Annotated in this window: 48 protein-coding genes and 2 tRNA genes (2 of these 50 cut by a window edge); 43 read left to right on the plus strand and 7 right to left on the minus strand. The window is 33.3% G+C overall.

Going from position 1 to position 57,671, the window contains the following annotated elements; all coding sequences use genetic code 11:
• Positions 1–1,263 carry the 3' portion of an MBL fold metallo-hydrolase gene (locus DWW96_RS07345; RefSeq protein WP_117909984.1) on the plus strand. Its footprint begins 339 nt before the window's first position, so only the last 1,263 of its 1,602 coding nucleotides appear in the window; its start codon lies beyond the left edge, outside the window; the stop codon is at positions 1,261–1,263.
• A 218-nt stretch (positions 1,264–1,481) separates the two neighbouring features.
• Here the strand turns inward: DWW96_RS07345 and DWW96_RS07350 are convergent, their stop codons facing one another.
• Positions 1,482–1,856 carry a hypothetical protein gene (locus DWW96_RS07350; RefSeq protein ID WP_117909985.1) on the minus strand — a complete coding sequence of 125 codons (375 nt, stop codon included), beginning with the start codon at positions 1,854–1,856 and terminating at the stop codon, positions 1,482–1,484.
• Positions 1,857–2,226: 370 nt separating this feature from the next.
• Between DWW96_RS07350 and DWW96_RS07355 the strand changes: the two genes are divergently transcribed.
• The 9 genes from DWW96_RS07355 (at position 2,227) to nagA (ending at position 14,336) form a co-directional block, all read left to right on the plus strand.
• Positions 2,227–4,620, plus strand: a complete 2,394-nt coding sequence (locus DWW96_RS07355) for an amylo-alpha-1,6-glucosidase (RefSeq protein ID WP_117909986.1) — start codon at positions 2,227–2,229, stop codon at positions 4,618–4,620.
• A gap of 25 nt (positions 4,621–4,645) precedes the next feature.
• The gene (locus tag DWW96_RS07360) at positions 4,646–6,061 is read left to right on the plus strand and encodes a phosphoglucomutase/phosphomannomutase family protein (RefSeq protein ID WP_022087973.1); all 1,416 of its coding nucleotides are present in this window, start codon (positions 4,646–4,648) and stop codon (positions 6,059–6,061) included.
• Between the two features lie 124 nt (positions 6,062–6,185).
• Positions 6,186–7,982, plus strand: a complete 1,797-nt coding sequence (locus tag DWW96_RS07365; RefSeq protein WP_117909987.1) for a histidine kinase — start codon at positions 6,186–6,188, stop codon at positions 7,980–7,982.
• 252 nt (positions 7,983–8,234) lie between these two features.
• Entirely contained in the window at positions 8,235–9,548 is a 1,314-nt protein-coding gene (locus tag DWW96_RS07370) for an extracellular solute-binding protein (protein ID WP_022087975.1), read from the plus strand.
• Positions 9,549–9,627: 79 nt separating this feature from the next.
• Complete coding sequence (locus DWW96_RS07375; RefSeq protein WP_022087976.1) at positions 9,628–10,524, plus strand: sugar ABC transporter permease; 897 nt, start codon at positions 9,628–9,630, stop codon at positions 10,522–10,524.
• 14 nt (positions 10,525–10,538) lie between these two features.
• Positions 10,539–11,396, plus strand: coding sequence for a carbohydrate ABC transporter permease (locus DWW96_RS07380; protein WP_022087977.1), 858 nt, complete (start codon positions 10,539–10,541; stop codon positions 11,394–11,396).
• Positions 11,397–11,411: 15 nt separating this feature from the next.
• Positions 11,412–12,260, plus strand: a complete 849-nt coding sequence (locus DWW96_RS07385) for a response regulator (RefSeq protein WP_022087978.1) — start codon at positions 11,412–11,414, stop codon at positions 12,258–12,260.
• On the plus strand, positions 12,261–12,968 hold the full coding sequence (gene nagB / locus DWW96_RS07390; protein WP_022087979.1) for a glucosamine-6-phosphate deaminase: 708 nt from the start codon (positions 12,261–12,263) through the stop codon (positions 12,966–12,968).
• Between the two features lie 132 nt (positions 12,969–13,100).
• On the plus strand, positions 13,101–14,336 hold the full coding sequence (gene nagA, locus DWW96_RS07395) for an N-acetylglucosamine-6-phosphate deacetylase (RefSeq protein ID WP_117909988.1): 1,236 nt from the start codon (positions 13,101–13,103) through the stop codon (positions 14,334–14,336).
• Positions 14,337–14,426: 90 nt separating this feature from the next.
• On the opposite strand, the gene DWW96_RS07400 is transcribed toward nagA, so the two are convergent.
• Entirely contained in the window at positions 14,427–15,032 is a 606-nt protein-coding gene (locus tag DWW96_RS07400; RefSeq protein ID WP_117909989.1) for a Maf family protein, read from the minus strand.
• A 141-nt stretch (positions 15,033–15,173) separates the two neighbouring features.
• Between DWW96_RS07400 and DWW96_RS07405 the strand changes: the two genes are divergently transcribed.
• The 4 genes from DWW96_RS07405 to DWW96_RS13985 all read left to right on the plus strand — a co-directional run bounded on the left by DWW96_RS07405 (position 15,174) and on the right by DWW96_RS13985 (position 18,719).
• Complete coding sequence (locus DWW96_RS07405) at positions 15,174–15,971, plus strand: Cof-type HAD-IIB family hydrolase (protein ID WP_022087982.1); 798 nt, start codon at positions 15,174–15,176, stop codon at positions 15,969–15,971.
• 226 nt (positions 15,972–16,197) lie between these two features.
• Positions 16,198–17,991 (plus strand): Na/Pi cotransporter family protein, encoded by a 1,794-nt coding sequence (locus tag DWW96_RS07410; protein ID WP_117909991.1) that lies wholly within the window; start codon positions 16,198–16,200, stop codon positions 17,989–17,991.
• 63 nt (positions 17,992–18,054) lie between these two features.
• A complete protein-coding gene (locus DWW96_RS07415) occupies positions 18,055–18,411 on the plus strand; it encodes a hypothetical protein (RefSeq protein WP_022087984.1) in 357 nt (118 codons plus the stop codon).
• Between the two features lie 164 nt (positions 18,412–18,575).
• Positions 18,576–18,719 (plus strand): hypothetical protein, encoded by a 144-nt coding sequence (locus tag DWW96_RS13985; protein WP_158562665.1) that lies wholly within the window; start codon positions 18,576–18,578, stop codon positions 18,717–18,719.
• A gap of 165 nt (positions 18,720–18,884) precedes the next feature.
• Here DWW96_RS13985 and DWW96_RS07420 read toward each other — a convergent pair whose 3' ends face one another.
• Positions 18,885–19,469 (minus strand): TetR-like C-terminal domain-containing protein, encoded by a 585-nt coding sequence (locus DWW96_RS07420; RefSeq protein ID WP_117909992.1) that lies wholly within the window; start codon positions 19,467–19,469, stop codon positions 18,885–18,887.
• A 135-nt stretch (positions 19,470–19,604) separates the two neighbouring features.
• Between DWW96_RS07420 and mnmA the strand changes: the two genes are divergently transcribed.
• From mnmA to lepB, 5 genes are all read left to right on the plus strand, one after another.
• Entirely contained in the window at positions 19,605–20,666 is a 1,062-nt protein-coding gene (mnmA, locus tag DWW96_RS07425; protein ID WP_117909993.1) for a tRNA 2-thiouridine(34) synthase MnmA, read from the plus strand.
• A gap of 313 nt (positions 20,667–20,979) precedes the next feature.
• Positions 20,980–22,242 carry an RNA polymerase sigma factor RpoD gene (gene rpoD, locus DWW96_RS07430; protein WP_243003041.1) on the plus strand — a complete coding sequence of 421 codons (1,263 nt, stop codon included), beginning with the start codon at positions 20,980–20,982 and terminating at the stop codon, positions 22,240–22,242.
• Between the two features lie 322 nt (positions 22,243–22,564).
• Entirely contained in the window at positions 22,565–27,112 is a 4,548-nt protein-coding gene (gltB, locus tag DWW96_RS07435) for a glutamate synthase large subunit (RefSeq protein ID WP_117909995.1), read from the plus strand.
• 381 nt (positions 27,113–27,493) lie between these two features.
• The gene (locus tag DWW96_RS07440) at positions 27,494–28,978 is read left to right on the plus strand and encodes a glutamate synthase subunit beta (RefSeq protein ID WP_117909996.1); all 1,485 of its coding nucleotides are present in this window, start codon (positions 27,494–27,496) and stop codon (positions 28,976–28,978) included.
• Positions 28,979–29,179: 201 nt separating this feature from the next.
• A complete protein-coding gene (gene lepB / locus DWW96_RS07445; RefSeq protein ID WP_243003042.1) occupies positions 29,180–29,914 on the plus strand; it encodes a signal peptidase I in 735 nt (244 codons plus the stop codon).
• A gap of 143 nt (positions 29,915–30,057) precedes the next feature.
• Here lepB and DWW96_RS07450 read toward each other — a convergent pair whose 3' ends face one another.
• On the minus strand, positions 30,058–30,819 hold the full coding sequence (locus DWW96_RS07450) for a GNAT family N-acetyltransferase (RefSeq protein WP_022087992.1): 762 nt from the start codon (positions 30,817–30,819) through the stop codon (positions 30,058–30,060).
• A gap of 170 nt (positions 30,820–30,989) precedes the next feature.
• Between DWW96_RS07450 and DWW96_RS07455 the strand changes: the two genes are divergently transcribed.
• The 11 genes from DWW96_RS07455 to DWW96_RS07500 all read left to right on the plus strand — a co-directional run bounded on the left by DWW96_RS07455 (position 30,990) and on the right by DWW96_RS07500 (position 39,709).
• The gene (locus DWW96_RS07455) at positions 30,990–31,847 is read left to right on the plus strand and encodes a deoxyribonuclease IV (protein ID WP_199522682.1); all 858 of its coding nucleotides are present in this window, start codon (positions 30,990–30,992) and stop codon (positions 31,845–31,847) included.
• Positions 31,848–31,970: 123 nt separating this feature from the next.
• Positions 31,971–32,918 (plus strand): AEC family transporter, encoded by a 948-nt coding sequence (locus tag DWW96_RS07460; protein WP_117909997.1) that lies wholly within the window; start codon positions 31,971–31,973, stop codon positions 32,916–32,918.
• 98 nt (positions 32,919–33,016) lie between these two features.
• On the plus strand, positions 33,017–34,801 hold the full coding sequence (gene pepF, locus DWW96_RS07465; protein ID WP_117909998.1) for an oligoendopeptidase F: 1,785 nt from the start codon (positions 33,017–33,019) through the stop codon (positions 34,799–34,801).
• Positions 34,802–34,808: 7 nt separating this feature from the next.
• Positions 34,809–35,468, plus strand: coding sequence for an HAD family phosphatase (locus DWW96_RS07470; RefSeq protein ID WP_243003043.1), 660 nt, complete (start codon positions 34,809–34,811; stop codon positions 35,466–35,468).
• Positions 35,469–35,632: 164 nt separating this feature from the next.
• A complete protein-coding gene (locus tag DWW96_RS07475; protein ID WP_117910000.1) occupies positions 35,633–35,860 on the plus strand; it encodes a hypothetical protein in 228 nt (75 codons plus the stop codon).
• Positions 35,861–35,947: 87 nt separating this feature from the next.
• Positions 35,948–36,019: transfer RNA gene (locus DWW96_RS07480), tRNA-Gly, on the plus strand.
• A 416-nt stretch (positions 36,020–36,435) separates the two neighbouring features.
• Complete coding sequence (locus tag DWW96_RS14540) at positions 36,436–36,564, plus strand: hypothetical protein (RefSeq protein ID WP_278286574.1); 129 nt, start codon at positions 36,436–36,438, stop codon at positions 36,562–36,564.
• A 132-nt stretch (positions 36,565–36,696) separates the two neighbouring features.
• Complete coding sequence (locus DWW96_RS14415) at positions 36,697–36,978, plus strand: hypothetical protein (protein ID WP_243003044.1); 282 nt, start codon at positions 36,697–36,699, stop codon at positions 36,976–36,978.
• Between the two features lie 144 nt (positions 36,979–37,122).
• Positions 37,123–37,194, plus strand: a tRNA-Gly gene (locus DWW96_RS07490).
• Positions 37,195–37,526: 332 nt separating this feature from the next.
• Complete coding sequence (locus DWW96_RS07495) at positions 37,527–39,284, plus strand: hypothetical protein (protein ID WP_117910001.1); 1,758 nt, start codon at positions 37,527–37,529, stop codon at positions 39,282–39,284.
• Positions 39,285–39,454: 170 nt separating this feature from the next.
• Entirely contained in the window at positions 39,455–39,709 is a 255-nt protein-coding gene (locus DWW96_RS07500; protein ID WP_158574495.1) for a tyrosine-type recombinase/integrase, read from the plus strand.
• Between the two features lie 254 nt (positions 39,710–39,963).
• Here the strand turns inward: DWW96_RS07500 and DWW96_RS07505 are convergent, their stop codons facing one another.
• Positions 39,964–41,121, minus strand: coding sequence for a helix-turn-helix transcriptional regulator (locus DWW96_RS07505; RefSeq protein ID WP_117910003.1), 1,158 nt, complete (start codon positions 41,119–41,121; stop codon positions 39,964–39,966).
• 750 nt (positions 41,122–41,871) lie between these two features.
• Here DWW96_RS07505 and DWW96_RS07510 point away from each other — a divergent pair.
• The 12 genes from DWW96_RS07510 to DWW96_RS07565 all read left to right on the plus strand — a co-directional run bounded on the left by DWW96_RS07510 (position 41,872) and on the right by DWW96_RS07565 (position 54,372).
• Complete coding sequence (locus DWW96_RS07510) at positions 41,872–42,288, plus strand: hypothetical protein (protein ID WP_022089413.1); 417 nt, start codon at positions 41,872–41,874, stop codon at positions 42,286–42,288.
• Between the two features lie 785 nt (positions 42,289–43,073).
• Entirely contained in the window at positions 43,074–43,643 is a 570-nt protein-coding gene (locus DWW96_RS07515; protein WP_022089412.1) for an AAA family ATPase, read from the plus strand.
• Positions 43,644–43,860: 217 nt separating this feature from the next.
• Positions 43,861–45,321: a glutamate--tRNA ligase gene (gltX, locus tag DWW96_RS07520; protein ID WP_117910004.1), complete on the plus strand. Its 1,461-nt coding sequence runs from the start codon at positions 43,861–43,863 to the stop codon at positions 45,319–45,321.
• Positions 45,322–45,581: 260 nt separating this feature from the next.
• The gene (locus DWW96_RS07525; RefSeq protein ID WP_117910005.1) at positions 45,582–47,420 is read left to right on the plus strand and encodes an ATP-dependent helicase; all 1,839 of its coding nucleotides are present in this window, start codon (positions 45,582–45,584) and stop codon (positions 47,418–47,420) included.
• Positions 47,421–47,472: 52 nt separating this feature from the next.
• On the plus strand, positions 47,473–47,775 hold the full coding sequence (locus DWW96_RS07530; RefSeq protein ID WP_022089409.1) for a DUF1292 domain-containing protein: 303 nt from the start codon (positions 47,473–47,475) through the stop codon (positions 47,773–47,775).
• 30 nt (positions 47,776–47,805) lie between these two features.
• On the plus strand, positions 47,806–48,339 hold the full coding sequence (locus DWW96_RS07535) for an SH3 domain-containing protein (protein WP_117910006.1): 534 nt from the start codon (positions 47,806–47,808) through the stop codon (positions 48,337–48,339).
• A 212-nt stretch (positions 48,340–48,551) separates the two neighbouring features.
• Positions 48,552–49,850 carry a folylpolyglutamate synthase/dihydrofolate synthase family protein gene (locus DWW96_RS07540; RefSeq protein ID WP_117910007.1) on the plus strand — a complete coding sequence of 433 codons (1,299 nt, stop codon included), beginning with the start codon at positions 48,552–48,554 and terminating at the stop codon, positions 49,848–49,850.
• Positions 49,851–49,870: 20 nt separating this feature from the next.
• On the plus strand, positions 49,871–50,431 hold the full coding sequence (gene folE / locus DWW96_RS07545; RefSeq protein ID WP_022089406.1) for a GTP cyclohydrolase I FolE: 561 nt from the start codon (positions 49,871–49,873) through the stop codon (positions 50,429–50,431).
• Complete coding sequence (gene folP, locus DWW96_RS07550) at positions 50,422–51,231, plus strand: dihydropteroate synthase (RefSeq protein ID WP_117910008.1); 810 nt, start codon at positions 50,422–50,424, stop codon at positions 51,229–51,231. The genes folE and folP overlap by 10 nt, the downstream gene beginning before the upstream one ends.
• Before the next feature lie 130 nt (positions 51,232–51,361).
• Positions 51,362–52,234 (plus strand): 2-amino-4-hydroxy-6-hydroxymethyldihydropteridine diphosphokinase, encoded by an 873-nt coding sequence (gene folK / locus DWW96_RS07555; protein ID WP_117910009.1) that lies wholly within the window; start codon positions 51,362–51,364, stop codon positions 52,232–52,234.
• A 23-nt stretch (positions 52,235–52,257) separates the two neighbouring features.
• Positions 52,258–53,385, plus strand: coding sequence for a bifunctional chorismate mutase/prephenate dehydratase (locus DWW96_RS07560; protein ID WP_022089403.1), 1,128 nt, complete (start codon positions 52,258–52,260; stop codon positions 53,383–53,385).
• 174 nt (positions 53,386–53,559) lie between these two features.
• The gene (locus tag DWW96_RS07565; RefSeq protein ID WP_022089402.1) at positions 53,560–54,372 is read left to right on the plus strand and encodes an alpha/beta hydrolase; all 813 of its coding nucleotides are present in this window, start codon (positions 53,560–53,562) and stop codon (positions 54,370–54,372) included.
• A gap of 81 nt (positions 54,373–54,453) precedes the next feature.
• Here the strand turns inward: DWW96_RS07565 and DWW96_RS07570 are convergent, their stop codons facing one another.
• Both DWW96_RS07570 and DWW96_RS07575 read right to left on the minus strand, forming a co-directional pair.
• On the minus strand, positions 54,454–55,368 hold the full coding sequence (locus DWW96_RS07570) for an alpha/beta hydrolase (protein WP_117910010.1): 915 nt from the start codon (positions 55,366–55,368) through the stop codon (positions 54,454–54,456).
• 72 nt (positions 55,369–55,440) lie between these two features.
• Positions 55,441–57,075 (minus strand): ATP-binding cassette domain-containing protein, encoded by a 1,635-nt coding sequence (locus DWW96_RS07575; protein ID WP_022089397.1) that lies wholly within the window; start codon positions 57,073–57,075, stop codon positions 55,441–55,443.
• 320 nt (positions 57,076–57,395) lie between these two features.
• On the opposite strand from DWW96_RS07575, the gene DWW96_RS07580 reads away from it, so the two are divergent.
• Positions 57,396–57,671: the 5' portion of a hypothetical protein gene (locus DWW96_RS07580; RefSeq protein ID WP_117910011.1), read on the plus strand. 1,545 nt of this gene lie beyond the right edge of the window; only the first 276 of its 1,821 coding nucleotides appear in the window; its start codon is at positions 57,396–57,398; its stop codon lies off the right edge, out of view.

A 57,671-nucleotide genomic window follows, 5' to 3' on the forward strand; every position in this document is an offset into this window, starting at 1 on the left:
GCCGGTAAGGAAGAATATGAACCAATCTATACGATGGCAGATGCAGTAGCTGCCTGTGAATTAATGGTTCCGGTAAACTATGATGAAACTGTGAGTGTATGTGATGAATTCCAGATTAAGTTTGTAGATGCAGGACATTTGCTTGGTTCATCAAGCATCGAGGTAAAAGTTACTGAAGGTGATGTGTCTAAGACGATAATTTTCTCAGGAGATATTGGTAATATTAATAAACCAATAATTAAAGATCCTAAGACAATGGATGGAGCTGATTATGTCTTAATAGAATCTACATATGGTGACAGATTCCATGAAGAAAGACCTGATTATGTAAAAGCTCTGGCGAGAATATTAAACGAAACATTTGCAAGAGGTGGAAATGTAGTTATCCCGTCATTTGCCGTAGGCAGAACTCAGGAAATGCTATATTTCCTCCGTATTATTAAAAGAGATAATATGGTTAAGAACTATCCTAATTTTGAAGTGTATGTAGATAGTCCGCTTGCCATAGAGGCAACAAATGTATTTAATAATAACGTAATTGATTGCTTTGATGAAGAAACAATGGAATTAATTAACATGGGAGTTAACCCGTTGAAGTTCGATGGATTAAAGGTTTCAGTTACAAGTAATGAATCTGTTGCTATTAACCAGAATAATATGCCAAAAGTTATATTGTCTGCATCAGGTATGTGTGAAGCCGGAAGAATACGACACCACTTGAAGCATAATCTGTGGAGAGAGAACTCTACAATATTATTTGTAGGTTATCAGGCAGTCGGTACGTTAGGAAGAGCAATACTTGAAGGAGCAACAACAGTAAAACTTTTTGGTGAAGAAATAGCTGTTAAGGCAAGAATAGAATCCTTAAAAGGTATAAGCGGTCATGGAGATCAGAAAGAGTTAGTAAAATGGCTCGAAGCTATGAAGAAAAGACCACAGAAAGTCTTTGTAGTTCATGGTGAAGATGAGGTATGTGATATTTTTGCAAAACTTTTAAGAGATGAACATGGATATGATGCATATGCTCCTTACAGTGGAACACAGTTTGACCTGGCAACAGGTGAATTAATAAAAGAAGGAGTTCCAATCAGAATACAAAGCAACTCTTCAAAACAGAGAAAACCATCTACTGTATACGAAAGATTACTTGCTGCAGGGCAGAGACTTCTTGCAGTTATTAAACGTAATGAAGGCGGTGCAAATAAAGACCTTGCAAAATTTGCCGACCAGGTACAGGCACTTTGTGATAAATGGGATAGATAAAATTTTATTATTAAGTTAAAAGCTATTAATTAAAAAAGCTACCACTTTACAAATTACGTAAAGTGGTAGCCTTTTTTTGTAAAACATCCCAATTTGGTATTTTTACATGATTAGAAAAACATTGTTTTTCTAAAAGTGGCTTTTTGATTTTAACATTACAAATTAATTATAGTCGAAAAAAGTCGATAATTATTTTATTTGAAAATAGTACGCTATTTTTAAACTAAACTGCATTTTTTCTTCACATCATCACTATAATAAGTGTTTTTGACAAGTTTATCATAGTAGAGGTAAAGCTTTTGTACTCCTCTTTCGAGAAAGAAATAATGCCTTATGTAAAATAAAAGAAGAATGTATATTGCAAGCAAAAATACAAACACACATATACTTTGGAGGATATAATTTGCCAAAGTTGTAAAAATTGCAATAATTGCAAATGTAACTGTTACGATTAAATGAATAAGTCTTTCATTTTGGAAAAACTGAATCTGTTTCATAAAATCGTTAAAAACTGCTTCACGTTCATTGTCTGACAATTCTTTTGATGTGACCATTTCCATATGGTCCAAAAATTCCTGTAATCGTTCTCTCATATAAACCTCCCAACTTTGATGTTTATTTATATGTATATTTTACACCTAAACAAACATAAATAAAGTCTAAAATTAAATTGATTTTCTTTATTTTCATAATGAATCTACAATTTACGGAAACAAGTTGCATGCATTAAAGTCGCGTTAGCTCCACCGATATTAAATAAATTTATTTAGCTAATATTTATGCCATCCAGACTAGATAGATTAACATGTAAATTATTGCTGATTTGTATTTATTTGTTCCAAATAACAAAAAATAAAAACAAATCTGACAAAAAGAGAAAAGTAATAACAAGTACGTTCATTCAAAAAAGAGATTATATTTGCTATCATTATTTTAACTAAGAAAATAGGCAGGGAGAGGATTATGAGATACGGACATTTTGATAATGAAAAAAGAGAGTATGTAATAGACAGAGTGGATCTTCCTACATCATGGACGAATTATTTAGGTGTGAAAGATACATGTGTGGTAGTTAATCATACGGCAGGTGGTTATATGTTTTATAAAACACCTGAGTATCATAGAGTAACAAGGTTTAGAGGCAATTCAGTGCCAATGGACAGACCGGGACATTATGTGTATGTAAGAGACAATGATAATGGTGATTACTTTAGCATTTCATGGCAGCCGGTAGGAAAGCCACTTGATAAAGCTAAGTATAAGTGCAGACATGGATTATCATATTCTGTTTATGAATGCGAATATGATAAATTAAAAGCAAGTCAGAAACTTTGCGTTCCAATAGAAGATGATGTTGAACTTTGGGATGTAGTTATTGAAAATACAGACAATAAACCTAGGAACTTAAGTATTTTTTCTTATTGTGAATTTTCCTTCCATCATATTATGATAGATAATCAGAATTTTCAGATGAGTTTGTATTGTGCGGGTTCCTCATATAAGGATGGAATTATATTGTATGACTTATTCTATGAAGAATTTGGTTATCAGTATTTTACTTCAAATTTTTCTCCAGATGGCTTCGATTGCCTCAGAGACAAGTTCCTGGGTTTATATCATACGGAAGATAATCCACAGGCAGTAATAAATGGACAATGTACAGGTTCATTTGAAAAAGGAAATAATCACTGCGGTTCTTTACAGAAAAATATTATAATACAACCGGGCGAAAAAGTCAGACTTATCTTTATGTTAGGTGAAGGCGATGACACAGAAGGCAGAAGAATAAGAGAAAAGTATAGCGATTTTACAAATGTGGACAAAGCATACAAAAATTTGGAAAAGTATTGGAATGATAAAATTAATAAATTAACAATTGAAACTCCAAGTGAAGCAATGAACACAATGATTAATATATGGAATTTATATCAGTCAGAAGTTAATGTAATGTTTTCAAGATTTGCATCTTTCATCGAAGTAGGTGGAAGAACGGGATTAGGATATAGAGATACGGCGCAGGATTCAATGACTATACCGCATTCTAATCCGGAAAAGTGTAAACAGAGAATAGTACAGCTTCTTAATGGATTAGTTTCAAAAGGATATGGATTACATTTATTCCAACCGGAATGGTTTGAAAAGAAAAAGGATGATAAGAAACCTTTTAAATCACCTACAGTAATTCCGGGAATTAATAAGTCAGATATAATACATGGTATTGAAGATGCATGCTCAGATGATGCTTTATGGCTTATACCATCTATTGTGGAATATATAAAAGAAACAGGAGAAATCGAATTTGCTGATCAGATTGTTCCATATGCAGATAAGGGAGAAGGTACTGTATATGAACATATGATGAGAATATTAGATTTTTCAGCAAAAGAAGTAGGAGCAACAGGAATTTGCTTAGGACTTAGGGCAGATTGGAATGACTGCTTAAATCTTGGCGGAGGAGAAAGTGCTTTAGTATCATTTTTACATTATTGGGCAATAAACAATTTTATAGAATTAGCACAGTATCTTGGAAGAGATGATGATGTTAAGAAATATAAGGAAATGGCCATGCATGTAAAAGATGTATGTAATAATGAATTGTGGGATAAAGATTGGTTTATAAGAGGAATAACCAAAAACGGAAAGAAAATTGGAACAAGTACAGATAAAGAAGGTAAAGTTCATTTAGAGTCAAATGCCTGGGCAGTATTGTCGGGGGCGGCATCGGAAGAAAAAGGCATTAAGGCTATGGACAGTGTAAAAGAATATTTGGCAACACCATATGGAATAATGTTAAATGCTCCATCGTATACAGTTCCTGATGATGATATAGGATTTATCACAAGAGTATATCCGGGTGTCAAGGAAAATGGTGCGATATTCTCACATCCAAACCCATGGGCATGGGCAGCGGAATGTGTACTTGGAAGAGGCAACAGGGCAATGGAATATTATAATTCATTATGTCCATACAATCAGAATGACATGATTGAAATCAGAGAAGCAGAACCATATTCTTATTGCCAGTTTATCATGGGAAAAGACCATACTGCATACGGAAGAGCAAGACATCCGTTTATGACAGGAAGTGGAGGATGGTCATATTTCTCAGCAACAAGATATATGCTTGGAATCAGACCTGATTTTGATAAATTAAATATTGATCCATGCATTCCAAAGGAATGGGATAAATTTAAAGTTCACCGTGTATGGAGAGGCGCGGAGTACGATATAAATGTAGTTAACCCTAATAAGGTTAATAAAGGAGTTAAAGAAATAAAATTAAATGGGGAAATAGTAGATTTTATTCCGGTTATGGAAAAAGGAAGCCATAATCTGGTTGAAATCACCATGGGGTAGCATAAGGTATAATGAGGAGGATTACATGATTAAATTTGGAACAGGCGGCTGGAGAGCAGTCATAGGAGATGAATTTACTAAGAAAAACATTCAATTATTAGCTCAGGCTATGTGCAACAAAATGAAAGCAGAAGGCAAGACTGATAAAGGAATGATAATTGGTTATGACAAGAGATTTTTGTCAAAAGAAGCTATGAGATGGATGGGACAGGTATTTGCAGCACAGGAAATTACAACATTGCTCGTTAACAAATCAGCGCCTACTCCTCTTATTATGTTCTATGTAGAAAAACATGAAATGCCATATGGAATGATGGTAACAGCAAGCCATAATCCGGCTATTTACAATGGTGTAAAAGTATTTACTTATGGTGGCAGAGATGCTGATGAAAATCAGACAAAAGAAATAGAAGACTACGCTTCAAAAATAGATGTGGATTCTATAGAAGAAATGGATTATGATGAGGCAGTAAGCAAAGAGTTGATTAAAGAAATTTATCCTTTAAATGAATACTTAGATAATATAATTAATGCTGTAGATATGCAGAAAATCAGAAATGCAGGTCTTAGAGTTGCTTTAGACCCGATGTATGGAGTTTCTGAAATACCTTTAAAAACATTACTGCTTACGGCAAGATGTGATGTAGAAACAATACATGACAGACATGATACCTTATTTGGTGGAAAGCTTCCATCACCAAGTGCATCAACTCTTAGAGGTCTTATGACAAGAGTAATTGATTATGGATTTGACATAGGAATTGCTACAGATGGAGATGCGGACAGAATTGGAGTTATTGATGATACAGGAAGATTTCTTCATCCAAATGACATTCTTGTGTTATTATATTATTATCTTGTAAAATATAAAGGATGGCATGGTGCAGTAGTTAGAAACGTAGCTACAACACATATGCTTGATAAGGTAGCAAATAAGTTTGGGGAAACTTGTTACGAAGTTCCGGTAGGTTTTAAGTATATATCAGCAAAAATGACTGAAGAAAATGCAGTTATTGGCGGGGAATCTTCCGGAGGACTTACAGTACGTGGACATATTAATGGTAAAGATGGTATTTATGCAGCAATGTTACTTATAGAAATGATAGCAGTTACAGGAAGAAAGTTATCTGAAATATATAAAGACATTGAAGCTGAATGCGGAGCTATTTATATGGAAGAGCGTGACTACAAATTTACAAAAGAAAAGAAAGAAGAAATTCACAAAATATTAATGGAAGATAAACAGATTCCTGAATTGCCATATAAGATTCAGCATGTTTCGTATATGGATGGAAGCAAAGTTTATTTTGAAAACGGAGGATGGGTAATTGGCAGATTCTCAGGAACTGAACCATTGATTCGTATTTTCTGTGAAATGCCAACAAAAGAACAGGCTATTGAAGTTTGTGAAATATATGAGAAATTCTTAGGATTAAAGTAGTAATTTTGGAGTAACATAAGTTTAATAAGTCATTTATATAATAATTATTTATATAATATTAGTAACAGAATAATAAATAAGTTTCCCAACAGAAATAATAGTAAAAGTTGAAGGGAGACTAATAATGAAAAAGAACAACAGATATAATGCACTAAATAAAGAAGGGAAAAAGGCAAATCTGACCTTTGGGATGATTCGACTGCTGGTAATATGCCTTGTAGTACCGTTTGGAGCATTGTCGGTTGTTCTTTTTTTCTCGTCAGCTTCAAAAACTTCTAATCAGGTAAGAAATACAGTAGTTACATCTATGGAAAATGCTGCAGAAAACTGCAACAGTAATATAGAAAAAGTAATACAGGAATCAAAGCAGGCTTCATATGACAATGTCATAAGAACAAGTTATTTACAATTCCTAAAAGATAAAAATGAAGCGGTAATGTACAGAGAAATATCTAGTTATCTTAGTGAAAAGTACAAATATAATTCAATGATTTCAAGCACAATTGTTGTATTTAAAGAAAAAACAACAATGGAATATTATACGTATAGCAATGTTGCGGGAGCGACTTATGCAAGTATTTCAGATTTTAAAAATAATGCTATGACACAGATAAAGTCAGTAGCTCAAAGAATGGGAACTAATACTAAATTTATAGAGATAGGAGAACATCTGTATTTAGTTAGAAATCTGGTTACAAGTGATTACAATCCTTATGCAATTATTGTTATGGAAATAAATAAATCAAATATGTTTAAAAGCATGGATAATGTAGTGTGGAGAGAAAATGGGGCTATATTTCTAGATGGAGATATGGTATGTGAACCTGATTATGAAAATGATATAAATAATGAAAAATTCAAAATTTATGCTGATAATAATAAAAGAAATTATGGAGAAGTTACAGAAACAGAAAGCAATTATGATAGTAACAATTATACTGTAAATCTGTACACAAGATGCAATAATCAGCAGTTTACATATATTGTTAAATTAAATCGAATGGAAGTACTTAATGAATCGTTTACGTATGTATATATATATGTATTAATCATTTTGATTACAATTTTATTGGCAGCGTTAACATTTTATTATTTTTACAGAAATATCAATAAACCAATTTCAGATTTGATGGAAATGTCTGAAAAGATTGAAGAAGGAGAATATGGAATAACTTTACCTGCATTTGAAGGAAATAAAGAATTTGGAAAACTAATAGATACATTTAACCATATGTCATTAGGACTTGAAGAATCTTTTAATCGAATATATGCAGAAGAAGTAGCATTAAGAGATGCAAATATGCAAGCGTTGCAGTCACAGATTAATCCACATTTTCTAAATAATACATTGGAGATTATTAACTGGAAGGCCAGAATGAGTGGAAATCATGATGTAAGTGGAATGATTGAATCTCTTGGAGTAATGATGGAAGCGACAATGAATAGAAAAAAAGAAAAATTCATCACTATTGAAGAGGAACTTAAGTACGTAGATGCTTATTTGTATATCATTCATCAGAGATTTGGAAGCCGATTCCATTTTGATAAAGATGTGGATGAAAATTTACTTAATTTAAAGATTCCAAGACTTATAGTACAGCCAATTGTAGAAAATGCTGTAGAGCATGGAGGAGATAAAGAGGGGAATATTATAGGAAGCCTGAAAATATATGCAGATTACAATAACTTGTATATAGTTGTTCATAATAATGGAAATATGACTGAGGCTGATAAAGCGAAGATAGAAATATTACTTTCGGATCAGAAACTGGAAGAGAATGTACATAATATCGGAATTAGAAATGTAAACATGAGACTTAAGCTTTTATATGGTGAAAACAGTGGTTTATCTATAGAAAACATTGATGACAATCTTACTGAAAGTAAACTGAAAATAGATAGGTTTAAAATGGAAAATTGACAAAAATAGCAAAATTTTTAAATTGAAAACAATAAAATACAAATTTTTGCAAAAAGATTAAATATTTTATACAAAAATGAACAACTATATTCAACAAATAAACAAGCAAAATCATTAACTTTTTTGTGCAATTCGAATAGAATAATACATGTAATAAATAATAGATACGGAAAAAACTTATAACCAAATAAAAAAAGCATATGGTTATAAGGAAAAAAGAAAAGGTATCAGTGAATGGATTGGAGGAGTTATATGAGAAAACCATTAGCACTTATGCTCGCAGGACTTATGGCAGTATCCATGGTTGGATGCGGAAGCAATGGAGATGCCGCAAGCAGCAGCGACAACAAAGACAAAGCAGATTCAGGAAAGGTAACATTAAAGGTTACAACAACATATGCAGGTGAAGACACAAATGCAGGAAATTATAAAGATGCCTGTGCTGCATGGACTAAAGAAACAGGAAACAAGATTGAAGATAGTTCAGCAACATCTGATGAAACATTTAAATCAAGAGTTATTACAGACTTTGAAACAGGTTCAGAACCGGATGTATTATTCTTCTTCAACGGAGTTGATTCAAACCAGTTCGTTGAACAGGGTAAGGTAGTTTCAATTGATGAAATCAGACAGGAATATCCTGATTATGCATCAAATATGAAAGATGACATGCTTGGAGCATCACCTGTAGATGGAAAGAATTATTCAGTACCGGTTAATGGATACTGGGAAGGATTATTTGTAAACAAGGATGTACTTAAAGAAGCAGGAGTTGAAGCTCCAACAGCAGATACAACTTGGGATGAATTTATGACAATGTGTGAAACAATAAAGAAAGCAGGTTACACACCAATAGCAGCTTCATTACAGGAAATTCCACATTATTGGTTTGAATACACAATTTTCAACTTCCAGGATGTAGCTACACATAGTACATTACCTAAATCAGCAGATGATGAATATGGTAAAGCTTGGGTAAATGGTATCAATGATATCAAAGATCTTTATGAAAAAGGATATTTCCCAGACAATACATTAACAGCATCAGATAGTGAAACATTTGAGTTATTTACATCTGATAAAGCAGCTTTCTTAATTGATGGTTCATGGAAAGTTGGTGGTATTGAAGAAGCAGTAGATGATATTGATAATTACACAGTTACATACGTTCCCGGAAAAGGAAATCGTAAGTCAACAGACCTTATCGGTGGTCTTTCAAGTGGTTACTATATTACAAAGAAATGCTGGGATGATCCTGAAAAACGTGCAGCAGCTGTAGATTTCATTGAATACATGACAAGTGATGAAATGGTATCAAAATTTGCAGGAAGCTCAGCAACAGCATTAAAGAATGGTGCAACAGTTGACGCTGATTCAATGTCAAGTCTTGCAAATGCAGGTGTAGAATTATGTGCAGGAGCAACTGGAATTTCTCCAGCTGTACAGGATAGTTTATCAACAGCAGCAAAAGATCCTATTTTTGCAGGTATGGCAGATATTGTTCAGGGTAACACAAAAGTTGCAGCAGCTGTAGATGAAGCATTAACAATTAATTCTGGTGAATAAATTATTAAAATAATCAAGTAGAAATTAGAGCCGGAAGGAACAAAAACCTTCCGGCTTTAAAAAAATAAGGAGATATAATATGGGTGCAAAAATATACCAAAACAAAAAATATATTGCATTTTTCTTAATACCGGCATTTGTTTTTATGTTGATATTTCTTTACTACCCATTCATACAAAACATAATTAACAGTTTTCAACATATAAAGTATATGGGGACGGCAGCTGACAAATGGAATGCTCCGTTTTACAAAAATTATCTTGAAATTTTCAAGGATCCGAAAATGTTAATAGCCTTGAAAAATACAGGAATTATGATTATAGCAACAATTGTTGGAGAAGTAGGACTGGCTATTGTTCTTTCATTGTTAGTAAGCAATATAAAGAAAGGTGCAGGATTTTTCAGAGTAGTATATTTTTTCCCAATTGTTATTTCAGCAACAGCCCTTGGCTTATTGTTTAACTTAGTTTTCCTTTATGATAAAGGAATGATAAATCAGCTTCTACAGCTTATTGGTGTTTTGGATGCAGGTAAAAATGAATTGATTGACTGGAAGGCAACACATCCGATGTTTACAATGCTTGTTCCGGTTATATGGCAATATGTTGGATTTTATTTCATAATTTTACTTACGGGATTAAGCGGAATACCGGAAGATTTATATGAAGCAGCAGAAATTGATGGAGCTTCAAAGCTTCAGCAGGTTAGATATGTAACGCTTCCATTATTAAGAAATAGTATTTGTACATGCGTAGTATTAGCAGTAACAGGAGCTTTAAAAGTATTCGATTTACCATGGACAATGTTTGTAAATGGTATGTCAAATACATGGTTAACAGGAACATACATGTACTCAAAAGTATATGTAGATGTTGACTACAGTTCGGCAATAGCAGTTGTTATTGTAATAATAGGTGTAGTATTGTCAGTTGTAGTAAATCAAATATTTAAGACAAATGACGATTATGATGTATAGAAGGGAGAAAAGACATGAAGAAGAAAAATTTTAAAATATCTTTGGTATTTGTATATACAATTCTTATTGTTTGGGCTCTTACGACAATTTTCCCTCTGCTATGGTCCATCATGAATTCGTTTAAAAATAAAAAGGCAATATACAATAATTCATTTGCATTGCCTGTTGGTAAACTGTTCTCATTAGATAATTATAAAGCAGTATTTGCCAACTATGACATTTTGAATGCATACAGGAACAGTTTTATTATATCTGGTACTGTTGCAGTAGTTGTTATTCTATTCTCCGGAATGGCAGCTTATATATTAACGAGGTATAAGTTCCCGGGCAAGGGAATTTTGGATGCCTTACTTTATGCAGGAATGATGTTCCCTATCTACTCCACCATCATTCCTGTATTAAGAATGATGACAGGTTGGGGAATTGTAAACACACCACATGTTTCATTAAATTTGTTATCAGTTATACTTCCGCAGATTGCAGGAAATATGTCATTTGCTATAATAGTACTCAGAAGTTACATGAGAGGGCTTCCGGTGGAACTGGAAGAGGCAGCGTATATGGAAGGCTGTAATATATTCCAGATTTATTTTAGAATAATCATGCCGCTATCAAAGCCATCATTTGTAACAGTTGGAATTTTTAGTTTCCTTTGGAGCTACAATGATTTGTTTACTCAGATGTTCTTCCTTAGAACAAAAGATAACTGGGCAATTACAATTCTTCTTAATAATATTGCTTCAAAAGAAGGTGTAAATTATGGTATGCTGTTCACATCAGTAACTTTGATTGTAATACCTATTTTAGTAGTATATATGGCATTACAGAAATACATTATTAAAGGTATGACAGTAGGTGCTGTTAAGGGATAATAAGGAGAGAGTTTTATGTATAAAGTAATTATCGTGGATGACGAGCCGATTATAGTAGAGGGGCTTAAATTAGGAATTGAATGGGCAAATTGGAATTGTGAAATTGCTGGTACAGCCAGCAATGGATTAGCAGGTTTAGAACTTATGAGAAAAATAAAACCTGACATTTTAATTTCAGATATATCAATGAATAATATGGACGGACTTGCAATGGTTGCAGCAATTAAGTCTGAGTATCCCGATATTGAAGTGTGTTTATTGACAGGATTTAGAAATTTTGAATATGCACAGCAGGCTATAAAGCTTGGAGTGACAAGATTTTTATTAAAACCGTCAAAGATAGATGAGTTAGAAGAAGCAATAAGTGCAATGACTAACAATCTTAAGCAGAAGGGAAATGATAGCAGCAATGCAGAAATTGATTCTATATGGAGCCGTTCAGATGAAGAAGAGAATTATATATATGAAACATTTATAAAAAATCATCCTGAATGTGATACTCCTGAAAAGGATAGATTAAAATGTACTGATGCTAACAATTTTATACTTAAAAACGCATTGAAATTTATATATGAACATTACAAATTGAAATTAAGTCTTTTAGATGTGGCTGAACAATGTTTTATAAGTAGCTGGCATTTAAGTAAGTTACTTAATCAGTACACAGGAAGAGGATTTTTTGAAATAGTTAACACAATAAGAATAGATAAGGCGAAAGATTTGTTAGAGAATAAAAATTATAAGATTCAGGATGTATCTGAACGCGTAGGTTTTCAGGATGTAACACACTTTTGCCGTATATTCAAAAGTTATGTAGGAAAATCTCCATCGGATTACAGAAATTATGGAGGGAAAGGAAAATAAATGCGTGTTATAGAAACACAGGATTATTATCATATGAGCAGAACTGCAGCAAATATTATTTCAGCTCAGATAATAATTAAGCCAAATAGTGTCATTGGGTTGGCAACGGGTTCTACACCAATAGGAACTTACGAACAGTTGATTCGCTGGTACGAGAAAGGTGATTTAGACTTTTCTAATGTTACTACAATTAATTTAGATGAATATAAAGGAATTGCTCCTGATAATGAACAGAGTTATAGATATTTTATGAACAAGCATTTGTTTGATCGTATCAATATTGATAAAAAGAATACATATGTGCCTGATGGTTTGGAAATGGATTCTGATAAAGCATGCTCAGATTATAATAGAATAATAAGAGAATCAGGAGGGGTTGATTTACAACTTTTGGGTCTTGGAAATAATGGACATATCGGATTTAACGAACCAGGTGAAGCATTTGAAAAAGAAACTCATTGCGTTAAATTGACAGAAAGTACTGTTAAGGCAAATTCAAGATTCTTTGATACTATCGATGAAGTACCTAAGGAAGCTTATACAATGGGAATTAAAGCTATAATGCAGGCTAAAAAGATTGTTGTTGTAGTAAGTGGTGAAGGTAAGGCAGAGATAGCTAAAAAAGCCTTCTTTGGACCGGTAACTCCAAAAGTACCGGCATCAGTATTACAGTTACATAACGATGTAACTGTAATTATGTGTAAATAAGTAGAATACTAAAACAAGTAAAAGCAATTACTAAAATAACTTTATTTAAACTTTCGGTTAAATTTCGTATTTTGGTAATTGCTTTGTGTTAATAAAGGATTAATTTTATAGAAAAGCAAAAGTGAGGGTTTTATGGAAATTATAAAGAATGGTAAGGTTTTTACAAAGAATTTTACATTTGAAAAGGCAGATATAATATTAGATAAAGGTGAAATTAAGGATATTATATATTTTGGAAATAATGGTGACAGTACAAATAATACAAGTGATATTAGCGGTAGTACAGATGCAAATAACAATAAATCAGATAATAATTACACTAGAATTATCGATGCTAATGGCTTAATGGTAATTCCGGGGCTTGTAGACATCCATTTTCACGGATGTGTTGGCAGTGATTTTTGTGATGCAACACTTGAAGCTGTAGAAAAAATGGCAGAATATGAAAAAGAGCATGGAATAGCTGCCATTTGTCCGGCAACAATGACATTGCCAAAACAACGTCTTATGGAAATTTGCAGAAATGCAAAAGAATATAAGGATATTCAAATGAATACTAAGTCTTTGGAAAAAAATAATGAACAGGTAAATACTTCAGAAAAATTAAAGGCAAAGCTCGTAGGGATAAATCTTGAAGGCCCATTTATATCTCCGGACAGGGTAGGAGCTCAGAATCCTGAATATGTTCAGAAACCGGACGCAGAGATGTTACAAGAACTTATTGACGAATCAGGTAATATGGTAAAGCTTGTAACAATAGCACCTGAAAGAGAAGGCGCTATAGAGTGTATTTCAAAATTACACGATAAAGTCAGATTCTCAGTAGGACATACAATGGCAAATTATGATGAAGCAACATTGGCATATGAAAGCGGAGCAAAACATGCAACACATTTATATAATGCAATGACAGGATTAAATCATAGAAATCCGGGCGTTGTAGGTGCAGCAAGGGATGCCAAAAATGTTACAGCAGAATTGATTTGCGATGGCGTACATATTCATCCTTCAGTTGTAAGAGCAACATTTTCAATGTTTGGAAGTGACAGAGTGATACTTATAAGTGATAGCATGAGAGCCTGTGGAATGCCTGATGGTGAATCGGAGTTAGGTGGTCAGGTTGTTATAAAGAAAGGAAATGAGGCAAGACTTGTTACAGGAGAATTGGCAGGAAGCGTAACAAATGTTTACGACTGTATGGTTAAGGCCATAGAATTTGGAATCCCTATAGCAGATGCGATTAAAGCAGCAACTTATAATCCGGCAAAGGCAATAGGAGTTCTTGATGAATTTGGAACTATAGAAATAGGCAAAAAACCGGGATTTGTATTGGTTAATGAAGACTTTTCAATAAATCAGGTTTTATAATAAGTATAATAAGAACTCTTCACAAACTGTATGTACCTTCTTTACCGGACAAAAATGTCCGGAATTCTGGGTACATATCAGTTGAACAAGTTAACACAAGTCTGAAAAATTATTGATTTCATGATATAAGCGCGAAATAGGAAGACCTACTACGTTGTTGTAATCGCCATTTATTTTCTCAATATGAATTGCAAATGGTCCCTGAATTCCATATGCTCCGGCTTTATCAAAAGAATCTTTTGTATTAATATAACTGTTTATTTCATCGTCAGTCATAGGGCATACATGTACATCTGTTTTTTCATAAAAAGATTTAACTTTCGGAGATGAATTTCCGGATGTGTAATGAAGTAAGGTTACGCCTGTATAAACCTGATGCGTTTTATTCTGTAATTTCTTTAACATACGAAATGCATCATCATAATCAGATGGTTTTCCCATGATTTCATCATCGCAAAAGACGACAGTATCAGCTCCAATAATTAAAGTGTCGTTCTCCAATAAAGAAAGGGAATTTGCAACGCCAAAAGCTTTGATAGATGAAAGTTCCATGGAAACGTCAAAAGGAGCAGTTTTAGTTGTGATTTCAGGAGTGTCAGAAGTAACAATTTTAAAGTCATACCCTGCCTGCTTCATTAGTTCCATACGTCTTGGCGATTTAGATGCCAAAATAATATCTGTATTTGTAATATTCATATCAATTAATTCTCCTAAATATTTAAATTCATAATAGAGTATACAACAAAATAGTGTAAATAAATATAGTTATATGTTAACATCATAGTGTAATCAAAACTTACAAAAATGTTAATAAAATTTAATTATGGAGAGAAACATATGAATAAGTTTAAGGGATATCTTATTTGCACGGATTGCGATGGAACATTGACAGACAATGAAGGAAAAGTATCAGATGCAAATGCAGAGGCTATTAAATATTTTGAAAAAGAGGGTGGATTATTTACATTAGCTACAGGCAGATTTCCTCATTTCGCAAATAATTTTAAAGATAAATTTAAGGTTAATGCACCAATAGTATCCTTAAATGGTGCGGTACTCTATGATATTAACGCAGAGAAAATGTTAAATTCATGGAAAATGGAGAAAGAGCGTTTTGCTAAAGTTTTAAGATATGTAAATGAAGAATGGCCACAAATATGGGAAATATGGACAAGTGGAAACATATATGAAAGTGTAGGTTATAAGCCGGCAGAACATAAGTATGATGAAAATAGTTTGGAAGAATATATAACAAAGCTTCCGGATTATTTATATAAAAATCTGTTTATTCAACCTGCTGATGTAACAAAAAAATTGCAGGAGCAGTTAAAAATAAGATTTGGGGATAAATTCAGATTTGATTTAAGCTGGCCCGAAGGAATAGAAATGCAGTCGATAGACAGTGGAAAAGGAATTGCAATAAAATATTTGAAAGAACATTTAGGAAAAGAAAATGGAAATACTATTCATACTACAATCGGAATTGGAGATAATGAAAATGATATAAATATGATTGAATGTTCTGATATTGGATATGCAGTAGGTAATGCAGTAAAAGAATTGAAAGAAAAGGCTGACAGAATTACAGTTGCAAACACTGAGGATGCTATAGCAAAGATAATTTCACAACTTTAAATAACATTAAAATTTTTATTGAAAAAAGTATGTGTATTCGTTATTATGGACTATGGATATGTAAATTATATGTAAAAATCAAGGAAAAAATAAGAAAAAATGAAGTAAAATATCTATTTTCCATAGGAAACAAAATGGACAAAATTCATTATATATAAGTGTTTCCGACGATTAGCCACCGACCAAAGGGAGGGGGCAATACATAGTGTGCAAGGAGAAAGTAATTATGGACTATGTACTTTTAGTATTAGAGTTACTTGGTGGCGTAGGACTGTTTTTGTATGGAATGAGTCTTATGGGTTCATCTCTTGAAAAGTTAGCAGGTGGAAGTCTTGAAAAGATTTTGGAAAAGCTGACAACAGGAAAGAGCAAAAGAACAGGACAGATTAAAGGTTGGGGCCTTGGAACAGGGGTAACTGCCATTATTCAGAGCTCAGCGGCAACTACACTTATGCTTATCGGATTTGTAAATGCCGGAATTATGAAATTAGGACAGGCTATTCCGGTAGTATTTGGTGCCAATGTTGGTAGTACAGCGACAGCTATTATTTTAAGTTTAGGAGATGTTGGTGATAATCTTTTAATTTTAAAATTAGTTAAGCCTAAATATTTAGCATGCGTGTTATTGGTTGTAGGTGCTTTTATTATTCTTTTCTCTAAGAAAAAGAAATTAAAAGATACAGCGGGAATTTTAGTTGGTCTTGGCATACTTTTTACAGGTATGACAACAATGGAATCTGTGTTTAGCGGTAATGCACAGATTACGGCAGCTATTGAGCATATGTTTGGAACAATAAGTAATCCATTACTTGCATTTTTAATAGGTATGGTACTTACGGCAATTATTCAGAGCTCATCTGCTTCAGTAGGTATTTTACAGGCACTTTCCGCTACAGGAGTAGTAACATATGGAACTGCAATTCCTATTATTATCGGTCAGAACATTGGTAAATGTGTTGCTATTATTTTAGGTGGAATCGGTGCAAATAAAAAAGCAAAAAGAGTTTCTCTTAGCTATTTATTGTTTAATATTATAGGTGCATTTTCATTTATGGTTATATTCTGTGTATGTAAAGAAGCATTTGGTTTAGCAATATTTGGAGAAACTGTAAACAGAAGTAAGATTGCTATTATCCATGTAGGATTTAACCTTGTTACAAGTTTAGTTTTACTTCCATTTGCAGATAAAGTAGGTGATTTGACAGGAAAGATTGTTGGAAATGAAGAAGAGTCTCTTATGGATAAAGAACTTGGAACACTTGATCCAATGTTATTAAAAACACCTACAGTAGCTTTAAAGCAGAGTAAAGAAGTTATGTGGGCAATGACGGATGCAATATCAAATAACTATAAGATTGCATGCGAGCTCATTAAACATTTTGATATTAAGTTATTAGATGAAGCAAGAAAAAATGAAGACTTTATTGATAAATGTGAAAGCGTTTTAAGTTCATACATTTTAAAGATAGATGCAAAACAGCTTCCTGGAGATGGAAAAAGAGTCGTATCTGAATTATTAAATTCAGTTGGAGATTTGGAAAGAATAGGTGATCACTGTATAAATATTTCATTCCTTATGGAAGAAATGAATGAAAGAAAAGCTCATTTTTCTGATAAGGGGTTAAAAGAAGTTGAGGTCTTAGTAGATGCAATAGAATCTATTATTAATACAACATTCCAGGCATTTAAAGAAGATGATGAAATATCAGTTATCAGAGTAGAGCCAATGGTTAAGATAATTTCAAGATTAAAAAATATGATAAAAGACAATCATATTTCAAGATTGGAAAACGGACAATGTAGCATAGAAGCAGGTATTACTTTATTAGATTTACTTACTAATTTTGAGAGAATTGCCAGCCACTGTGAAAATATAGCTTTGCATATTACTAAGAGGGTAAATAAAGAATTGCATTTAGATGATATGCATGGACATATGATGGACAAACATAGTGAGGAATATAAGGGACTTTACTTATATTACAAGTCTCAGTATGTAGATAAAATTGAAAATGAATAATAATATTGACATATGGTATGGATGATGTTTAAATTAAACTATCTGTACTAAGGGGTGGTATTTATGTCAAAGAAAAAAAGTATAATTATAGTAGGAATTGTGGCAGTTATTTTAGCAGTAGTTTTGATTGTTGTGTTACATCCTTCAGGCACCGGAAAAGATGCTGAGAATAAGATGGAAGTGACAACAACTAATTATCAGACAGATGAGGCAGATGACAACAATTCAATGGATAATGAATCAGCTGAAGGCGAAACGAATTATTGGGATTCAGTAGACATGATAGAAGATGGCAATGCAGCTGATAACGAAGGTAATAACGAAAATACAGCAGATGAACAGGTAAGTGGCGACTCAGAAGAATATCCGGGACAGGATGATGGATGGTCACCAATTGTACCGGCTGATGATGTAAATTAAATTATTTTAGTTAATTGTGGGGATATACGGGGTGAAAAATTTAGCTTATTTAGAATTTTATAAAATTAATTATAAAAAGCATTTGGATTTCATGTGTAATAAACCACACGAAAGTCTGAATGCTTTTTGTTTGTAGAAAGTATGGATAAGAAGACGCAAATGGTGTGTCTACAATAGAAAAAGCAGAGGCAGAGGTAGATTCTGTAGAACCAAGATATAAGGAATGTGATATGAAAACTGGAAAGATTACGGACTGGAAAATAAATTATGATTTGAAGGAAAAATTAATTAGGCCTCAGTGTATTTAAGAAAATTATATTTATGGTTTTATAAGTGAATTTTCTGATACCAACAGAGAAGATGATGAAGAACTGATTGCGATAAAAAGATAAAAAAGATGAACACAAATAAGTTACGTTTAGTGATAACGAATTTGTGTTCATTTTTTATGTTTATCAAAAATTTTTCATATATTACTTAGAAGAATCTTCTATGAGTCTTGTGATAATATCATGGACTGTGTTGTATACAAATACAGCCATTTCTTCAGGTGGTGTAACGCAATCAGAAAAAATCCATGTTTTAAGCATTCCAATACAACCGCTTCTTAAAAACGAATAAACATATTCAGGGGCAATTGATTTGTTAAAACAATATATAAGATTAATCTGTTTTCTTACCTTACTTTCGATTACGTCTTCCATACGTTGTATAAAAAATGCATCGCCGTGATATCCCATTAAAGCTTTTAATGAATCTCTGTTTGCTTCAAAAACAGAAATCAGGTCAGTTACAAAACTGTAACTTTGAGCTCTCGATAATGAAGGATAGGAATCAAGTACCTTCTGAATCTGGGAAATAATGTCGTTTTCCATTTCTTGTAATAGGTCAAATATATCCGTATAATGCAGATAAAAAGTTGAACGGTTTATATTTGCAAGAACAACAAGATTTTTAATTGTAATATCATTAATATTCTGTTTTATCATCATTTGCGCAAGCGTTTTCTTCAAAGCTTCCCTTGTGCGCTGACTACGTTTATCTATTTTAATATTCATGTATAATATTAGTCATTACATATGGTATAATGGCCTTTCCTTTACTTGAAGTTATTTACAAAAATATTATAATAGAGGATAAGAAAAAAGACAACATGATGTCTATAAAAATAAGAAATATTTAAGAGGTCAAAAATGAAAAATAAAACAGTTGTAGTAGGGTTATCAGGGGGAGTTGACTCATCGGTTACGGCATATTTATTAAAGAAACAGGGTTACAATGTAATTGGCGTTACAATGCAGGTGTGGCAGAAAGATATTCCTGAAAGTGGAGAAACAGGAATAGCAGAAGTGGAAGACGCAAGGAAAGTGGCGGCGTATTTGGGTATTCCTCATTATGTGCTTAATTTTAATGAAGAATTTCATAAGAATGTTATAGAATATTTTGTTAAAACTTATAATGACGGAAAGACACCTAATCCTTGTGTGGTATGCAACAGATATGTAAAATGGCAGGCTTTAAGGGAAAAGGCAGGAAATTTAGGAGCGGATTATATTGCAACAGGTCATTATGCAAAGATAGAAAAATTAGAAAATGGAAGGTACGCAATTAAAAATTCAAAAACGGCAAAAAAAGACCAGACATATGCATTACATTTACTGACTCAGGAACAGTTAGAACATACAATTATGCCTCTTGGCAGCTATGAAAAAGATGAAGTGCGAAAGATTGCTGAAAGAGTAGGAATTCCTGTTGCATATAAAAAAGACAGTCAGGATATGTGCTTTATTCCCGATGGAAAATATGCAAATTTTATATACAAAGAAACAGGAAAAAGGGCAATACCGGGAGAGATTGTGACAATGGATGGAGAAGTTGTTGGAAAACATAAAGGAATTATTTTTTATACAGTCGGACAGCGAAAAGGTTTGAAATTGCAAAATAAAAATATGTATGTTTGTGAAATCAATGCCAATAAGAATCAGATTGTGGTATGCGACAATGAATCCCTGTTTAAAAAGATAGTAGTTGCGCACAATGTTAATATGATGGCAAAGGAAAGTATTAGTGGAAAACAAAGAGCATTTGCGAAAATAAGATATAACCATGAAGGGGCAGACTGTACTGTGTGGATGGAAGATGAAAAATTGTATTGTGAATTTGACAAACCTCAAAGAGCAGTGACCCCGGGACAATCTTTAGTTGTATATCAGGATGGATATGTGCTTTGCGGAGGAGAAATTATTTCAGAATAAAATATGTTGAAATCAAAAGCACCAACTTTGATGTTTACGGATTGTTCCGTGCTACGCATTCCAATAATCCTACCAAATATTCATAATAAGTAGACAGTAATTATGCAATATCTACTCATTGATACAAATTTGCGTATTTTTTTACAAAATATTTAAAAATAATGTTGACGGATTTTAAACATATGCGTATAATTGTAAGTTGAATAACCAACACTTAATGTGGATAGGTCTATCTCGACGAAGAGAGTTTTTATATATTTATGAGTTCATGATTAGTCGGAGTTATTCAAATTCAAAGAAAGGGATTGCTGTAGTGAAGAAGAAAGACTTTACAGAAAAACTGACAGAATTAGTAGAACTTGGCAAGAAGAATGGTGGAGTGGTTACAACTGCTGATGTTGATAACATGTTTCAGGGGATGCCACTTACAGGCGAACGTAAAGATGCTATTGCCGAGTATATAATTGAAAATGGATTGACAATTAAAACAGGTGATTCAGACGGAAAGTCAGAAACAAAGAAATTAACAAAGAAGACAAGTGTGAAAACTGATGTGGAAGCGGTAGATGATACTGATAATGAAGAGGTGGATAATGCAGAAGAAACTGCATCTGATGCAGAACCAACAGAAGCAGATTTGACACTTGCAGCAGAAGGCCCTATTGATTTAGAACCTACAGATGACGATTTTGAAGATGAAGAAGAAATTGTTGAATTAGATAATGTTGGTTTACTTGAAGGTGTCGGAACAGAAGACCCTGTTAGAATGTACTTAAAAGAAATAGGTACAGTTCCATTGTTAACTGCAGAAGAAGAACTTGAACTTGCCAAACGTAAATCAGAAGGCGATCCTGTTGCTAAAGACAAATTAATAGAAGCTAATTTACGTCTTGTTGTTAGTATTGCTAAGAGATACACAGGAAGAGGTATGAGTTTCCTTGATTTAGTACAGGAGGGCAATTTAGGACTCATAAAAGGTGTTGAAAAATTTGATTACGAAAAAGGATATAAGCTAAGTACATATGCTACATGGTGGATTAGACAGTCTGTAACAAGAGCACTTGCAGACCACGCAAGAACAATCCGTGTACCTGTTCATATGGTTGAGACAATTAACAGAATGTCAAAGATGCAGCGTAAATTAACTTTAGAGTTAGGTTACGAGCCATCAACTCAGGAATTAGCCAATGCATTAGATATAACAGAAGAAAAAGTTTTAGAGATAATGCAGATAGCAAGAGAGCCTGCATCATTAGAAACACCTATCGGTGAAGAAGATGATTCTAACTTAGGAGATTTTGTTGCAGACAACAATACAGTTACTCCGGAAGCTAACATTGAATCAGTTATGCTTAGAGAACACATTGATGTATTACTTGAAGATTTGAAAGAACGTGAAAAGGAAGTTATTATCTTAAGATTTGGCTTAAGAGACGGACATCCAAGAACTCTTGAAGAAGTTGGAAAGGAATTCAATGTTACAAGAGAGCGTATCAGACAGATTGAAGCTAAGGCATTAAGAAAGTTAAGAAATCCTGTTAGAAGTAAGAAGATTAAGGATTTCCTTAATAGTTAATAAATAAAAATTCTTCCGTGCATAAAGAAAAGCATTTTTGCATGGAAGAATTTTTTTATAAAAGGCTTTCTAAAGTAAACCAAATGGTTAAATTAGTTAAGACAAACTAAGTTAAGGCACATACTTAAAATAGAGAAAGTAAAAAAAATAAAAAAATATGTATTTTTTACTTAATTTTACTTGATTTTGTCATAAAAATAGTTTATAAAATTAAGTAAATAAAAAAGTAAGCATAAAGGTACAAAGGCGTACTTCAGTGTTGCTATGCAACTGAGGCAGTCCTTTGTACCTTTTTTATATTCTAACTATCAGGAGGGATACGATGAATCAAAACGAATTATTTGAGAAAGCAAAAAAAGATGGCTTATACGATGAAAGATTTGAACATGATAACTGCGGTATTGGTGCAGTTGTAAACATTAAAGGTATCAAATCTCATGAAACAGTAGAAAATGCTTTAAAGATAGTAGAAAATCTTGAGCATAGAGCAGGTAAGGACGCAGAAGGAAAGACTGGTGACGGAGTAGGTATTTTGTTACAGATTTCACATAAGTTCTTTAAGAAAGCTACAAAGAATTTAGGATTTGACATTGGAAATGAAAGAGAATACGGAGTTGGAATGTTCTTTATGTCTCAGGACGAACTTGTCCGTAAGCGTGAAATGAAAATGCTTGAAATAATAGTTGAGAAAGAAGGACTTGAATTCTTAGGATGGAGAGAAGTACCAACACATCCTGAAATTTTAGGAACTAAGGCAGTTGAATGCATGCCATACATTATGCAGTGCTTCATAAAGAAACCTGAAGATGTAGAAAAAGGATTACCTTTTGATAGAAAATTATACATTGTAAGAAGAGTATTTTCACACAGCAGTGTTGGAACATATACAGTTTCAATGTCTAGTAGAACAATAGTATACAAAGGTATGTTCTTAGTTGGAGAACTTAGAATGTTTTTTGATGATTTACAGAGTAAAGATTTTGAATCAGCTATAGCAATGGTTCATTCAAGATTCTCAACTAACACAAATCCAAGTTGGAAGAGAGCTCATCCAAATAGATTTATTGTTCATAATGGAGAAATAAATACAATTCGTGGAAATGCAGATAACATGCTTGCAAGAGAAGAATCAATGGATAGTGAATATATGAAAAATTCTATTCAGAAAGTTATGCCTGTAGTAGATACAAATGGTTCTGACTCAGCAATGCTTGATAATACATTAGAATTCTTAGTAATGAATGGAGTAGATTTGCCTCTTGCAGTAATGATGTGTATTCCTGAACCATGGGAAAATAACAACACAATTTCACAGAGCAAAAAAGACTTCTATCAGTATTATGCAACAATGATGGAACCATGGGATGGACCGGCATCTATCCTTTTCTCAGATGGAGATTACATGGGAGCAATCCTTGATAGAAACGGACTAAGACCATCAAGATATTATATTACAGATGATGACCAGTTGATTCTTTCATCAGAAGTAGGTGTCCTTGAAATTGACCCTGCAAAAATAGTAGTAAAAGATAGACTTCGTCCGGGACGTATGCTTCTTGTAGATACTGTAAATGGAAAATTAATTGATGATGATGAATTAAAAGAAGAATATGCAACAAGAAAACCATATGGTGAATGGTTAAATAACAATCTTGTATATTTGAAAGATATAAAGATTCCAAATAAAAAAGTTGAATCATATACAAAGGAAGAAAGACAGAGATTACAGAAAAACTTTGGATACACTTATGAAGATTTAAAGAAGATAATTCCAATGGCAAATAACGGAGCAGAAGGAATTAGTGCAATGGGTAAAGATACACCAATAGCAGTACTTAGTGAAGCAAAGAATCCATTATACAATTACTTTAAGCAGTTATTTGCTCAGGTAACAAATCCACCTATTGATGCAATCAGAGAAGAAATAGTTACATCAACTTCTGTTTATATAGGTAAAGACGGAAATATCTTAGAAGAAAAACCTGAAAACTGTAAGGTATTAAAAATTCATAATCCAATTCTTACAAGTACAGATTTACTTAAGATTGAAAATATGAATGTAGATGGATTTAAGGCTGCAAAGGTTCCAATCGTATATTACAAAGGAATTGCATTAGAGAAAGCTATTGAACAGGTATTCGTAGATGTAGATAAAGCGCATAAGGATGGAGCAAATATCATAATACTTTCAGACAGAGGTGTAGATGAATATCATGTACAGATACCGGCACTTTTAGCTGTATCAGCAGTACATCAGCATCTTGTAAAAACAAAGAAAAGAACAACACTTTCACTTATTCTTGAAAGTGGTGAACCAAGAGACGTACATCATTTTGCAACATTACTTGGTTATGGTGCAAGTGCAATCAATCCTTATTTGGCACATGATACAATCAAACAGATGGTTGATGAAAATATGATTGATAAAGACCCATACGCAGCAATTGATGATTATAACGATGCGATACTTCATGGAATAGTTAAGATAGCATCTAAGATGGGTATTTCAACAATTCAGTCATATCAGGGATCACAGATTTTTGAAGCAATCGGAATTAGTAGTGAAGTAATTGATAAATATTTTACAGGAACTGTAAGCAGAGTAGAAGGTATCACAATGCGTGATATTGAAGAAAATGTTGAAGAACTTCATTCAAAAGCATTTGATCCATTAGGACTTGATGTCGACCTTACTCTTGAAAGTTCAGGCTCTCATAAATTAAGAAGTGGAAAAGAAGAACATAAATATAATCCACAGACAATTCATACTCTTCAAATGGCAACATGGACAGGAAACTATGATTTATTTAAACAGTATACGCATATGATTGACGAGGAAATGAGTCCGGTACATTTAAGAGGATTAATTGACTTTAAATATCCTGAAAATGGTGGAATCCCAATTGATGAAGTAGAAAGTGTTGATTCAATTGTAAAGAGATTTAAGACAGGAGCAATGTCATATGGTTCAATTTCTCAGGAAGCACATGAAACAATGGCAATTGCAATGAATATGATTGGCGGAAAATCAAATTCAGGTGAAGGTGGAGAAGCTCCTGAACGTTTAGTTGTTGGAAAAGACGGACTTAACAAATGTTCAAAGATTAAGCAGGTTGCTTCAGGACGTTTTGGTGTTACATCAAGATATCTTGTAAGTGCAGAAGAAATTCAGATTAAAATGGCACAGGGTGCTAAACCTGGTGAAGGTGGACACTTGCCTGGAAAGAAAGTTTATCCTTGGATTGCAAAAACAAGATATTCAACACCGGGTGTAAGCTTAATTTCGCCACCACCTCATCATGATATTTATTCAATTGAGGATTTGGCACAGCTGATTTATGATTTGAAAAATGCAAACAGAGATTCAAGAATTTCAGTTAAATTAGTTTCGGAAGCAGGTGTTGGCACTGTAGCAGCAGGTGTTGCAAAAGCAGGTGCACAGGTAATTCTTATTTCAGGATTTGATGGAGGTACAGGTGCAGCTCCGGGTAACTCAATTTACAATGCAGGACTTCCTTGGGAACTTGGATTAGCAGAAGCACATCAGACATTGATTGCAAATGGTCTTAGAAATAAAGTTATTGTTGAAACAGATGGTAAGTTAATGAGCGGACGTGATGTAGCAATTGCTGCAATGCTTGGTGCAGAGGAATATGGATTTGCGACAGCTCCATTAGTAACAATGGGATGCGTAATGATGAGAGTATGTAACCTTGATACATGTCCTGTTGGTGTGGCAACACAGAATCCTGAACTTAGAAAGAGATTCAAAGGAAAACCTGAATATGTTGTTAACTTTATGAAATTTATAGCTCAGGAACTGCGAGAATACATGGCAAAACTTGGTGTTAGAACAGTAGATGAATTAGTTGGCAGAGCTGATTTGTTAAAGGTAAAAGAAAATGTTACTGCAGGTCATGCACCTGAAGTAAATCTTGATAAGATAATCAATGCTGATTTTGCAAATGAAAGAGTTCAGTACAATAAGAAGAATGTATACGACTTTAAGTTAGAGCAGACAAAAGATGTAACTGTATTATTGAAAAAATTAGGTAAGGCTTTAGATGCTAAAAAGACAGCGAGTGTTGAAGTTGATGTAAATAATTTAGACAGATCGTTTGGTACAATATTCGGTTCAGAAATTACAAAGAAATATAATGATACATTAGATGACGATATGTACGTTGTAAAATGTAACGGTGCCGGTGGACAGAGCTTTGGTGCATTTATTCCTAAGGGATTAACTATAGAGCTTACAGGTGATAGTAACGATTATCTTGGTAAAGGTTTATCGGGTGGAAAGATTGTTGTTAAACCACCTAAAGAATCTAAGTTTAAGCAGGATGAAAACATCATTATCGGAAATGTTGCTTTATATGGTGCGACAAGTGGAAGTGCATATATAAACGGTGTAGCAGGAGAACGTTTCTGTGTAAGAAATTCAGGTGCTACAGCAGTTGTAGAAGGTGTTGGAGAACACGGATGTGAATACATGACAGGCGGACGTGTAGTAATTATCGGTAAAGTAGGTAAGAACTTCGCAGCAGGTATGAGCGGCGGTGTTGCTTATGTACTTGATGAAAACAACGATTTATATATGAAAACAAATAAAGAGTTAGTATCTACAGAAGAGTTGTCAAATAAATATGATGTTCAGGAATTAAAGAAAACGCTTGAAGAACATGTTAAATATACAAACTCAGTACGAGGAAAAGAAATACTTGAAAACTTTGAAGAATATCTTCCAAAATTCAAGAAAATCATTCCTTACGATTATAAGAAGATATTAAATGCCATTGCAAAAATGGAAGAAAAAGGATTAAATCCGGAACAGGCACAAATCGAAGCATTTTATGCGGCAACAAGATAGGACAAGCAATAAATAATTACTACGCCGGCAGGACGTTTACGTACTGCCGAAGGAAGTAATTATTTATTATTTGCGTAGCAAAGCGAGTGAGATGAAGCAGCGGAGGCTGCGGAATCGAACTGCTTGTCCTATCGGTTAGAGGTAGGATAGCAAAGCGAGTGAGATGAAGCAGCAAAGGCTGCGGAATCGAACTGCTTGTCCTATCGGTTAGAGGTAGGATAGCAAAGCGAGTGAGATGAAGCAGCAAAGGCTGCGGAATCGAACTGCTTGTCCTATCGGTTAGAGGTAGGATAGCAAAGCGAGTGAGATGAAGCAGCGAAGGCTGCGTAATCGAACTGCATGTCCTAATGGAAGAAATTTAAATGAAGAGGAGAAAGAAAAATGGGAAAACCAACAGGATTTTTAGAATATGAGCGTGAAGATGCACCGGCTTATTCACCAAAAGAAAGAATAAAAAACTTTAATGAATTTCACGAACCATTATCATTTGAAAAACAAAGATGCCAGGCTGCAAGATGTATGGATTGCGGAGTTCCATTTTGTCAGTCAGGTAAAATGTTAGCAGGCATGGCATCAGGTTGTCCTCTAAATAACCTTATACCTGAGTGGAATGACCTTTTATATCATGGAAATATGGAACAGGCTTATAATCGTTTACACAAGACAAACAATTTTCCTGAATTTACATCAAGAGTATGTCCTGCTTTATGTGAAAAGGCATGTACCTGTGGATTGAATGGAAATCCGGTTTCATGTAGAGCAAATGAAAATACAATTATTGAAAATGCATATGCAAAAGGATTTGCGGCAGCAAAGGCTCCATCAATGAGAACAGGAAAAAAGGTTGCAGTTATCGGCTCAGGTCCTTCAGGACTTGCAGCAGCTGACCAGCTTAATAAACGCGGACATAATGTTACAGTATTTGAACGTGCAGACAGAGTTGGTGGATTACTTATGTATGGAATTCCAAATATGAAACTTGAAAAGCATATTATTGATAGAAAAATCAATATTATGAAAGAAGAAGGCGTTGAATTTGTAACAGGCAAAGATATTGGAAAAGATATAAAGGCAGACAAGATATTGAAAGAATATGACAGAGTAATTCTTGCGTGCGGAGCTACAAATCCAAGAGATATTAAGGCTACGGGAAGAGATGCAAATGGAATTTATTTTGCAGTAGATTTCTTAAAATCAACAACAAAGAGTTTGCTTGATAACGGACTTAAAGAAGGAACTTTCGTTTCAGCAAAAGGTAAAGATGTAATTGTTATTGGTGGCGGCGATACAGGAAATGATTGTGTAGGAACATGTATCCGTCACGGAGCAAAAAGCGTATTACAGTTAGAGATGATGCCAAAAGCACCGGATGAAAGAGCAGCAAATAACCCATGGCCTGAATGGCCAAAAGTCTGCAAGACAGACTATGGTCAGGAAGAAGCAATTGCTGTATTTGGACATGACCCAAGAGTTTACCAGACAACAGTTAAAGAATTCAAGAAAGACAAAAATGGAAATCTTGAAAAAGTTGTTTTAGTTAAATTAGAGTCAAAGAAAGATGAAAAGACGGGAAGATTTAACATGGTAGAAATACCGGGAAGTGAATATGAAGTAAAGGCTCAGCTCGTGTTAATAGCAGCAGGATTTCTCGGTAGTCAGGATTACGTAACAAAGGCATTTGGTGTTGCTGTAAATGAAAGAACAAATGTCAAGACAGCACCTGAAAGTTATCAGACAAATGTAGACAAAGTATTCACAGCAGGAGATATGCATAGAGGTCAGTCGTTAGTTGTATGGGCAATTCATGAAGGCCGTGAAGCAGCAAAGGCTGTTGATAAAAGTCTTATGGGATATACGAATTTATAAAAAATAGGGTTGCAAAAAGCAGCCCTATTTTTATGTAAATTTTTCACAAATGTTAATAAGAAATATTCAAGTTCACAAAAACTTAATGCAAGTTTACAAAGAGTTAAAGGAGGAAGTCTTGCACATCATTGTTTTTGTGGATATAATGAATAAGAATTTAGGGGAAGAGAAAATAACTTTTTTCTTCGGAAAGGAAATGACATGAGTGAAAATATAAATGAAAATATGACTGAGAAAGAGGCTAAGAAGGCAGAAGAACTGAAGAAAAAAGAATTGGAGAGGGCAAAGTATCAGGAACAGTTAAATGACCCGAATTTGACTAAGAAAGAAAAGAAAAAGATAAAAAGAAAACTAGAAGAATTAGAACCATTTGACTTGAAGAAAGAAGTTTTCAGTTGGATTAGAATATTTATTGCGGCAGTTGTAATTGCATTTTTAGTAAATAATTTTGTAATAATTAATGCAAATGTACCAAGTGGTTCAATGGAAACAACAATTATGACTAAAGATAGAATGCTTGGTAACAGACTGGCATATAAAACAGGCGACATAAAGCGTGGAGATATTGTAATTTTTAAATTCCCGGATGATGAAAGTCAGTTATTTGTAAAGAGAGTAATCGGTTTGCCTGGTGATAAGGTTGTAATTAAAGAAGGAAAAATTTACATAAATGATTCAGAAGAACCATTAGAAGAAGATTATTTGCCTGAGGAATGGACAGTTGGAAATGATGTAAGCAATCTTCCTGATGGAAAGAACGAATACAATGTGCCGGAGGGAAGTTATTTCTTAATGGGTGATAACAGAAATATTTCAAATGATGCAAGATACTGGAATAACACTTATGTAAAGAAAGATAAAATAATTGCAAAAGCAATGTGCGTTTATTTCCCATTTAATCATATGCATGCTTTAGAATCAGCGGAATATAATTAGAAAAATACAGAAAAATAATAAAAAGAGTTTCGTATGTATCAGTTTAAAACAGATGTAAAATCTGAAAATTGAAAGTGATACAAATACGAAGCTCTTTTTATTCCTCAAAAAATGGGGAAAACTAAGCTTGCTTTCTTATTTTATTATAAATTAAGACAATAGTAATCAAGACTTGAATCGACAACAAATCCCATCGACTGATAAAGGCGGAATGCAGGTATATTACTTTTAGTAACGTGAAGAATTATTTTGTCAATATTTATTTCGTCTAAATAACCTAACAGACAGTTAATTAAGTGTGCACCAAGTCCAAGTCCACGATATTTTTTTATAATTTCAACTTCACTTAAAATACAATAGGAATCATTTATTAAAGTTATTGAGCATGAACCGACAAAAAAGTCGTCTTTAAAAAATGCACATTGTTGCGCACCTTTACCTGATTCTGTTATATCTATGTCAAATTCAGAAGGATAAATGATTAAATTTTTCAAATTTAAAGACATTTTACATTCTGTATCTGAGTATCTGAAATTATTTTTTCTCAAAACTTCAGCTGCATTTTTGCAATGAGCAGGAAGCGGAAATGAAAGATTGATATTTTTATATTCTTCTTTAACAGCAGTTAATAATTGAGAAAAAATTCCGTTGTTACGATAGGCAGGCAGAACAAAACCACATACATCAAAGTTTTGCCTGTCGATTCCGGAAAGACAAATAAATCCTAATATATTATTGCTGTCATCACTAAAATAAAAAAATCCCGGGTGACCAAATAAATAAGAGTCATCCTCCTCGTAAAAAAAGGAATATTTTTTCGAATCATTCTGACAACAAATGGATACAATATTTTTTAGTACATCCATATGGTCAGAACGGACAGTTTTTTCAATTGTTAAACCCATAAAAATCCTCCCAACAACTGTTTCCAATAAAACTATTGTATCACATTTTGGAGAATTTTAGAGATAAAATATTGGAAGTAATGGAGATTAAATATATTACAGATGTGGTCAAGTATGAATGTTTGTAGTAAAATATCAAATGGACTGATTAAAAATGAGAGGAAAGTAAAATGATACGTATTGGATCCCATGTTGGAATGAATGGTAAAGAAATGATGCTTGGTTCTGCAAAGGAAGCAGCTTCATATGGTGCAAATGTGTTTATGGCTTACACAGGTGCTCCGCAAAATACAAGAAGAAAAGAAATAAGTGAATTAAATATTGATAAAGCATGGGAATATATGGATGAACATGGAATAGATGAAGTGGTAATTCACGCACCGTATATTATTAATCTGGCAAATACAGTTAAACCTGAAACTTATGAATTAGCTGTAGAGTTTCTTGCAAAAGAGATTGAAAGAGCACAGGCGATGAGGGCAAAAAGCATGGTGCTTCATCCGGGTTCTCACGTTGGAGCAGGAGTAGACGCAGGAATTAACAAAATTATCGAAGGTTTAAATGAAGTACTTACGAGTGATACTAAGATAAATATTGCACTTGAAACAATGGCAGGAAAGGGCAGTGAAATCGGAAGAAATTTCGAAGAACTTGCAAGAATTTATGATGGTGTAAAATACAATGATAAATTAAGAGTGTGCTTTGATACATGCCATGTAAATGACAGTGGATATGATTTGGTAAATGATTTAAGTGCGACTTTAGAAAAATTTGATAAGACAATCGGAACAGACCAGATTGCGGTATTTCATATAAATGACAGCAAAAATGAACTTGGAGCAGGTAAAGACAGACATGAAAATATCGGCAAAGGTTATATTGGCTTTGAAACATTGCACAAAATAGTTCATTTGCCTGAATTTGAGAGCGTTCCTAAAATTTTGGAAACTCCATATATTAAAGATGAAAATGACAGTAAGAACTCATATCCTCCATACAAGGAAGAAATAGCGATGCTTCGCAAGTGATTTCATATTTTTATCATAAATAAGATTGATAATATGATGATAGGTAAATCAAAGGCAACTATACATCTTACGATAACAGCCATTCATCATAAATGCTTAAATGATTACTAAGGAGACAAAATAATGAGTAATTTGATATACAGCCTCAACGCTACAGTTCCTGTATTTTTGGTAATTGTAGTAGGATATGTTTTGAAAAAAATTGGCTGGATAACACCTGAATTTATAAAGGTCGCAAATAAAATAAATTTTAAAGTTACATTGCCATGCCTTTTGATACAGGATTTAATGAATACAGATTTTAGACAGGAATTTGATGGCAAATATATTTTGTATTGCATGATAGTGACATCACTATGTTTTTTCGCAACATGGACGCTTGCAAAAGCATTCCTAAAAGATAAAAGTCTTGTTCCGGAATTCGTGCAGGGTTCATTTAGGGGAAGTGCGGCAGTGCTTGGAACGGCATTTGTATTAAATATGTATGGTGACACAGGAATGGTTCCGCTTATGATTATTGGGGCAGTTCCGCTTTATAACATATATTCTGTAATAGTGCTTACAATAGAAAGCCCAAGAAGAGAAGAAATTGAAGGCTCACCTGTCAAAAATACAATAAAAGGTATTGCTACAAATCCAATTATTATAGGTATTGTAGTAGGATTGCTACTTTCAATTTTCAGAGTAGATTTCCCACTTATGATAGATAATACTATTGGGAATATAGCAAAAATGGCAACACCTTTAGCTTTGCTTGCGATTGGCGGCTCATTTGAATTTTCAAATGCATTAAAGAAAATGGGACCGGCAGTTACAGGTTCAGCCATAAAACTTGTAATTATGGCTGCTGTATTTTTACCTGTTGCAGTGTGGCTTGGTTACAGAGATGCTAAGTTAATGGCATTAGTAATAATGTTAGGTTCACCAACAACGCCAAGTTGTTACATAATGGCAAAAAATATGAAGTGTGATGGAACTCTTACAAGCAGTATGGTAGTAATAACTACTATGATGTCAGCATTTACAATAACATTAATTGTTTTTGTATTGCGTACATTAGGATATTTGTAGAAGAAAACACAATGAACAAAGTTTATTTTTATAAAGGTTTCTGATGATTAGCTGCCGACTTAAAGAAGAGGCAATACATATTTTAGGAGGAACAGAATATGAAGAGAATAGAGCAAAAAGTAGAAGATACATGGTGTCTTGAAGATATGTTTGAAAGTGATGATTTCTGGGAGGAGGAATTTGGAAGACTCCAGAGAATGATTTTTCAGTATGAAGATTTTGAAGGCACACTAGGAGAAAGTGCAGACAGTCTTCTTGAATATCTTAAATTCAATGATGAAACAAATTTGCTAATGGAGCGTTTATATGTTTATGCAAATATGAGATATCATCAGGATATGGCAAACAGCATGTATCAGGAATTTGCTGCCAGAGCACAGAAATTAATGGTGGAGATAAGTGGCGCAAGTGCATTTGCTGAACCTGAAATATTAGAAATAACAACAGAAAAAATAAATATATTTTTTAATGAAAATCCTGAACTTGAAACTTATAAGAGATACATTAGTGAAATTTTAAGAGGTAAAAATCATACTCTTGATAAAAAGACAGAGACAATCCTTGCAAAAAGCAGACAGATGGCAAATGCAGCGGAAAATATTTTTTCAATGTACAATGGAGCTGATATTAAATTCCCTTCAATTACAACGGAGGAAGGGGAAGAGATAGAAATTACCCACGGAAATTTTGTGCCATTGTTGGAAAGTGTGGACAGGGAAGTGAGAAAAGCAGCATTTGAAGGTGTATATGAAACTTATGGTAAGATGAGAAATACATTGGCTGCTACATTTGCAGCAAATTTGGATCAGGCAAATTTTTATGCACAGGTTAGAAACTTTTCATCAGCAAGAGAAATGTATCTGTATGGAAGCAATATTCCTGAAAGTGTGTATGATAATTTAATAGAAACAGTTCACAAAAATATGGATAAGATGCATAAGTATGTATCTCTTAGAAAAAAGATTTTGGATGTTTCAGAACTTCATATGTATGATTTGTATACTCCGATTGCTAAGGCACCGGATACAAAATATTCATTTGAGGCAGCAAAGGATATCGTGTTAGAAGGCTTAGCTCCTATGGGAGAAGAATATATTAAAGTATTAGAAGAAGGATTTGACAACAGATGGATTGACGTGTATGAAAATGAAGGCAAAAGAAGTGGAGCTTATTCATGGGGCGCTTACGGAACACATCCATATGTTCTTATGAATTATCATGGAACATTAGATCATGTATTTACTTTGGCACATGAAATGGGACATGCTATACATTCTTATTATTCAGACGCAAATCAGCCGTATGTAAATGCCGGATATAAGATTTTCGTGGCAGAAGTTGCATCAACATGTAACGAATCGCTTCTTATACAGCATTTGCTTAAAATTACTGAAGATGAAGAAGAAAAAACTTATTTGATAAATCATTTTCTTGAACAGTTTAAGGGAACATTATATAGACAGACAATGTTTGCTGAATTTGAAAAAATTGCCCATAGCATGGTACAAAATGGTGAGGGTGTAACAGCAGACAGACTTTGTGGAATATATTACAATCTTAATAAAGAATATTTTGGAGATGACATTGTAATAGATAAGGAAATTGAACTTGAATGGGCAAGGATTCCACATTTTTACAATCCATTTTATGTATATCAGTATGCGACAGGGTTATCAGCAGCAATTGCGTTATCAAAGCGTATATTAGAGGAAGGAAAGCCGGCAGTTGAGGATTACATGAAATTCCTTACAGGCGGAAGTTCACAGGATCCGATTGAGTTGTTAAAGATAGCGGGCGTTGACATGACAAGCTCAGAACCGATAGAGACAGCACTTGAATTATTTGGAAATTTATTAGAGGAACTTCAGAAAATAACAAATTAGGAGATTTATGAACAAAGAAAAATTCAGATTAGACATGCAGGGCGCTATATTTGACCTGGATGGAACTTTATTTGACTCAATGTGGGTATGGAATCAGGTAGATTTAGATTTCTTAGGTAAAAGGGGATTTGAAGTGCCTGACGATTATACAAAAGCAATAGCACATATGGATGCACATCGCACGGCAAGATACACAATAGACCGATTTGGGTTAAGTGAAGATATAGACGACATTGTAAATGAATGGTTTGAAATGGCAAAAGATAAATATGCTTATGATGTAATTTGCAAACAGGGAGCGTATGAGTACGTTGAAAAATTGCACAATCAAGGCGTAAAGATAGCCATTGCCACTTCATCAGATAAAGTTTTATTTGAAAAGACATTAGAACGTACAGGCTTAAATAAATTCATAGATGCAGTTGTAATGGTAAAGGAAGTGAACAAAGGCAAATCCCATCCTGATGTGTATTTGGAGGCGGCCAGAAGGCTTGGCACAAATCCATGCGATACGGTTGTGTATGAAGATATACTTGCAGGAATTCTTGGAGCAAAAAAAGGCGGCTTTAAGACAGCAGCAGTATATGAGGAACGCTCAAAGGAAGATGAAAAAGAAATATTAAAAGAATGTGATTATTACATAGATAGTTTTATAAATTTTTTGTAAAATAGAATATGAAACTAATTTAAATAGTTAAAATAATGATTAAGAACAATAGCAATAGTAAAAATAGGAAACAAAATGAACGAAGTTCATTTTCTATAAATGTTTTCGACGAATAGCCGTCGACCGAAAGGCGGGGGCAATACATATTATATAGGAGGTAGAATATGAATCCGGCAGCATTGTTTAAAATAAAAGGAGCTTGGCAGAAGTTTTCAAATAATCACCCAAGATTAGTACCGTTTTTGAATGCAGCAAATGCAAAAGGAATAACACCTGACACTATAATTGAAGTTAAAATTACTTACACTGACGGACAGGATTTAACTACAAATGTAAAGATAAAACAGGAAGATTTGGATTTGTTTGCACAGATAAGTGAAATGACGAGATAAGAATAAAAAAGTCGAAAAAGTTGAGAAAATTAAAAAATTGTTGACAACAGCTGAGTCTTATAGTATAGTAATTCTTGCATTTAATGCGCGCGAGTGGCTCAGTGGTGGAGCACCTCCTTGCCAAGGAGGGGGTCGCGGGTTCGATCCCCGTCTCGCGCTTTTATTTTTTTAGAGGTATCCAGTGGATACCTCTTTTGTTATTTTGTTCCTGCAACGTGTATCGAACCCGCGCGGGTTCGATGTCTCGCCTGCCGGCTCGGACGTTGCTTTTGCTTCGCAGAGGTGTCCACCGGACACCAGCAACCCGTCTCGCTTTTTGGGTAACGATAAATAACTATACTGACAGTTAGTGGTTGAAATCTTGAAACGTTTGAAAATTCAATATATAATTATAATATTAAACGGATAAGTGTGACGAAGATTAAAAATGATTTTACTGACAAGCAATATCGTTATGAAATATATTTGTCAGACCTAAGAAAAGTTGTATAGGAGAAATGCAAAATAGTAATAAACACCCGATAAAGAAGGTACAAATAGGTAAGATTGAATTATAAAAGCTATGAAGAGAGGTAGTGGATATGGAAAAAGACCCGTTTAAGGAATATTTGAGGGAGTCTGAACCGGATAAAGCTTATAAAGGTTATGCTTGGAGTACGGCAATCGGACTTCAGGCGCTGGACGGACTCAAAACATCTAAATAAATGCACTCGTTCGTGCAAACTATACGAACCTGCAAAAAGGTATTCACGAAACAACAGAATATTTGGAAGCGTTTCCCAGAAACTTGCTTTTGAACGAGAAAAAAGAACTTCATAATCGAAATCTTCATATAAGTGGACATTGAAAATAAAAAAGTGGACATTCAAGACGAAAAGGTGAATATTGAAAATATACTTTCCGAAAAAAGCAGCGATTTCTCGATAAAAACGACAGTTCATATCCATAGACTTTTTGATGGGTTTGGTTTTGATGAAGTTTTTGGAAGAAGTGCAGTTATGGAACTTCTTGAGATGAAAAGTTCAGGTGCTTCAAAACTTATTTCCAATTTGGTGCAGGCGGATATTATTGAACCGGTATCTGGTTATGGAAAAGGAAAATATAAATTTAAGAAGTAAATTAGAGAATTCTAAGGAGTGATGATTACTGATGACATCTTAAAAGATATTAGTGAGGCACTATCGAAAAAAATAAAAAAGGACTTTACAAAATATAAAGAGTATAGTATATTATTTTTTGCGTGTGATGTGCACGTAAGATTTGCGCGAGTGGCTCAGTGGTGGAGCACCTCCTTGCCAAGGAGGGGGTCGCGGGTTCGATCCCCGTCTCGCGCTTTTATTTTTTAAGAGGTATCCAATGGATACCTCTTTTGTTATTTTGTTCCCACGACGTGTATCGAACCCGCGCGGGTTCGATGTCTCGCCTACCGGCTCGGTCGTTGCTTCTGCTTCGCAGAGTCATCCACCGGATGACCGCAACCCGTCTCGCGCTTTTTTTTTACATTTTTAGGAGTTTTTTGTGTTTGTACATATATATGGAAAATCTTAAAATTAAAACACTTTCCTAAAAAATTAATCCCATATATAAAATTAGGATACTAACAAATAACTCTTTAAAAGTGTATAATTGCAATGAATATTTAATCAAATGAAAGAGAGGTTAAGAAATGAAAGGGTTAAAGAAATTTGGTGCAATTATTTGTGCCATTGCAATGATAGTATCTTCGATTACATACTATCCAACAAGCAATGTAAGTGCAGCAACAGCATTACCTAAGAAAGTAATAGGACTTGTTGCTAATAGCAAAAGTGGTTCGGATACAATTGAAAATGCAATTATGTTTGCATGGGCAGGAGCCGATGACCCAGCAAATGTAGCTGGATATGATCCAACAGTTACATCAACAGTTATTTATATTTACAAGGATGGAAAGCAAGTTACAAAGATTGGCAATGCTACAAAAGGCGGTGTAGTAGGTGGACTTTCAGCAGGTTCATATACAGCAAAGGCCGCAAATGTAAACAGCATGGGAGAAGGAGACTTATCAGAAACAGTTAGTTTTACAGTAACAGGAGCAACTCTTAATTACACATATCCTGTTAATTGCATAGGTCCAAAAACACCGGCGGGATTAAGTTATATTACAGGAAATCCGGAAGTTCCTGCTGACAATCCGGCGCAGGCAGACAATAAATTAGGTGTTGCATGGGCAGCATCATCAAACGCAAGTATTCCATCAGCAGATTCATCAGTTGTAGGATACAATTTATATTTATTTGATGCAAAGACAGGTACACCTTACAGACGTGTATATGTAGACGGAATTACCAAGTCAAATGTTATATTGGAAAGTGTATCGGCAGGTGAATATCTGGCATATTTATCAGCAGTGGATGCAGAAGGCAGAGAGTCAGCTTTGGCGGCAACATCATTTGGTCAGTCATCAAAGGTTACTGTTAAAGGTCAGGTTATAGATAATGCACAGTCATTTGACAAACCAAATCAGCCAAATTTACCACTTGGACTTTCAATTTTAACAGAAGGTATAGACTATGGATTTACTATTGCATGGTCTGGTGAGGCAGATTTAACAGGTCAGAGATTGAATCTTTTTGTAGATGGTGTTTGTATTAAGGTAGGAATCAATGGGGATGTGGCAAGTTACTATGAAAACAGACTTGCGACAGGTACATATGAAGTAGAAGTAAGATCACAGTATACAAGTAACAATGTAGAATCATTTGGATTAAAGAAAACTGTGTCAATTAAGGCAGACCCTGGACTCTCAGGAAAAACACCTGCAGAACTTGCAGATCCTGCATATTCAGAATACGAGGAACCAACTACAAATCCAACAACTACTGCAGAAAATGAAACAACACCAGTAGTTGAGACAACTCCATCAGTTGAGACAACACCATCAGTTGAGACAACACCTGAAATAGAAACTACAACTGAGAAAACAGAGACAACACCATCAGTTGAGACAACACCTGAAATAGAAACTACAACTGAGAAAACAGAGACAACATCAGCAGTAGAAACTACAAAGCCACAGGAGTCAAATACAAATGCACAAACAACGACTAAAAAACAACCAAGTCAGACTACAGAAAAATCATCTGTAAATGTTGGAAAGGCAGTTGTTAAAAAAGCAATTAAAAAGAAAAATGCTAAGAAAATAAGTCTTACATTGAAGAGAGTTAAAGGCGCAACCAAGTACAAAGTACAGATTGCAAAAGATAAGAAGTTTAAAAAGACAATAGTGACAAAAACAACTAAGAAATTGACATATAGTGTATCAAATAGCAAGTTTATAAAGGCTAAAAAATTGTATGCAAGAGCAAAAGCCATTGTTGTCAAAGGAGAGAAAACTTATCAGGGCAAATGGTCAAAGCCAAAGCAGGTTGAGATAAAAAAATAAAATTATAAACAGTTAAAAATAGAAGGGAAAGCCAAAATCCGGTTTTCTCTTCTTTTTTTAATGCTTGGAAATAGACAAACAGCCATATGACAAAACGTTACCTCAAGGATTGGGCTTATTCAAAAATTATAGACTATCAATTAACCTCTAAAGCCTTTGGCAGTATGGCATTGATATTACGAGAAATTTTTGATTTGGCTTCTGATGAAGAATTTAACATTATTGACAGAAATATTAAATATCGGTCTGTTCATAAGATAAGAAAAACTGTATGTTCTACTCTGATTGATTCAGGTATCAATATTAACACAGTTCGTGAAATCATGGTACACTCCGACGAAGAAACAACTTTAAGAAATTATACATTTGACACTAATGAAGCGTCAGACACCGATAAAGCAGTCATTAAAGCCTTATCTATTTAGCTAACAGTAACTACAAGGTAACTTAAAAGTAATTAAAAGTAATTAAAAGTAACCTTATTTATCGGGATAAATTGCCAGAACCCCTTTATTTATGGGGACTCTGAACAATTCACTTTAGGGTTCGATGTCTCGCCTACCGGCTCGGTCGTTGCTTCTGCTTCGCAGAGTCATCCGCCGGATGACCGCAACCCGTCTCGCACTTTTTTTATGGTGCGCCTCGAACCCACACGGGTTATCTTAATAAAAGGTAAAGTCTAGTTATTTTTGTTGCTTTTTATTACAGTAGCAAATTTTTGACCATTATTATCCATGTTGCAACCAATTACAAAATCAATGATTTCCTGCAATTGTTGTGCCATAAATTCTTTTGTATAAGATTCCATATAACCTATTGCACGGTCATTGTATTTGGCACGTTCAGTCTCTGATGCAAGAACTTCCTGATGATATTCATACATGCTTTTCATTTGTTCTTTTAATTCATCTAAATATTTTTTTGCCTCATCGATATTGTCTAATCGAATTTCTGCAAAAATAATAAACTTATAAATATCTCTCATAAAGCCTCGACAATATGATTTCATTTCTTTTTTCTGGCAAAAAGTTTCCATTAATGAAAGAGAATATTTGCCATGTTCAACAGCTTTCTTAGGATTTCCCCAAGCAAAACTTTGTACTGCATATAAATTCTCTTTGTTAATTGCTCTGACAAAATTTTGAAGATTAACAGTTAAAACTTTACTCATTTCTTCAAATCCATTTTCAAATAAAGTAATTTGAGCTAGTATGCTTTCCTGCAGACGATTCGATTTTATTGTTGGAAGCTGTTCGATATGCTCCCTGGCATATGCATAATTTCCATCATGAATATAAATCCAGGCGAGTGCAAAATGAGCTCTTTCATTCCATTCTCTATCATCTGTAAATCTTATTGCATTTGAACCATATTTAATTGCAAGTTCCCTAAATTCAGACCATTTATCTTCCGCAAAATGATTATAGTGAACAAAACGGCTTAAATTTGCAACCTGATCTACGAAATAAACTGAATAAATATAATTATCAGGATCTTCGTAGACCTTCTTTAACATGAACTGGCATTTTGCCAATGCAGCTTCCTCGTTGCTTTCTGCATCTGCTTCAATTTTTTCGATGTTTCTCTTAAGATTAATATAGATTTGACTGTCATATTTTTCTTCATTAATGCCAAAAAGTGAGTCCGTAGAAACACGAAGAGTTTTTGCAAGTGGTACAACTAAAGAAATATCCGGCATTCCGGTTCCGTTTTCCCATCTGCTTACCGCCTGTGGTGTTACTCCTACATGCATAGCAAGTTCTTCTTGTGTTAAACCTAATTGTTTACGTATTTTTTTTATATTATTTCCTATTGATTCCATAAAATTTTTAGCCAATAATCTGGCATCCTCCTAATTGATTATCGGTACCGTGATTAAAATATATCATTGAACATTTGACTACACAAACAATGCTCTATTACATGAATTCAATTTTGCGTTGAGTTAAAAAGAGCAGGGGTGTTGTTAAAAAAGTATAACATAGCTTGTTATTAATTTAGCAAAATCTTTAGAATAGTTAAATTATTAATACTGAATGAAAGATAGTAAAAGGTGTGACTGTATTGACGGTGTATAGCACAAACACGCTTCAAGCGATGAAAGTGTAATATATAAGTCAAAACACTACCACCATGGCGCAAAACCAGTTAAATAAACACTCAACATATAAAATAGTGTACTAAAAATAAAAAATGAGAACTTTAATTATTCAGTGAAAAAAAGTATTATGATTAATATAAAATTGAAAGGGAGCAGATTATTTATCTGTTCGGATATAGATTTTCCATCAAGGAAAATCAGGAGAGGGTTTAAATATTATATAGTGTAACGGGAGGTAAAAGGGAGCAGTAGTTGCTCTCTTTTATTGTATAAAGTGATAATTTAATTTAAGTATTTTTGTATAGTCATACAAAGTCGTGTAAAGTTGGTGTGATTTTATGGAAATCAAAAATGTAATCTGATATAATAGCAACTAACGGCGACGTCGGTAAGAACGGCTAGTCATGTAACGATTTAGATATATGAAGGTATTGGTTAATTAACCATTATATATCATAAAATAAAAGACGCAAAGGAGACAGAATAATGGGCGAATTAGTTTTTAGAGGCATTCAGGTAAATGAAATCGACATGTCAAATGAATTACAGGGACAGGTAAAGTTAGATATTGAACAGAGAGCATCTTTCAATGTTAAATATACACAGGATATGAAACATTGTATCGCAACTTGTGTAGTAGATATGATGAATAAGAATGCACCAAATGATTTTAATTTCAAAATAAGCGTAAGAGCAAGCTTTGATATTGAAGGAGAAATGGAAAAGAAAGAAGTACATAAGAAAGCATACGATGAAATGTATCCACATATGAGAGCATTAACAATGTCAGTACTGACAACAGCAGGTATGCCACCTATTGTAATTCCAAAGATTAAGATGGATGAAAACAACATCAAAGTTGAATCAGGAAACAAAAAAGAAGAAGAGAAGTTCTATAGCTAAAGTAAAATATAACAATATAATAATAAAGTGAGAAGAAAAATTTCTTAATTATAATTAAATATAACAGTAAAAAAATAAGAAAGGATTTTCTTCAATTGCAATTAAATATAATGATAAAAAAGGGATAAAAACATTTTTATCCTTTTTTTATTGGTTAAATAGTAAAAATAGGAGAAAAAGCTTCAAAAATTTACAAAAACGACCTAAAAAATGTGCATTATGTATAAAGAAATAGATGAAACATAGAAAAAATTCACAAAAAAAATAATATTTTTAAAGAATATTGCAAAAAACGTTTTTAATTATTAAACTAAAGAAGTATTAGATTTTTAGGTAATATAATAATCTAAACCCTTTCAATTTTATGGCATCTTAGAGGCATCTAAGATGCCATTTCCTGTTTCTGATGTAGAATCAATTTGAAAAAAGTGTTTATTCTATAAAAAAGATTCCCATAGTGCTATTAGTAAAAATAAAAAACTCACCATAATAGTACTTGATAGAATCAAAAAAGTTCACCATAATAGTACTTGGTAAAATCGAAAAAGCTCACCATAATTGTACTTGATAAAATCAAAAAAGTTCACCATAATAGTATTTAGTAAAATTAAACAAAAATAAAGTAAATAATTAGAGCTACTTTCTTATGCTATTCCTATTGACTAATAAAGAATAGAAGTGGTAAAATAATTTGAAAATCGGGTTTTTTGTAACGATTTTTTTTAGGAAAGAAAATTCTATATTTTACAATAAAGATAATATGTTAGAAAGAGGTTGTAATCATTATGAAGAAATTAATTCTGGTAACATCACCACCAGCATGTGGTAAGACATTTGTAACAAGAAAATTAGCTAAGGCAATGCCTAATTGTGTATATCTTGATAAGGATACATTAATTGTATTATCAAAACAGATATTTGTAGTTGCTAATCAAGAATATAACAGAAGTTCAGATTTCTTTGAAGAAAATATTAGAGATTATGAATATGATGCAATAATGGAAGTTGCATATGAAGCATTAGAGTACAATGATACAGTATTTATCAATGCTCCATTTACAAGAGAAGTAAGACAGCCTGAATATATGGAAAACTTAAGACAGCAGTTATTAAAACGTGGTGCTGAATTAGTTGTTGTTTGGGTTAAATGTGACGTAGAAGTTTGTCGTCAGAGAATGATTCAGAGAGATTCAGACAGAGATACATGGAAATTAGAGCATTGGGATGAATATGTTAAGAAACTTGATTTCTCAATCCCACAGGGAATTAAGAATTTATTTGAATTTGACAATTCATCTGATAACTCATTTAAGGAATCATTAAAGAATGCAGTAGATTATTTCAATAATTTATAATTGCAGAATATTAAGAATTAGAAAAGATAAAAAGGATGTTATTACATAGATAGCTTTTAGCTTAGAGTGTAATGACATCTTTTTTGACGTAAAATATGATAAATAAAGGAATAGAAAAATCTTTAACCTGTCATACGAATCAATAGACAACCTATAAAAAATAAACTATAATAAAAATAGTGTGTAAAAAGAGATACTTAAATCGAGGAGAAAGAAAATGTCAAAGGTTAGAACAAGATTTGCACCAAGCCCAACAGGCAGAATGCATGTAGGAAATTTAAGAACAGCATTGTATGAATTTTTAATCGCAAAACATGAAGGTGGCGATTTTATTTTAAGAATTGAGGATACAGACCGTGAACGTTATGTTGAAGGTGCTGTAGACATCATTTATAGAACATTGGAATCTACAGGTCTTATACATGATGAAGGACCTGATAAAGATAAGGGATATGGTCCTTATATTCAGAGTGAGCGTCAGGCATCAGGAATTTATCTTAAGTATGCTAAGCAGCTTATTGAGCAGGGAGATGCATATTATTGTTTCTGTGACAAGGAAAGACTTGAATCTTTAAAGACAAAGGTAGAAGAAGGTGCTGATAAGGAAATTACAGTTTATGACAAGCATTGCCTTTCATTATCAAAAGAAGAAGTAGAGGCTAATCTTGCAGCAGGAAAGCCATATGTTATCAGATTCAATATGCCAACAGAAGGAACAACAACTTTTGTTGATGAAATTTATGGTGAAATAACAGTTGAAAATAAGGAATTAGATGACATAATTTTAATTAAGTCTGACGGATATCCAACATATAACTTTGCAAATGTAATTGATGATCATCTTCAGAAGATTACACATGTAGTAAGAGGAAATGAATATATTTCATCATCACCAAAGTATCAGAGAATATATGATGCATTTGGATGGGAATCACCAAAGTACGTTCATTTGCCATTAATTACAGATGAAAATCACAAGAAGTTAAGCAAGAGAAGCGGACATTCTTCATATGAAGATTTACTTGAGCAGGGATTTGTTTCAGAGGCAATTGTTAATTATATAGCACTTCTTGGATGGAGCCCTGAAGATAACAAGGAAATCTTTACATTAGATGAATTAATTAAAGAATTCGATTATCATAAGGTAAATAAATCACCATCTGTATTTGACATTGTTAAATTAAAATGGATGAACGGTGAATATATTAAGGCGATGGATAATGACAAGTATTATGAACTTGCAATGCCATATATAAAGAAAGTAATTACAAAGGATTACGATTTAAAGAAGATTCTTGATATGGTAAAAACAAGAATTGAAGTGTTCCCTGAAATTCCTGAAATGGTTGATTTCTTTGAAGAATTACCTGAATATGATGTGGCTATGTACACACATAAGAAGATGAAAACAAATTCTGAAAATTCATTAGAAGTATTAGAGGAATTATTACCAATATTAGAAGCTACAGACGATTATTCAGTACAGAATCTTCATGATGTAGTATTTGAATATATTGCTAAGAAGGAATGCAAGAATGGTCAGGCTTTATGGCCACTTAGAACAGCAGTGTCAGGAAAGCAGATGACACCTGCCGGAGCTTTTGAAATAATGGAAGTTATTGGTAAGGAAGAATCCTTAGCAAGAATTAAAAAAGGAATTGAAATGTTAAAAGCATAGTATATAAAAATATGGGTATATCGCTTTGAGGCGGTGTGCCCATATTTTATGGCCAAATGAGGCTATTATAATAAAGCATATACTAAAATATAAAAAAGTCGAAAACTAATAAAAAGTTATTATCATTACCGCATGGTGTGATAGTAGCTTTTTTGGATATGGATTTTAGTTCGGCAAAAAATAAGTAGGCAAAATTACTGTTGAAAGAATATATACAATATGATACCATCTAAAAAGAGAGATGCCGCGAAAGGTGACATATGTTTAATGAAAGTCAGTTAGAGGCAATAAATCATATTGATGGACCTGCATTAGTATTAGCGGGTCCTGGCAGTGGAAAAACAACGGTAATTACCAGAAGAACAAAGAAACTTATAGAGGAAGGAGTAAGTCCTGATAATATTCTTGTAGTTACATTTACGAAGGCAGCAGCAGTAGAAATGCAGGAAAGATTTACGAATCTGATGAATGAATCTGATAGTAATAGAAACGAAATAATAACTTATCCTGTTTCGTTTGGAACATTTCACAGTATATTTTATAGGATTATACAAGATAGTAATGGAAGAAAGTGTTCGATATTAACAGAGCAGAATAAGGCAGATATTATCAAGGAGATAGTTGCCAGATTAAAAGTACAGACTAATGATTTGATGGAGTTTACAAGATGTATAATCGGAGAAATAAGCAAAGTAAAGGGGAATGGAATACCTTTAGATGAATACGAATCATTAGTGTGCAAAAAGGAAGAATTTGACAGGATTTATGCTGAGTATAATTGTGAATTGAGAGAAAATAATAATATAGACTTTGATGACATGGTAATTATATGTAATGAAATATTTAAAAATGATGAAAAAGCATTACAAAAATGGCGGGATAAATATAGATATGTATTAATAGATGAGTTTCAGGATATTAATAAAATGCAGTATGAAAATATAAAAATGTTAATAACTCCGAGAAATAATGTTTTTATAGTAGGGGATGATGACCAGGCAATTTATGGATTCAGGGGTTCTGTACCAAGGCTGATGTTTGATTTTAAGAAGGATTTTCCTGATTGTAAAGAAATTTTATTAAACATCAATTACAGATGTCCGGAGGAAGTTTTACAGATGTCGTTAAGTCTCATTGAAAATAATAAAGAAAGATTTAGTAAAAAAATTATTGCAAATAAAAAATTTAAAGATATAAATAAACCTGATGTGAGGATATTTTACAATCAAAAAGAAGAATTTGAATATATAGCAAAGAAAATAAATCAATATCAAAAGGCAGGAATTGAATTAAAAAACATTGCAATACTTGTAAGAAATAACAGCCAGATTCCTTCAATAAAAAATGTGTTTTCGGATTATAGGATTAATTCCAGCGTAAAGAAGAAAAAACAAAGCATATACGATAATTCGGTGGGAAAAGATATATTATCGTATGTAAGATGTGCCTATTCAGATTTGAATAAACCTATTTGTGAAAATGAAGATTTAGTAAGAATTATGAATAAGCCTGTGAGGTATATAAGTAGACAGGTTATGAATGACAATAATATGAATTTTTATAATCTGAAAAAGATATATGGGCATAATGACGAGATAATGAATAACATAAGAAACTTAGAGTTTCATTTTAAAATGATAAGAAGAATGAATCCGGCAGCCTGTGTTTTGTATATAAAGAACGGATGCAATTATGAAAAATATTTGCAACAGTATTCAAAAGAAAAAGGCATAAAATTTTCAAAATTATCAGATATAATAAATATAATTCAGTATGATGCTCAGAAATATGAAACAGTTGAAGCATGGATGAAACATGCAATGGATAATGAGACGGCAAAAGAGTGTGAGGGAGTAAATATAATTACAATGCATAGTGCTAAGGGGCTTGAGTTTGAGGTGGTTTTTATAGTTGATGCAAATCAGGGCCTTATTCCTTCAGCAAGGGCGATAAAACAGGATGAAGTTGAAGAAGAAAGAAGATTATTTTATGTTGCAATGACAAGAACAAAGAAAAAACTGCACATTTTTGGAATGCGGCAAAATCTTGGAAATACAATGCAAATGTCGCAGTTTGTGGGAGAAGCATTGCAATTTTAGGCGGTTTTTGATAAAGTAGTGGTATTAAAAATATAATTAATAGAGGTGAACTATGGGAAAACAGTTTGAAGATGATGAAGATGACATGGATATGTATGTAACAATAGAATTTGATGATGGCTCAGAAGTAGATTACAAAGTAATTGGCATTTTTGAGATTGAAGGTCAGGATTATGTAGCAGTATCTGATGATTATGAAGAAGATAAGCCAGATTTTTCAGTAGAATTTTATCGTCATTATGAAGATGAAGAAGGAACACCTTCAATTGAATCTATACCTGATGATGAAGAATATGAAATGGTAGCAGAAGTATTTGAACAGATTTATGCAGAAGAAGAGGATGCAGAAGAATAAATTGCATCTTAAAAAGGAGGCAGAGTTAATATGCCAAGAACTTATGATGATGAGATACAGCAGAGAATTTTAGAAAGAAAGAAAAGAGCTGAGCAGGCCAGAGAAGAACAAATCAGAAAGAGAAATCAGATTTTTATGATTGGTGGCATAGCTTTAGTTGTTTTAATTGTTCTGATAATAATTATCTCAAAGATTGCTTCCGGAGGAAGTAAGAAAAAGAATGAAGTACCTACTACAACACCTGTGGTAGAGACAACAACTCAGGAACCAACTACTGTTGAAGAAACAACACAGGCGGTACTTACAATGTACACTACAGATACATTAAATTTGAGGCAGTCAGCCAGCACAGAAGCTGAGATTATAACACAGGTACCTTCAGGAAAAGCTGTTACAGTTTTAAATAACGAAGGAGAATGGTATCAGGTTCAGTATGGTGATAAGCAGGGCTATCTTAAAGCAGAGTATCTTAAGGCTGATGAAAGTCAGACAACACAACAGGCTGAAGAGTCAGGTTCAGTTGAAGAAACTACAAGTGCAGTAGAAACAACTTCTACACCTTAGAATGTATTTAGGATTTCGGGAACACAAGTGCGAAGAAATCCGTGTATCATAGGGGCAGAACACCTTTTGACCCCAACATCATATGATATAATAAAAGTTGCAGCATATTTGCTGCAACTTTTATTGTATAGAAAATGTAATTTTTGTTATGAAACATTTATTATGAAAAATGCAAAATATAGAATAAGATTATATATAAAAGAGAGAAGATTATGAATTATAGTGAAGCAAGAAAATTTGTTGAAGAAACTACAAAATATGGAAGCATATTAGGATTAGATACTATAAAAACACTGCTTGGTGAACTTGGAAATCCTCAGGATAAAGTGAAAATAGTTCATGTTGCGGGAACAAACGGAAAAGGTTCAGTTTTTACATTTGTACAGAATGTGCTTTTACAGGCAGGGTATCATGTTGGCAGATATGCTTCTCCGGCAGTATTTGAGTATAGAGAAATAATTCAGTTTGATGGGAAAAATATAACTGAAGAAGAATTTGCAAAATATATAACAACGGTAAATATGGCTTGTGAAAGAATGGTAAGAAATGGAAAGCACCACCCTACATCGTTTGAGGTTGAAACAGCGTTGGCTTATTTATATTTTTCAAACAAGCCTTGTGACATAGTTTTGATAGAAACAGGTATGGGTGGAGAGACAGACGCAACCAATGTGGAAAAGGAAGCATTATGCAGTGTTATAACATCGATTAGTCTGGATCATATGCAGTTTTTAGGAGAAACTATAGAAGAGATTGCCAGGGTTAAATCTGGAATAATTAAAGAAAACAGTGATGTAGTAGTGGCAAATCAGGATGAAAGCATAATAAATGTTATAAAGTCTAAGGCAGAAATTAAAAATAGCAAAGTTGTTGTAGCAAATGAACCTTACAACATAAAGATAGATGGGTATATAACTTCATTTGACTATGTAACGGCAAATGATACAAAACTGTCTATTAAAATATCAATGATGGGAGCATATCAGTTAATTAATGCCTGTACAGCTATTGAAACGTTAGAAGTCTTAAGAAATAAAGGGTATAATATTTCGGATGAAAATATAATAGAAGGAATGAAGAATGCAAAATGGCCTGGAAGAATGGAGATAATAAATGAGTCTCCGCTTATTGTAATTGATGGTGCTCATAATCCTGGAGCGGCAGTTAAGCTTAAAGAATCTATAGAAATGTATTTTACAAATAAAAGAATAGCCTTTATAATGGGAGTGTTGGCGGATAAGGACTACAGTAAGGAAATAAAAATTGTAGCAGGTTTAGCCAAAAAGATTTTTACAATTACGCCAGATAATAAAAGAGCACTTAATGGTAAAGCGTTAGCTTTGGCGGTTGCCGATTCTAATAAGAATGTGATATTTGAACCAACATTAGAAGAAGCAGTAAAGGAAGCAGAAAAATTGTACAGAAATAATGAAATAGATATGATACTTGCTTTTGGTTCCTTATCGTACTTAGGTGATTTGAAAAATATTATTAATGACGCAAACAGTTAAAGCCGGAAGGAGAGATTGACATGTTTGACAAGAAAAAAATTGAGCAGGCGATTACATTATTGTTAGAGGGTATTGGAGAAGATGTAACAAGAGAAGGGTTAGTGGATACTCCAAACCGTGTGGCACGTATGTATGAGGAACTGCTTTCAGGGATGAATCAGGATCCCGGGGAACATTTAGCAAGAACATTTTCGTGTGATAATAGTGATGTTGTTATTGAAAAAGACATTACATTCTATTCAACTTGCGAACACCATTTAATGCCGTTTTACGGTAAGGCACATATAGCGTATATTCCAAATGGAAAAGTGGTAGGAATAAGCAAACTTGCAAGAACTGTCGAAGTGTATGCAAGACGACTTCAGATTCAGGAACAGATGACTAATCAGATAGCAGATGCTCTTATGGAATATTTGGATGCAAAGGGTGTATTAGTTTTAGTTGAAGCTGAGCATATGTGTATGTCAGCAAGAGGAATAAAAAAGCCGGGAAGCAAAACCATTACAATTGCTTCAAGAGGTGAATTTAATGCAGATAAAGAATTGAAAAGAGAAATTATGGGAGTTTTACAATGCAAATAGGAAAATATTATTTTGATTTAGACAACGAACCTGTTATTATGGGAATTTTAAATGTAACACCGGACTCATTTTCAGATGGTGGAAAATTTAACTCAGTAGACAGAGCTTTAAAGCATACAGCAGAGATGATAAGAGATGGTGCAAAGATAATAGACGTAGGTGGAGAATCTACAAGACCGGGTTACACGAAGATAAGTGATGAAGAAGAAATAGAAAGAACTATACCTATTATCGAAGCAATAAAGAATAATTTTGATATAGCAGTATCTCTTGATACTTATAAAGGAAATGTTGCTAAAGCAGGTGTAAAGGCCGGAATAGATATGATTAATGATATATGGGGCTTTAAATATGATGAGGAAGTAGCAAAATCAATAGCAGGAACAGATGTTGCAGCATGTGTAATGCATAACAGACCTAAAGCAGAATATGATAATTACGTTGAAGATTTATTAAATGACTTAAAAGAAAGTATTGAGATAGGAAGAAGAAACGGTGTAAATGACAGCCAGATAGTGCTTGATCCGGGAGTAGGTTTTGGTAAAACATACGAACATAATCTTCAGATTATTAATGAATGTGACAAGATAGTAAATCTTGGATTCCCTGTGCTTCTTGGAACTTCAAGAAAATCAGTTATCGGTCTTACATTAGATATTCCTGCACCTGAAAGAAGTGTTGGAACATGTGCTACAACTGTTATTGGATATGAAAGAGGTTGCAGAATATTCAGAGTACATGATGTAATAGATAATTATCAGGCACTTTTGATGGCTCAGGCTATTTGCAAACAAAGATAAGATAATATTTAATGAAAATGAATAAGAAATAAAGTGACATCAAAGTTGAGGTTTTTGATCCCGGCATTATATTTATGTCACTATTATTATAGAAGATTAATCTAATTTTAAATATATTAATGGAGTATTTATGGACATTATTAGAATAGAGCAACTTGAGATATTTGCATATCATGGATGCAATGAAGAAGAAAAGAGAGATGGTCAGAAATTTTATGTAGATGCTAATTTGTATACAGATGTAATGACACCGGGACTCAGCGATGATTTAGAGGATACGGTTAATTATGCAAAAGCATGTAAATTTATAAATAAGTTTTTAACTGAAAACAGATTTGATTTAATTGAGGCAGTTGCTGAGCAGACAACAAGGGCATTATTAAAAGAATTTCCGAAAATAAGAAAAGTAGATTTTACTATAAATAAGCCAAATGCCCCTATTAAATTACCATTTGGAAATGTGGCTGTAAGTGTGAGCAGAGAGTGGCATAAGGCATATCTTAGCATAGGCTCAAATATAGGTGATAAAGAGGGATATCTTAATCAGGCTGTAGATATGCTATATGATGATGAAAACTGTAAAGTAGGAGCAATTTCCAAGTTTATACAGACAAAGCCTTATGGTCCGGTAGAACAGGATGATTTCTTAAACGGATGTGTTGAAATTGAAACATTATATTCTCCACAGGAATTATTGAAGGCTGTTAATGCTATCGAGGCAGCAGCTAATAGAACAAGAGAAATTCACTGGGGACCAAGAACATTAGATGTGGACATTGTTTTATATGATGATGAAATAGTTGCAGACAGCAATTTGTTTATTCCACATAGAGAAATGCATAAAAGGGAATTTGTGTTAGAACCATTAGTACAGATTGCGCCATATGCAATAAATCCAATAAGTAAAAAGACAGCAGAACAGCTTTTAGATGAATTAAGAGGACAGTCAGAAAATGTTAATTCGGGATGTGCAGGATGTCAGGGCTGTGCAATGAGAAAATAAATCATAGAGAAGCAGGTACTATTATGTTAGATCTTAAAGAAACAAGAGGCGAGATTGATCGCGTAGATAAACAGATTATAGAATTATTTGAAGAGAGAATGGAACTTTGCAAGGAAGTTGCAGAGTATAAACTTTATACAGGAAAGCCTGTATTAGACAGAAAAAGAGAATTGGAAAAAATCGCAGTTCTTAAATCTATGGCTTCAGATGAATTTTATGCTCATAGCATTGAAGAATTATTTGAGCAAATAATGTCAATGAGTAGAAAACTTCAGTATAAGCTTTTAACAGAAGAAGGAATAAATAATGATATAGGATTTGATATCATAAGTAAACTTCCTATGGAAAATGTTAAGGTGGTATATCAGGGAATTGACGGAGCGTACAGTCAGCAGGCAGCTATGAGTTATTTTGGTGACAATGCTACATACCACAATGTACTTGCTTTTAAACAGGCAATGAAAGAAGTAAGAGATGGAGTTGCAGATTATGCTGTACTTCCATTTGAAAATTCAACAGCAGGAATTGTAACAGATGTATATGATTTACTGGTTGAATTTGAAAATTATATAGTTGATTCATTTGATGTAAAAATCAGCCATTGTTTAAGTGCGGTAAAAGGAACAACTTTAGAAACAATTAAAGAAGTTTATTCTCATCCACAGGCATTAATGCAAAGTAGCAAATTTATTGATGAATACGGATGGAATAAAGTAAATTGTGCTAATACTGCAATTGCGGCACAGATTATATCTCAGGAAAAAGATAATACAAGGGCATGTATTGCAAGCAAAAATGCAGCTAAGCTATATGGATTAGAAGTTTTAGCTGAAGATGTAAATCAAAGCAGTATAAATACAACAAAGTTCATAATAGTAAGCCGTAGAAAGATTGCAAGACGTGAAGCAAATAATATATGTATAAGTTTTGAAATGCCTCATGAAAGTGGTTCATTGTATACAATGCTTTCACATATTATTTATAATGATTTGAATATGACAAGAATTGAATCAAGACCGGTTCCGGGAAAGAAATGGGAATACAGATTTTACGTTGAATTTGAAGGAAAATCAGACCAGCCGGGAGTTGTTAATGCTTTAAGTGGTATTAATGCAGAGGCGTTAAATATGCAGATTTTAGGAAATTATTAAGATTGAGGGAGTGCGTAGCACAGAACAATCAGTAGGCATCAAAGTCGGGGCTTTTGCCTTTTAACGTTATATATATTGTTTTATTAATAAAAATAAAATCCGTTATAAATTTATCAAAATATAACTTTATGACGGATGAAAATACTTTGAATTTTCAAAGGGAAAGGAAAGAATATGATACACAAAAAGATTAGTGTAAAGATAGGGGAGCATCATCCAACAGCTGAGATAACTACATATATGATTGGCAATTCAGAAGAATTGTACGATGGAAGATTAAGACCATTGATTATTATATGTCCGGGTGGCGGTTATGAGATGACGTCTGATAGAGAAGCTGAAGGAATTGCTTTAAAATTCATGGCTATGGGATATCATGCTGCAGTATTAAGATATTCGGTAAAACCGGCAGTTTATCCAACAGCATTATTACAGTTAGCAGCAACTGTTAAGTATTTTAGGGAAAACTCAGATAAATATTACATAGATGCAGACAAGATAATTATCTGTGGATTTTCAGCGGGTGGTCATTTGGTTGCAAGTTATGGAAATTCATGGAATAAAGCACAGTTTACAAATAACAGGGCAAATGGAAATGAAGTATGCAGACCTAATGCACAGATTTTGTGTTATCCGGTTATATCATCAGGTAAATATGGACATAAGGAATCAATAGAAAACCTTTTAGGAGACAGATTTGATGAACTTAATTATAAAATGTCCATGGAAAAATATGTGAACAATGATACTCCACAGACTTTTATATGGCATTGCTTTGATGATGAGACAGTACCAGTAGAAAATTCATTAATGTTTGCAACAGCATTAAGACAGCATAATATACCTACAGAATTACATGTGTTTGCAGGCGGAGCGCATGGAATCGGAACAGCAGGAGAACTTACAATGAGTTCTGACGGATATGGAGTAGTAAAGGAATGTGAATGCTGGATGGATTTGGCAAATGCATGGATAAGGAATATATAAATAGTTGAATGAGGTAAAAAAGTAATTAAAATAATATAAAACCTCCTGTGATACATCTTAATATCACAGGAGGTTTTATATTTATTCTCTTGAAGTTTCAATTCCAAGTTTAATTTCTATAAATTTTAAAATATCATCAAAAACTTCTTCTCTACCCGGTTCATTAAATAATTCATGTCTCATACCGGGATAGGTATTTGAAAAAGTATTCTGGAATCCTCTTTTCTTTAAAAGAAGTACGGATTCTTTAAATTTTTTATCGTTAATTTTGCAAGGATCATCATCACCGGAGATAAACATTATTTCTAAATCACGGTTTTTATTTTTATAGCCATCTTTATTGTAGACATACTGCATTAAAGAAAATAATGAGTAGTAGCCGTTTAGTGTGAAATCAAATCCACATCTTTCGTCTTTGTTATATTTGTCAACCTCATAAAGGTCACTGCATAACCAGGCGTTTTTAATTCCATCTTTTTTAAATGGTTTTTCAAATGGTCCGTTTAACATCCTTGAAATAAAAGGACTTCTGTATCTGTTGCCAACAAAAACCTCCATAACGCGAATCAGAATTTTACCTAATTCTGTAAATGAATTTTCAGATGGTGAACCACATACAACTAAAGCATCAATTTTCTCTGAATGTTTCTTAATGTAACCTCTTACAAGAAGAGAACCCATACTGTGACCAATTAAAATTAATGGAAGATTAGGGTATTCTCTTTTTAAAAATGTAGTATAGTCGTCAATATCCTGAATAAGTCCCTTGTAACCATCTTCGCCAAAATATCCATAGTCGTCAGGAGTAAGAACATTTTCTCCGTGTCCTTTAATATCTGCAATTGCACAGATAAATCCTTTATCACTGAAATATTTAAGTACATGGTTGTAACGATTACGGTGTTCACACATACCGTGAACAAATTCTATAATTCCTATTGCCTCCATATCTCCGGGAGGCAACATTATAGTTGCAGGTCTCATAATATTCTCCATTCTATTACATCATAAAAGTAATATGAATTGTAATGAAAATGATATTTAACAATATATCGTAGTAATACTAAATTAGTTATCAGAATCCTGACCGTCCATTGTATATACAGTACGCTTTCTTGCCATTTCGTCATTTTCAAGATATTCATCATAAGTAGTAACTTTATCGATTAATTTACCGTTTACAATTTCAATGATACGGTTAGCTGTTGTCTGAACTACCTGATGATCTCTTGAAGAGAATAATAATACGCCAGGGAATTTGATTAATCCGTTGTTAAGTGCTGTAATACTTTCCATGTCTAAATGGTCAGTAGGTTCGTCAATAATTAAAACATTAGCACCTGAAATCATAAGCTTTGATAACATAACTCTAACCTTTTCACCACCGGATAAAACTCTAACTTTCTTAACACCGTCTTCGCCGGCAAATAACATTCTTCCAAGGAATCCTCTTACATATGTAGGATCTTTAATCTCAGAATACTGTGTTAACCAGTCAACAATAATGTCGTCACAATCGAAATCTTTTGTGTTGTCCTTAGGGAAATATGACTGTGAAGTCGTAATTCCCCATTTATATGAACCTTCATCAGGTTCCATTTCGCCTGCTAAAATCTGGAATAATGTTGTTTTAGCAAGTCCGTTAGAACCTACAAAAGCGATTTTGTCTTCATGTCCAACTACAAATGAGATGTCGTCTAATACTTTAACACCATCAATTGTCTTTGATAAATGTTCTACAGTTAATACTTCATTTCCAATTTCACGGGCAGGACGGAAATCAATATATGGATATTTACGGCTTGATGGTTTAATGTCGTCAAGTTCGATTTTTTCCAAAGCACGTTTTCTTGATGTTGCCTGTTTTGATTTAGAAGCATTAGCACTGAATCGCTGAATGAAGTCCTGCAATTCTTTGATTTTTTCTTCTTTCTTTCTGTTAGCTTCTTTCATCTGCTTAACGATTAACTGACTTGATTCATACCAGAAATCATAGTTTCCGGCATAAAGCTGAATCTTAGCATAATCAATGTCTGCAATCTGAGTGCAGACTTTATTTAAAAAGTATCTGTCATGAGATACAACAATAACTGTGTTGTCAAAATTGATTAAGAATTCTTCTAACCATCCGATAGCATCTAAGTCTAAGTGGTTTGTAGGTTCGTCAAGAAGAAGAATATCAGGGTTACCAAATAATGCCTGGGCAAGTAATACTTTAACCTTTAAATTACCGTTTAAATCTTTCATTGTGCTGTAATGGTATTCTGTATCTACACCTAAACCATTTAAAAGAGTAGCGGCATCACTTTCAGCTTCCCATCCGTTCATTTCTGCAAACTCACCTTCTAATTCTGAAGCACGGATTCCATCTTCATCACTAAAATCAGGCTTTGCATAAATGGCATCTTTTTCTTTCATAATTTCGTATAATCTCTGGTTACCCATAATAACAGTATCAAGAACAGTATATTCATCATACTGGAAATGATCCTGCTTTAAGAATGAAAGACGCTCACCCGGAGTTATAATAACTTCACCGCTTGTTGGCTCAAGTTCACCTGTGAGAATTTTTAAAAATGTTGATTTACCGGCACCGTTAGCACCAATTAATCCGTAACAGTTACCCGGTGTAAATTTAATATTTACGTCTTCAAATAAGGCTTTCTTGCCAAATCTCAATGAAACATTACTTGTACTTATCATTTAATATTACCTCTCATGAATTTATAATACTCAAAAATTTTCCGTAAATTAGAGTATATCAGTTTTTATCTATTAAAGCAACGGTGAAAAATACATATAAATAGGAAAATAAAATTTTGAAAAATAGCAATTGTGACAATGAAAAATAAAATTATAAGGATGTAAAATTAAATTCAAGGTTTCTCTTATATTTTTACTATGATATAATTACATTTGTATTAGGGTCTGTAATAAGCAATAATGTATTGCGTAAACAACAAAAGCTTAAGTTTACTTACAGATTTTTATGATAAAAATGGTCAGCAAATCAAGGAGGCAGCATGGATATAACTAATATAAAAATCACAAGAGGAAACCCTTTAATAATGGGGGCAAGCGTAATTGGAAATAAAGTTAATTTTGCAATTACCGCAAAGAATACAAGTCAGTGTAAAGTGATTCTTTATGACAGAGAGACAGGAAAAGAAGAACAATTATCATTTGAGGCTTCTCAGGTTATAGGCAATGTTCATGCAATGTCAGTAGAAGGTTTGGATTATAGAAAATACGACTATAATTTTATTGTTGATGGAAATATTGTAACTGATTTATATGCA

Origin of the sequence: Eubacterium sp. AF17-7 (assembly GCF_003461285.1) — a bacterium.
Taxonomy (GTDB): Bacteria; Bacillota; Clostridia; order Lachnospirales; family Lachnospiraceae; genus Eubacterium_U; species Eubacterium_U album.

Coding starts and splice junctions, on each gene's coding strand:
- DWW96_RS07475 (WP_117910000.1), top strand. CDS start 35,633: ATGAATCCGGCAGCATTGTTTAAAATAAAAGGAGCTTGGCAGAAGTTT.
- folE (WP_022089406.1), top strand. CDS start 49,871: ATGTTTGACAAGAAAAAAATTGAGCAGGCGATTACATTATTGTTAGAG.
- DWW96_RS07510 (WP_022089413.1), top strand. CDS start 41,872: ATGGGCGAATTAGTTTTTAGAGGCATTCAGGTAAATGAAATCGACATG.
- gltB (WP_117909995.1), top strand. CDS start 22,565: ATGAATCAAAACGAATTATTTGAGAAAGCAAAAAAAGATGGCTTATAC.
- mnmA (WP_117909993.1), top strand. CDS start 19,605: ATGAAAAATAAAACAGTTGTAGTAGGGTTATCAGGGGGAGTTGACTCA.
- folK (WP_117910009.1), top strand. CDS start 51,362: ATGGACATTATTAGAATAGAGCAACTTGAGATATTTGCATATCATGGA.
- nagB (WP_022087979.1), top strand. CDS start 12,261: ATGCGTGTTATAGAAACACAGGATTATTATCATATGAGCAGAACTGCA.
- DWW96_RS07515 (WP_022089412.1), top strand. CDS start 43,074: ATGAAGAAATTAATTCTGGTAACATCACCACCAGCATGTGGTAAGACA.
- DWW96_RS07415 (WP_022087984.1), top strand. CDS start 18,055: ATGTCAAAGAAAAAAAGTATAATTATAGTAGGAATTGTGGCAGTTATT.
- DWW96_RS07380 (WP_022087977.1), top strand. CDS start 10,539: ATGAAGAAGAAAAATTTTAAAATATCTTTGGTATTTGTATATACAATT.
- DWW96_RS07540 (WP_117910007.1), top strand. CDS start 48,552: ATGAATTATAGTGAAGCAAGAAAATTTGTTGAAGAAACTACAAAATAT.
- DWW96_RS07365 (WP_117909987.1), top strand. CDS start 6,186: ATGAAAAAGAACAACAGATATAATGCACTAAATAAAGAAGGGAAAAAG.
- DWW96_RS07535 (WP_117910006.1), top strand. CDS start 47,806: ATGCCAAGAACTTATGATGATGAGATACAGCAGAGAATTTTAGAAAGA.
- DWW96_RS07440 (WP_117909996.1), top strand. CDS start 27,494: ATGGGAAAACCAACAGGATTTTTAGAATATGAGCGTGAAGATGCACCG.
- pepF (WP_117909998.1), top strand. CDS start 33,017: ATGAAGAGAATAGAGCAAAAAGTAGAAGATACATGGTGTCTTGAAGAT.
- folP (WP_117910008.1), top strand. CDS start 50,422: ATGCAAATAGGAAAATATTATTTTGATTTAGACAACGAACCTGTTATT.
- DWW96_RS07530 (WP_022089409.1), top strand. CDS start 47,473: ATGGGAAAACAGTTTGAAGATGATGAAGATGACATGGATATGTATGTA.
- DWW96_RS07385 (WP_022087978.1), top strand. CDS start 11,412: ATGTATAAAGTAATTATCGTGGATGACGAGCCGATTATAGTAGAGGGG.
- lepB (WP_243003042.1), top strand. CDS start 29,180: ATGAGTGAAAATATAAATGAAAATATGACTGAGAAAGAGGCTAAGAAG.
- DWW96_RS07450 (WP_022087992.1), bottom strand. CDS start 30,819: ATGGGTTTAACAATTGAAAAAACTGTCCGTTCTGACCATATGGATGTA.
- DWW96_RS07460 (WP_117909997.1), top strand. CDS start 31,971: ATGAGTAATTTGATATACAGCCTCAACGCTACAGTTCCTGTATTTTTG.
- DWW96_RS07375 (WP_022087976.1), top strand. CDS start 9,628: ATGGGTGCAAAAATATACCAAAACAAAAAATATATTGCATTTTTCTTA.
- DWW96_RS07560 (WP_022089403.1), top strand. CDS start 52,258: ATGTTAGATCTTAAAGAAACAAGAGGCGAGATTGATCGCGTAGATAAA.
- DWW96_RS07405 (WP_022087982.1), top strand. CDS start 15,174: ATGAATAAGTTTAAGGGATATCTTATTTGCACGGATTGCGATGGAACA.
- nagA (WP_117909988.1), top strand. CDS start 13,101: ATGGAAATTATAAAGAATGGTAAGGTTTTTACAAAGAATTTTACATTT.
- DWW96_RS07410 (WP_117909991.1), top strand. CDS start 16,198: ATGGACTATGTACTTTTAGTATTAGAGTTACTTGGTGGCGTAGGACTG.
- DWW96_RS07455 (WP_199522682.1), top strand. CDS start 30,990: ATGATACGTATTGGATCCCATGTTGGAATGAATGGTAAAGAAATGATG.
- DWW96_RS07370 (WP_022087975.1), top strand. CDS start 8,235: ATGAGAAAACCATTAGCACTTATGCTCGCAGGACTTATGGCAGTATCC.
- DWW96_RS07420 (WP_117909992.1), bottom strand. CDS start 19,469: ATGAATATTAAAATAGATAAACGTAGTCAGCGCACAAGGGAAGCTTTG.
- DWW96_RS07350 (WP_117909985.1), bottom strand. CDS start 1,856: ATGAGAGAACGATTACAGGAATTTTTGGACCATATGGAAATGGTCACA.
- DWW96_RS07355 (WP_117909986.1), top strand. CDS start 2,227: ATGAGATACGGACATTTTGATAATGAAAAAAGAGAGTATGTAATAGAC.
- DWW96_RS07400 (WP_117909989.1), bottom strand. CDS start 15,032: ATGAATATTACAAATACAGATATTATTTTGGCATCTAAATCGCCAAGA.
- DWW96_RS07565 (WP_022089402.1), top strand. CDS start 53,560: ATGATACACAAAAAGATTAGTGTAAAGATAGGGGAGCATCATCCAACA.
- DWW96_RS07570 (WP_117910010.1), bottom strand. CDS start 55,368: ATGGAGAATATTATGAGACCTGCAACTATAATGTTGCCTCCCGGAGAT.
- gltX (WP_117910004.1), top strand. CDS start 43,861: ATGTCAAAGGTTAGAACAAGATTTGCACCAAGCCCAACAGGCAGAATG.
- DWW96_RS07360 (WP_022087973.1), top strand. CDS start 4,646: ATGATTAAATTTGGAACAGGCGGCTGGAGAGCAGTCATAGGAGATGAA.
- DWW96_RS07470 (WP_243003043.1), top strand. CDS start 34,809: ATGAACAAAGAAAAATTCAGATTAGACATGCAGGGCGCTATATTTGAC.
- DWW96_RS07575 (WP_022089397.1), bottom strand. CDS start 57,075: ATGATAAGTACAAGTAATGTTTCATTGAGATTTGGCAAGAAAGCCTTA.
- DWW96_RS07525 (WP_117910005.1), top strand. CDS start 45,582: ATGTTTAATGAAAGTCAGTTAGAGGCAATAAATCATATTGATGGACCT.
- DWW96_RS07495 (WP_117910001.1), top strand. CDS start 37,527: ATGAAAGGGTTAAAGAAATTTGGTGCAATTATTTGTGCCATTGCAATG.